Origin of the sequence: Streptomyces sp. NPDC012935, assembly GCF_042900345.1 — a bacterium.
Lineage (GTDB): Bacteria > Actinomycetota > Actinomycetes > Streptomycetales > Streptomycetaceae > Streptomyces.
This window is the reverse complement of record NZ_JBIBBC010000008.1, coordinates 1-57,671: the sequence shown is the minus strand read 5'-3', so window position 1 is coordinate 57,671 and position 57,671 is coordinate 1. Positions and strand designations below refer to the sequence as shown.

Annotated in this window: 40 protein-coding genes and 2 rRNA genes (1 of these 42 running past the window's edge); 24 read left to right on the top strand and 18 right to left on the bottom strand. The window is 70.9% G+C overall.

Translation table 11 applies throughout. The annotated features are described in order from the left end of the window. The 8 genes from ACFY5C_RS20560 to ACFY5C_RS20525 all read left to right on the top strand — a co-directional run. A protein-coding gene (locus tag ACFY5C_RS20560; RefSeq protein WP_389446675.1) for an FHA domain-containing protein crosses the window boundary here: on the top strand, positions 1–1,051 show its 3' portion. Its footprint begins 2,468 nt before the window's first position; the window shows 1,051 of its 3,519 coding nt (coding positions 2,469–3,519); its start codon lies off the left edge, out of view; its stop codon occupies positions 1,049–1,051. A 243-nt stretch (positions 1,052–1,294) separates the two neighbouring features. Next, entirely contained in the window at positions 1,295–2,677 is a 1,383-nt protein-coding gene (locus ACFY5C_RS20555; RefSeq protein ID WP_389446185.1) for an ABC transporter substrate-binding protein, read from the top strand. Positions 2,678–2,681: 4 nt separating this feature from the next. After that, the gene (locus ACFY5C_RS20550) at positions 2,682–4,028 is read left to right on the top strand and encodes a carbohydrate ABC transporter permease (protein WP_389446183.1); all 1,347 of its coding nucleotides are present in this window, start codon (positions 2,682–2,684) and stop codon (positions 4,026–4,028) included. Then, a complete protein-coding gene (locus ACFY5C_RS20545; RefSeq protein ID WP_389446181.1) occupies positions 4,025–4,939 on the top strand; it encodes a carbohydrate ABC transporter permease in 915 nt (304 codons plus the stop codon). The genes ACFY5C_RS20550 and ACFY5C_RS20545 overlap by 4 nt, the downstream gene beginning before the upstream one ends. 168 nt (positions 4,940–5,107) lie before the next feature. Continuing rightward, positions 5,108–7,390, top strand: a complete 2,283-nt coding sequence (locus ACFY5C_RS20540; RefSeq protein WP_389446179.1) for a CDP-glycerol glycerophosphotransferase family protein — start codon at positions 5,108–5,110, stop codon at positions 7,388–7,390. Between the two features lie 179 nt (positions 7,391–7,569). Beyond that, positions 7,570–9,771 carry a CDP-glycerol glycerophosphotransferase family protein gene (locus ACFY5C_RS20535; protein WP_389446177.1) on the top strand — a complete coding sequence of 734 codons (2,202 nt, stop codon included), beginning with the start codon at positions 7,570–7,572 and terminating at the stop codon, positions 9,769–9,771. 9 nt (positions 9,772–9,780) lie between these two features. Then, positions 9,781–12,021: a CDP-glycerol glycerophosphotransferase family protein gene (locus ACFY5C_RS20530; protein ID WP_389446176.1), complete on the top strand. Its 2,241-nt coding sequence runs from the start codon at positions 9,781–9,783 to the stop codon at positions 12,019–12,021. Positions 12,022–12,107: 86 nt separating this feature from the next. Continuing rightward, positions 12,108–13,760: a hypothetical protein gene (locus tag ACFY5C_RS20525; RefSeq protein WP_389446174.1), complete on the top strand. Its 1,653-nt coding sequence runs from the start codon at positions 12,108–12,110 to the stop codon at positions 13,758–13,760. A 19-nt stretch (positions 13,761–13,779) separates the two neighbouring features. On the opposite strand, the gene ACFY5C_RS20520 is transcribed toward ACFY5C_RS20525, so the two are convergent. Further along, positions 13,780–14,193: an organic hydroperoxide resistance protein gene (locus ACFY5C_RS20520; protein ID WP_389446173.1), complete on the bottom strand. Its 414-nt coding sequence runs from the start codon at positions 14,191–14,193 to the stop codon at positions 13,780–13,782. Between the two features lie 120 nt (positions 14,194–14,313). On the opposite strand from ACFY5C_RS20520, the gene ACFY5C_RS20515 reads away from it, so the two are divergent. Then, positions 14,314–14,781 (top strand): MarR family winged helix-turn-helix transcriptional regulator, encoded by a 468-nt coding sequence (locus tag ACFY5C_RS20515; protein ID WP_389446171.1) that lies wholly within the window; start codon positions 14,314–14,316, stop codon positions 14,779–14,781. Here ACFY5C_RS20515 and ACFY5C_RS20510 read toward each other — a convergent pair. Next, positions 14,771–16,369: a hypothetical protein gene (locus ACFY5C_RS20510; RefSeq protein ID WP_389446170.1), complete on the bottom strand. Its 1,599-nt coding sequence runs from the start codon at positions 16,367–16,369 to the stop codon at positions 14,771–14,773. The genes ACFY5C_RS20515 and ACFY5C_RS20510 overlap by 11 nt on opposite strands. A gap of 119 nt (positions 16,370–16,488) precedes the next feature. Between ACFY5C_RS20510 and ACFY5C_RS20505 the strand changes: the two genes are divergently transcribed. Both ACFY5C_RS20505 and galE read left to right on the top strand, forming a co-directional pair. Further along, a complete protein-coding gene (locus tag ACFY5C_RS20505; protein WP_389446168.1) occupies positions 16,489–18,195 on the top strand; it encodes a glycosyltransferase family 2 protein in 1,707 nt (568 codons plus the stop codon). An 89-nt stretch (positions 18,196–18,284) separates the two neighbouring features. Further along, positions 18,285–19,265, top strand: coding sequence for a UDP-glucose 4-epimerase GalE (gene galE, locus ACFY5C_RS20500; protein ID WP_389446166.1), 981 nt, complete (start codon positions 18,285–18,287; stop codon positions 19,263–19,265). Between the two features lie 49 nt (positions 19,266–19,314). Here the strand turns inward: galE and ACFY5C_RS20495 are convergent, their stop codons facing one another. Then, a complete protein-coding gene (locus ACFY5C_RS20495; protein ID WP_389446164.1) occupies positions 19,315–19,959 on the bottom strand; it encodes a response regulator in 645 nt (214 codons plus the stop codon). A gap of 80 nt (positions 19,960–20,039) precedes the next feature. Next, a complete protein-coding gene (locus ACFY5C_RS20490; protein WP_389446162.1) occupies positions 20,040–20,678 on the bottom strand; it encodes a TetR/AcrR family transcriptional regulator in 639 nt (212 codons plus the stop codon). A gap of 176 nt (positions 20,679–20,854) precedes the next feature. Between ACFY5C_RS20490 and ACFY5C_RS20485 the strand changes: the two genes are divergently transcribed. From ACFY5C_RS20485 to ACFY5C_RS20470, 4 genes are all read left to right on the top strand, one after another. Continuing rightward, on the top strand, positions 20,855–21,778 hold the full coding sequence (locus tag ACFY5C_RS20485; RefSeq protein WP_389446160.1) for an ABC transporter permease: 924 nt from the start codon (positions 20,855–20,857) through the stop codon (positions 21,776–21,778). Next, positions 21,771–22,670 (top strand): ABC transporter ATP-binding protein, encoded by a 900-nt coding sequence (locus tag ACFY5C_RS20480; RefSeq protein ID WP_389446158.1) that lies wholly within the window; start codon positions 21,771–21,773, stop codon positions 22,668–22,670. Before ACFY5C_RS20485 ends, ACFY5C_RS20480 begins: the two co-directional genes overlap by 8 nt. Before the next feature lie 85 nt (positions 22,671–22,755). After that, positions 22,756–24,984 (top strand): CDP-glycerol glycerophosphotransferase family protein, encoded by a 2,229-nt coding sequence (locus ACFY5C_RS20475; RefSeq protein WP_389446156.1) that lies wholly within the window; start codon positions 22,756–22,758, stop codon positions 24,982–24,984. After that, positions 24,981–26,672: a glycosyltransferase family 2 protein gene (locus tag ACFY5C_RS20470; protein ID WP_389446155.1), complete on the top strand. Its 1,692-nt coding sequence runs from the start codon at positions 24,981–24,983 to the stop codon at positions 26,670–26,672. The genes ACFY5C_RS20475 and ACFY5C_RS20470 overlap by 4 nt, the downstream gene beginning before the upstream one ends. 261 nt (positions 26,673–26,933) lie before the next feature. Here ACFY5C_RS20470 and ACFY5C_RS20465 read toward each other — a convergent pair whose 3' ends face one another. Together ACFY5C_RS20465 and ACFY5C_RS20460 are read right to left on the bottom strand one after the other, a co-directional pair. Continuing rightward, positions 26,934–28,415, bottom strand: a complete 1,482-nt coding sequence (locus tag ACFY5C_RS20465) for a hypothetical protein (protein WP_389446673.1) — start codon at positions 28,413–28,415, stop codon at positions 26,934–26,936. A gap of 132 nt (positions 28,416–28,547) precedes the next feature. Then, a complete protein-coding gene (locus tag ACFY5C_RS20460) occupies positions 28,548–33,482 on the bottom strand; it encodes an NAD-glutamate dehydrogenase (RefSeq protein ID WP_389446153.1) in 4,935 nt (1,644 codons plus the stop codon). Between the two features lie 778 nt (positions 33,483–34,260). On the opposite strand from ACFY5C_RS20460, the gene ACFY5C_RS20455 reads away from it, so the two are divergent. After that, on the top strand, positions 34,261–34,827 hold the full coding sequence (locus ACFY5C_RS20455) for a DJ-1/PfpI family protein (protein ID WP_389446152.1): 567 nt from the start codon (positions 34,261–34,263) through the stop codon (positions 34,825–34,827). A 120-nt stretch (positions 34,828–34,947) separates the two neighbouring features. Here ACFY5C_RS20455 and ACFY5C_RS20450 read toward each other — a convergent pair whose 3' ends face one another. Together ACFY5C_RS20450 and ACFY5C_RS20445 are read right to left on the bottom strand one after the other, a co-directional pair. Then, entirely contained in the window at positions 34,948–35,613 is a 666-nt protein-coding gene (locus ACFY5C_RS20450) for an HAD family hydrolase (protein WP_389446150.1), read from the bottom strand. 78 nt (positions 35,614–35,691) lie between these two features. After that, complete coding sequence (locus tag ACFY5C_RS20445; RefSeq protein ID WP_389446149.1) at positions 35,692–36,207, bottom strand: DUF6912 family protein; 516 nt, start codon at positions 36,205–36,207, stop codon at positions 35,692–35,694. A 351-nt stretch (positions 36,208–36,558) separates the two neighbouring features. Here ACFY5C_RS20445 and ACFY5C_RS20440 point away from each other — a divergent pair, with 351 nt between their 5' ends. Further along, positions 36,559–37,182, top strand: coding sequence for an Rv3235 family protein (locus ACFY5C_RS20440; RefSeq protein ID WP_389446147.1), 624 nt, complete (start codon positions 36,559–36,561; stop codon positions 37,180–37,182). A 109-nt stretch (positions 37,183–37,291) separates the two neighbouring features. On the opposite strand, the gene secA is transcribed toward ACFY5C_RS20440, so the two are convergent. Next, positions 37,292–40,141 carry a preprotein translocase subunit SecA gene (gene secA / locus ACFY5C_RS20435; RefSeq protein ID WP_389446145.1) on the bottom strand — a complete coding sequence of 950 codons (2,850 nt, stop codon included), beginning with the start codon at positions 40,139–40,141 and terminating at the stop codon, positions 37,292–37,294. Between the two features lie 269 nt (positions 40,142–40,410). Between secA and ACFY5C_RS20430 the strand changes: the two genes are divergently transcribed. Beyond that, positions 40,411–40,992 (top strand): GNAT family N-acetyltransferase, encoded by a 582-nt coding sequence (locus tag ACFY5C_RS20430; protein WP_389446143.1) that lies wholly within the window; start codon positions 40,411–40,413, stop codon positions 40,990–40,992. 87 nt (positions 40,993–41,079) lie between these two features. Next, the gene (locus ACFY5C_RS20425; protein ID WP_389446141.1) at positions 41,080–42,279 is read left to right on the top strand and encodes a winged helix-turn-helix domain-containing protein; all 1,200 of its coding nucleotides are present in this window, start codon (positions 41,080–41,082) and stop codon (positions 42,277–42,279) included. Between the two features lie 25 nt (positions 42,280–42,304). Here ACFY5C_RS20425 and ACFY5C_RS20420 read toward each other — a convergent pair whose 3' ends face one another. The 7 genes from ACFY5C_RS20420 to mtnA form a co-directional block, all read right to left on the bottom strand. Further along, positions 42,305–43,051 (bottom strand): response regulator transcription factor, encoded by a 747-nt coding sequence (locus tag ACFY5C_RS20420; RefSeq protein WP_062156068.1) that lies wholly within the window; start codon positions 43,049–43,051, stop codon positions 42,305–42,307. Positions 43,052–43,253: 202 nt separating this feature from the next. Next, complete coding sequence (gene hpf / locus ACFY5C_RS20415) at positions 43,254–43,946, bottom strand: ribosome hibernation-promoting factor, HPF/YfiA family (RefSeq protein ID WP_383616714.1); 693 nt, start codon at positions 43,944–43,946, stop codon at positions 43,254–43,256. 315 nt (positions 43,947–44,261) lie between these two features. Beyond that, positions 44,262–45,350, bottom strand: coding sequence for a ComF family protein (locus tag ACFY5C_RS20410; RefSeq protein WP_389446139.1), 1,089 nt, complete (start codon positions 45,348–45,350; stop codon positions 44,262–44,264). 302 nt (positions 45,351–45,652) lie between these two features. Next, a complete protein-coding gene (locus ACFY5C_RS20405) occupies positions 45,653–47,497 on the bottom strand; it encodes an LpqB family beta-propeller domain-containing protein (RefSeq protein ID WP_389446138.1) in 1,845 nt (614 codons plus the stop codon). Then, a complete protein-coding gene (gene mtrB, locus ACFY5C_RS20400) occupies positions 47,487–49,559 on the bottom strand; it encodes an MtrAB system histidine kinase MtrB (protein WP_389446136.1) in 2,073 nt (690 codons plus the stop codon). The genes ACFY5C_RS20405 and mtrB overlap by 11 nt, the downstream gene beginning before the upstream one ends. A 1-nt stretch (position 49,560) precedes the next feature. Continuing rightward, on the bottom strand, positions 49,561–50,250 hold the full coding sequence (gene mtrA / locus ACFY5C_RS20395; protein WP_015659998.1) for a two-component system response regulator MtrA: 690 nt from the start codon (positions 50,248–50,250) through the stop codon (positions 49,561–49,563). 161 nt (positions 50,251–50,411) lie between these two features. Next, a complete protein-coding gene (gene mtnA / locus ACFY5C_RS20390; RefSeq protein WP_389446134.1) occupies positions 50,412–51,563 on the bottom strand; it encodes an S-methyl-5-thioribose-1-phosphate isomerase in 1,152 nt (383 codons plus the stop codon). 140 nt (positions 51,564–51,703) lie between these two features. On the opposite strand from mtnA, the gene ACFY5C_RS20385 reads away from it, so the two are divergent. From ACFY5C_RS20385 to ACFY5C_RS20365, 5 genes are read left to right on the top strand one after another with little or no spacing between them, the layout of a single operon-like run. Further along, positions 51,704–53,047 (top strand): glycerophosphoryl diester phosphodiesterase membrane domain-containing protein, encoded by a 1,344-nt coding sequence (locus ACFY5C_RS20385; protein ID WP_389446132.1) that lies wholly within the window; start codon positions 51,704–51,706, stop codon positions 53,045–53,047. A 4-nt stretch (positions 53,048–53,051) separates the two neighbouring features. Further along, positions 53,052–53,777, top strand: coding sequence for a DUF4129 domain-containing protein (locus ACFY5C_RS20380; RefSeq protein WP_389446130.1), 726 nt, complete (start codon positions 53,052–53,054; stop codon positions 53,775–53,777). Beyond that, positions 53,774–54,982 (top strand): DUF4350 domain-containing protein, encoded by a 1,209-nt coding sequence (locus ACFY5C_RS20375; protein ID WP_389446128.1) that lies wholly within the window; start codon positions 53,774–53,776, stop codon positions 54,980–54,982. The genes ACFY5C_RS20380 and ACFY5C_RS20375 overlap by 4 nt, the downstream gene beginning before the upstream one ends. Then, entirely contained in the window at positions 54,982–55,971 is a 990-nt protein-coding gene (locus tag ACFY5C_RS20370; RefSeq protein WP_389446671.1) for an AAA family ATPase, read from the top strand. The genes ACFY5C_RS20375 and ACFY5C_RS20370 overlap by 1 nt, the downstream gene beginning before the upstream one ends. After that, positions 55,971–57,281, top strand: a complete 1,311-nt coding sequence (locus tag ACFY5C_RS20365) for a DUF58 domain-containing protein (protein ID WP_389446126.1) — start codon at positions 55,971–55,973, stop codon at positions 57,279–57,281. Before ACFY5C_RS20370 ends, ACFY5C_RS20365 begins: the two co-directional genes overlap by 1 nt. 115 nt (positions 57,282–57,396) lie before the next feature. Here the strand turns inward: ACFY5C_RS20365 and rrf are convergent. Together rrf and ACFY5C_RS20355 are read right to left on the bottom strand one after the other, a co-directional pair. After that, positions 57,397–57,513, bottom strand: a 5S ribosomal RNA gene (gene rrf / locus ACFY5C_RS20360). A gap of 85 nt (positions 57,514–57,598) precedes the next feature. Beyond that, positions 57,599–57,671, bottom strand: a 23S ribosomal RNA gene (locus ACFY5C_RS20355); the annotation flags it as partial.

The window sequence follows — 57,671 nt, the reverse complement described above, 5'->3', positions numbered from 1 at the left end:
GCGGGCGTGTGCCGTGCTCGGAGCCGGGCCGCGCGGACCGGTCGGCGCGGACCTCGGCGCCGACGGACCGCACCTGCTGATCGAGGGGCCGCCCGGCAGCGGGCGTACGGAGTTGCTGCGGGCCGTCGTCGCGTCGCTCGCCGCGGCCGAGCGGCCGGACCGGCTGGGCGTCGTGCTGATCGACGGCCGGGACGGCGTCGGCGGGAGCGGCGGGCTCGCCGAGGGACTGCGGGCGTGCACCGACATACCGCATGTGACCACCCATCTGACCGCCAACGACCCCGTCCGCATGCGGGAGTTCGCCCAGTCGCTCAGTGCCGAGCTGAAGCGGCGCGCGGAGTTGCTCGGGCGGTCCGACTTCGCCGAGTGGCACACCGGGCGTGAGCTGTCGGGCCGGATGGTGGCACAGCGCGCGGCGGGGGCCGGTTCCGGTGCCGGTGCCGGTGCCGGTGATCTCACGGGGGATCTGGACGCGCCGGCCAGTTCCACGATCCGGCTGCGGCCGGGGGCGGCCCGTCGGCAGGCCGCGGCAGTGCCGCCGCTGCCCCGGCTCGTGGTGGTCGTGGACGACCTGGACGCGCTCGTCTCGCCCGCGCTGGGATCGCCGGGCAGGCCGGCGGCGGGCTCGGTGATACGCGCGCTGGAGGCGGTGGCCCGCGAGGGCGAGCGGCTCGGCGTGCATCTGGTGGCCGCGGCGGCCATCGGCGGCCGTACGGCTGAGTCGGAGCCGGCGCGACTGGCGACGCTGCGGGTGACGCTGGACGCGGTGACGGCCGGCCCGGACGAGCCGGCGCCGGGGCGGGGCCGGCTGACCTGGGCGGACGGAAGAGCGGTGCCGTTCCAGGGCGGGCGGGTCACGGGACGTATCCCGCGGACGGCGACCCTGCGGCCCACCGTCGTACCGCTGGAGTGGCACCGCATGGGCGATCCGCCGGCCCGGCGCCCGGTCCGCGAGCTGGGAAACGGGCCCACGGACCTGGCGTTGCTGGCCAGTGCGGTGGAGAGGGCGGCACGGCAGGTCGCGGCGACCGAGGTGCCCTCGCTCCTGTGACGCCGGTCGGCGCAATCCATCCCGTCCGGCGTTTGAGGACGAGGCCGTTCAGGCCGATATCGGGGGTCTGGGGGCGACAGCCCCCAGGGACGTTCACCCCAGCGCAGGGCCCCTGGTCACGAGCCGGTCACGATCTCCCACTTGACAGCGGACGCGGTCTTGCCGCCCCCAAACCCAAGGCGTAGACCAGATCGCACGGGACAGCGCTCGAACGTTCGACGAGGCACGAAGAACGGGGCAGTGATGCGCACCAGCACGAGCAGCAGGAACCGGACAAGCAAGGCCGTCAGGGCCGCGGCGGCCGTATGCGCGGGCGCCCTCGCACTCTCGCTCACCGCATGCGGAGGCGACGACAACGACAGTGGCAACGAACAGGGCGGATCCGGCCAGGAGACCGCCGACACCGTCACCCTTCCCAAGCTGAACGGCGAGTCCCTCGAGGTCGCCGCCGTATGGACCGGTGCCGAGCAGGAGAACTTCAAGAAGGTCCTCGCGGAGTTCGAGAAGCGCACCGGCGCGAAGGTCACCTTCGTGCCCGCCCAGGACCCGATCATCAACTTCCTCGGCTCGAAGGTCGCGGGCGGCCAGCCGCCGGACATCGCGATGCTTCCGCAGCCCGGCGCCATCAAGCAGGCCGTCGACAAGAAGTGGGCCAAGCCCCTCGGGGCCGAGGCGATCAAGGAGCTCCAGGAGAACTACTCACAGGGCTGGCAGGACATCGGCAAGGTCGACAACAAGCAGTACGGCGTCTACTACAAGGCCGCCAACAAGTCCCTGATCTGGTACAACGCCCAGGTCTTCGAGAACGCGGGGGCCACCGAGCCAAAGACGTGGGACGAGCTGCTCACCACCGCGCAGACCGTCTACGACTCCGGCGTCACGCCGTTCTCGGTCGGCGGCGCGGAGGGCTGGACCCTCACCGACTGGTTCGAGAACGTCTACCTCTCGCAGGCGGGCCCGGCGAAGTACGACCAGCTGGCCAGGCACGAGATCAAGTGGACCGACCCGTCCGTGAAGGACGCGCTCACCACGCTCGCGCAGGTGTGGGGCAAGAAGGACTATGTGGCGGGCGGCGCGGACGGTGCGCTGCAGACGGACTTCCCTGCCTCCGTGACACAGGTCTTCACCGGCGGCGACCAGCCGAAGGCCGCCATGGTCTACGAGGGCGACTTCGCGCAGGTCAACATCACGCAGGCCAAGGCGAAGGTCGGCACGGACGCGAAGGTGTTCCCGTTCCCGACCGTGGGTGACACCGCACCCGTCGTCTCCGGCGGCGACGCGGCCGTCATCCTGCAGGACTCCGAGGCCGCGCAGGCACTGGCCACGTTCCTGGCCTCCCCGGACGCGGCGACCATCCAGGCGAAGCTGGGCGGCTACCTCTCGCCGAACAAGAACGTCGACAACTCGGCGTACCCGAACGAGGTGCAGCAGAAGATCGCCAAGGCCCTGATCGACTCGGGCGACGACTTCCGCTTCGACATGTCCGACCAGGCCCCGCAGGCCTTCGGCGGTACACCCGGCAAGGGTGAGTGGAAGGCTCTCCAGGACTTCCTGAAGAACCCGTCGGACGTCGCGGGCACGCAGCAGAAGCTGGAAGCCGACGCGGCCGCGGCCTTCGGAAACTGACGCGATGGCGTCGACGGAAGCGGCAGGGGGCACTGCGCCCCCTGCCGCACCCAAGTCGCGCGGAAGCGTGACCGGCACGCGCAGGACCGTGGTGGTGCTCTTCCTGCTGCCCGCTCTCGTGCTGCTCGGCGCGCTCGTGGTCTACCCGATCGGGTACTCGGTCGTGCGCAGCTTCTACGACCAGTCGGGCGGCGGCTTCGCCGGATTCGACAACTACGAGGCGCTGTTCACGGACGACGGCATCCGTACGGCCCTCAAGAACAACGTGATCTGGGTGGTGTTCGCCCCGACGGTCGCCACCGCGCTCGGTCTGATCTTCGCGGTGCTGACCGAACGGGTGCGCTGGGGCACGGCGTTCAAGCTGGTCGTCTTCATGCCGATGGCGATCTCGATGCTGGCGGCGGGCATCATCTTCCGGCTGGTGTACGACCAGGATCCGGACAAGGGCGTCGCGAACGCGGTGTGGGTGGGCGTGCACGACACCTTCGCGCAGGCGTCGGCGTTCCCGAAGGCCCACCCGGGGCGGGAGTCGCCGCTCGAAGCGGCACCGGGCGGCGGCTTCATCACCAAGGCCACCGTCAGCGCGGGCACCCCGGTCAGCCTGCCCCTGGTGGGCGTCGCCCCCGACCAGATGCCGGACGACTCCAAGGCGGCCGTACAGGCGAAGGCCGACCCGGCCCAGATCACCGGCACCACCTGGCAGGACTTCACGCGCGGCAAGGGTGTCGGCACCCTCGGCGGGGTCGACGCGGCCGAGCTTGGCTATGCCGGGATGAAGATCGAGGCCGTCAAGGACGGCAAGGTCGTGGCAAGCACGAAGGCCGCCGACGACGGCACGTTCACGCTGCCGGCCGCCGCCGAGGGAGCCCAACTGCGGCTCCCGCCGGACAACTTCAAGGAACCGTACAACGGCCTGGACTGGCTCGGCCCGTCCCTGGTCACGCCGGCCATCATCGGGTCGTACATCTGGATGTGGGCCGGTTTCGCGATGGTGCTGATCGCGGCCGGGCTCGCGGGAATCCCCCGCGATCTGCTGGAGGCGGCCCGCGTCGACGGCGCCAACGAGTGGCAGGTGTTCCGCCGCGTCACGGTCCCCCTGCTGGCGCCCGTCCTCGCGGTCGTCACCGTCACCCTGATGATCAACGTCCTGAAGATCTTCGACCTGGTCTTCATCATCGCCCCGGGCTCCTCCCAGGACGACGCGAACGTCCTGGCACTGGAGCTGTACCGCAAGGGCTTCTCCGAGGACCAGCCGGGCATCGCGAGCGCGATCGCGGTGTTCCTGCTGCTCCTGGTCATTCCCGTGATGTGGTTCAACATCCGTAGGCTCAGGCGGGAGGGCAGGCGATGAGTACCGATGTCGGCGGGCTCAGCAAGGCGGTACCGCCGCCGCCCGAGACCGTGACGGCCGAGCAGTCCCTCGGCGGCCGGATCGCCTCGTTCGTCAGCGGCGGGGTGGTGCGGGTATTTCTGATCCTGGTGGGCCTGTTCTGGCTGGTCCCGACGATCGGGCTGTTGCTGTCGTCGCTCCGCCCGCCGGAGGAGATGACCGCGAGCGGCTGGTGGGAGGTCTTCAGCAAACCCTCCCAGCTCACCTTCGACAGCTACGACAAGCTCCTGAGCAACAGCGACATCACCGACTCGATCCTCAACACCGTGCTGATCACGGTCCCGGCGACGGTCCTGGTCGTCGTGATCGGCTCGCTCGCGGGATACGCGTTCGCGTGGATGGAGTTCCCGGGCCGCGACTGGTGGTTCCTGGGCGTGGTCGGTCTGCTGGTCGTGCCGGTGCAGGTGGCGCTGATCCCGATCGCCGAACTGTTCGGCAAGATCGGCATCTTCGGTTCCCTGACCGGCGTGATCCTCTTCCACGTCGGCTTCGGGCTGCCGTTCGCGGTGTTCCTGCTGCGGAACTTCTTCGCGGAGATCCCGCGGGAGCTGCTGGAGGCGGCCCGGTTGGACGGCGCCGGTGAACTGCGCCTGTTCTTCCGCGTCGTGATGCCGCTCGGCGGTCCGGCGATCGCCGCGCTCGGCATCTTCCAGTTCCTGTGGGTGTGGAACGACATGCTGGTTGCGCTGATCTTCACGGACTCCGGAAGCCAGCCGATCACGGTCGCCCTGCAGACGCAGGTACGGCAGTTCGGCAACAACATCGACGTCCTGGCGCCCGGCGCCTTCATCTCCATGGTGATCCCACTGGTCGTGTTCTTCGCGTTCCAGCGGCAGTTCGTGTCCGGCGTGATGGCGGGCGCGGTCAAGTAGGCGCAAGCACAACACGCTTGCGGGGGCGGACCGTCATCGGTCCGCCCCCGCACGTTCATTCATGATCCCCCGTATGCCGTACCGCGGCGTAACCAAGTCACTCCATTGGCCGTTGCCGGGCAAGGCGCTGTCGCCGCCTACCGCCCCGGCCGACCCAGTGGATGTCCCTTGCCCAGGTTCAGTGTCATTGTCCCCGCGTACAAGGTTCAGGCGTACCTGCACGAGTGCCTGGAATCGGTGCTCTCACAGTCGTACCCCGATCTCGAGCTGATCGCCGTCGACGACCGCTCGCCGGACGCGTGCGGCGCGATCATCGACGAGTTCGCGGCCCTCGATCCGCGCGTACGCCCCGTGCACCTCGCGCAGAACCGGGGACTGGGCCCCGCCCGCAACGCCGGCATGGCGGAGGCCACCGGCGACTACCTGGTCTTCCTCGACGGCGACGACACGCTCACCCCCGACGCCCTGCACGAGATCGCGGACCGGCTGAAGGAGACCGGTGAGCCGGACGTCCTGGTCTACGACTACGCGCGCACGTTCTGGACGGGCGAGACGATCCGCAACCAGGCCGCCGCCCAGCTCACCGAGGAGGGCCCGGCGCCGTTCCGGCTGGCGGACCGTCCGGGGCTGCTGCGGCTGCTGATGGTCGCCTGGAACAAGGCGTACCGGCGGGAGTTCGTCGAGAAGGAGGGCTTCGCCTTCCCGGCCGGCTACTACGAGGACACGCCCTGGACGTACCCGGTCCTGATGACGGCGGAGTCGATCGCGACCCTGGACAGGGTGTGCGTGCACTACCGGCAGCGGCGCCGGGGCGCGATCCTCGGCACGGTCAGTCCGCGGCACTTCGACATCTTCGAGCAGTACGACCGCGTCTTCGCGTACGTCGACCGGAACCCCGAACTGGCCAGGTGGCGCCCGTTGTTGTTCCGCAGGATGGTCGACCACCTGGTCGTGGTGTTCGCCCGCCGCGACCGCCTCCCGCGCCGCAGCCGCGGTGCGTTCCTGCGCAAGGCCCGTACCCACTACCGCCGTTACCGCTCCCCCGGCGCCCCCGTCCCGCCGCGCAACCGCCTGCGGCACGGCCTGGTCCGCCTGGGCCTGCACCGCACATGGCGCGCCCTGCAGCTGGCGTCGGCCCTGCTGCGCCGGACCCGCAAACTCGCCGATCGCCTGCTGAAGGGCCTGCGCGGCAGTGCCCTGCGCCTGCACTACCGCGTCCAGCGACGCCTCCCTCTGCGCGCCGACCGCGCCGCCTTCGCCGCCCGGGGCGTCCGCGGCCCCGGCGACAGCCCGGGCGCCCTGGAGCAGGCGTTCCGCGCGCACGCCCCGCACATCCGCACCGCCTGGATCGCCGACCCGGACGCCAACGCCGACGCCGACGCCGAGCAGGACACCGCCCCGTCCGGCCCGCGCCGCCTGCGCCCCGACACGGCCGCCTACTGGACGGCCCTCGCCCGCTCCAAGTACCTCATCCACAACGACGGCTTCGACCGCCGCCTCGTCAAGCGCCCCGGCCAGGTCCTCGTGCAAACCCAACAGGGCACCCCGCTCGCCCACGTGGGCCTGGACCTGAGCGAACGACCCGCCGCGGCAGGGGACATGGACGCCGACGCGCTCCTCGACGACGTCGACAAGTGGGACTACGTCCTGTCCGCCAACCGCCACTCCACCCTGACCTGGGAGCGGGTGCACCCGGGCGGCTACACGACCCTCGAATACGGCAGCCCCCGCAACGACGTGTTCCAGCAGGCGACTTCGGCGGACGTGGCCCGGATCCGCGAGCAGCTCGGCATCCCCGACGGCGCGGTCGTGATCCTCTACGCGCCCGCCCACCGCGACTACCGGCGCACCCAGCGCACCACCCTCGACCTGCATCGCGTCCTGCGCCGCCTGGGCCCCCGCTTCGTCGTCCTGGCCCGCGCCGACCCGCGGCACGGCGGCCCCCTGACACCCACCGCCGGCCGCGTCATCGACGTCACCGGCCACCCAAGCCTCCAGGAGCTGTGCCTGGCCTCGGACGCCCTGGTCACGGACTACTCGTCGATCATGTTCGACTACGCCAACCTGGACCGGCCGATCGTGATCCACACCGACGACTGGGAGGCGTACGAGGCGGCCCGCGGCACCTACTTCGACCTGCGTTCCTTCCCGCCGGGCGCGGTGGCGCGCGGCGAGGACGAGCTGATCGACATCTTCGCCTCCGGCCACTGGCGCGGCTCGCGCTCCGCCCAGCTGAGGTCGGCGTTCCGCGAGCGGTTCTGCCCGCACGACGACGGGCGTGCCGCCGAGCGGGTCGTACGTCATGTGGTGCTGGGCGAGACCTGCTGTCCGCCCGTCGTGCCGCTCGGCAAGCGCCACCCCGTGCCGTCGCCGGCCGCGTCCTTGGCGCACTCGCCGCTCGCGACCGTGCCGCAACCGGCGGGGCGCCGGACCGTCACCGAGAGCCTCTGAACGCCGTTCTCAAGGAAACGGAAGAGGAGTTCCCATGCCCTCCAGCCCGTCGCGGCCCACGCCGAGCCGGCCGCCCACCTGGCGTCCGGCCGGGCGGCCCGGCCGCACTCGCGCCGGCTTCAGGCGGGACGCGGCCTGCTGAGGAACCCGGCCGCCGGAACATCGACAGAAAGAGCAGTATGCCCCGCTTCAGCATCATCGTTCCGTCCCATGGGGTCGCGGGCCGGCTGTCCCAGGCGCTGGACTCGGTCCTCTCCCAGCCCTTCGGCGACTTCGAGCTGATCCCGGTCTGCGACGCCGCCGACTCCCCGGCGGCGGACGTCGCCGCCGGGTACGCCGAGCGGGACTGCCGGGTGGCGCCGGTGAGCTCGCCGCCGGCGGCCGGTCTGGCGGGGGCCCGCAACGCCGGGCTGCGGGCGGCGATCGGCGACTGGCTGCTGTTCCTGGACGGCGACGACGAGCTGGTGCCCGGCGCGCTGGCGGCGCTGGACGCCCGGCTGAGCGAGACCGGTGACGTGGACGTCCTGTACTTCGAGCACGAGCGGACCCCGTGGTGGGTGGGCGAGCCGACCAACCCGGCCGCGCTGGTGCTCGCCCGGACGCCGGGCACGGTGTTCGCGCCCGAGCAGGCTCCACAGCTGACGGGGGTCCAGCTCCCGGCGTGGAGTGCGACCTACCGGCGCGCCTTCCTCGCCGCGCGGCAACTGCCCTTCCCCGACGGCCACTTCACCGATGTCGGCTTCGGTGGCCTGGTCGTGCTGGGCGCCGAGCGCATGGCGGTGCTGCGCCAGGTCGTCGTACGGCATCTGCTGCGGCGGCAGGGCAACCGGCTGAACCTGCCCGGGGAGCACCACTTCGAGCTGCTCGACCAGGCCGAGCTGGTGCTGGCGCAGGCCGTCGAGCAGGGGCTGGGCGAGAGCAGGCTCGGGCCGTTGTTCGAGCAGCTCTTCACCGCCGTACTGAAGACGGCCGCCCATCCGCGACGGCTGCCGCGCCGGCGCCGGGCCTTCTTCCGGCGGGCGAGCGGGCTCTACCGGCGGTACCGGCCGGCCGGGTTCCGGGTGCCGGCCGGGAGTCTCGGTGTGCAGCACCGGCTGCTGGCGAGGGGGGCGTACGCGGCGTTCCGGGCGCTGCGGGGCGCCAACCGGGCGGCGACTCGGGCGGTTTTGGGCGTGCCGCGGCCGCGCGGGCTGCGCACCCGGCTGCGCTACCGGTGGCAGTTGCGCCGCCGCCTGGACCGCAACCTCGCCGTGTACTGCGCGTACTGGGGCCGCGGCTACGTCTGCAACCCGGCCGCCATCCACGCCAAGGCGCGGGAGCTCGCCCCGCATCTGCGCTCGGTGTTCCTGGTCGAGGCCGAGCAGGCGCACACCGTGCCGAAGGGGGTGGAGTACGCGGTCATCGGCAGCCGCAGGTACTGGGACGTCCTCGCCCGGGCCAAGTACCTGATCAACAACGCCAACTTCGCGGACGCCGTGGTCAAGCGCAGGGGCAGCGTGCATCTGTCGACCCAGCACGGCACCCCGCTGAAGAAGATGGGCGCCGACCAGGCGACGTACCCCGTGGTGGCCGCGGCGACCGGCAGCTTCGCCAAGCTGCTGGCCCGTGTCGACCGCTGGGACTACAACCTCTCTTCCAACCCTCACTCGACTCAGATGTGGGAGAGCGCCTATCCCGCCGCGCACGAGACCCTCGAGTACGGCTATCCGCGCAACGACGTCTACTACACGGCGACCGCCGTCGACGTTGCCCGCATCCGCAGCGAACTCGGTGTCCCCGAGGGCAAGAAGGCTCTGCTCTACGCGCCCACGCACCGCGACCATGCGACCGGCTTCGAGTCGAGCCTCGACCTCGAGGCGTTGTGCGAGGAGATCGGCGACGAGTACGTCGTGCTGCTGCGCGCCCACTACTTCTACGACCGGGGAGCCGGGCGCGGCACCGGACGGATCATCGACGTCACCGCGCACCGCTCCTCCGAGGACGTGTGCCTGGCCGCCGACGCGCTGATCACCGACTACTCGTCGATCATGTTCGACTACGCCAACCTGGACCGGCCGATCGTCGTGTACGCCGACGACTGGGACGTCTACCGGGAGCTGCGAGGTGTCTACTTCGACCTGATGCAGGCCCCGCCGGGCCGGGTGACGCGGACACCGGGCGAGCTGGCGGCCGTCCTGCGCGACGGCTCGTGGGCGGACGAGGAGGCCGCGGCCCTGCGCGCCGCTTTCCGGGAACGGTTCTGCCAGTTCGACGACGGACGCGCCGCCGAGCGCGTCGTACGCCGGGTACTGCTGGGCGAGCCGCCCGAGGCGATCGAGCCGGTGATCCCTCTCGCCGAGCGCATCCCCGCCCCCGCCGCGACGACCCTCGTAAGGAACTGAGGTACCGACGTGCCCCGCTTCAGCATCATCGTCCCCGTCTTCAAGGTGCAGGGCTTCCTGCGGGAGTGCCTGGACTCGGTGCTCGGGCAGTCGTACGCCGACTTCGAGGTGATCGCCGTCGACGACCGCTCCCCCGACGGCTGCCCGGCCATCCTGGACGCCTACGCCGAGGGCGACGCACGCGTGCGTGTGCTGCACCTGCCGGAGAACGTCGGCCTCGGCCGGGCCCGCAACGCCGGTCTGGAGCAGGCGAGCGGCGACTACGTCCTCTTCCTCGACAGCGACGACAGGTACACACCGGGCCTGCTGGCGGCCGTCGCCGCGCGCCTGGAGGCGGCCGACGAACCGGACATCCTGGTCTTCGACCATGTGCGCACCCACTGGTGGGGCCTCGGGGGTCGCAGTACGGCGGCCGACCTGCTGGCCGCGGCCGGGACGGGCACCTTCAACGTCCGTGAGAACCCGGAGTATCTGCATCTGTTCCTGGTCGCCTGGAACAAGGCGTTCCGGCGGGACTTCTTCCTGAGGCACGAGCTGCGCTATGCGCCGGGTCTGTACGAGGACGCGCCCGTCACCTACCGCTCGATGGTGCTGGCCGACCGCATCGCCGGTCTGGAGCGGATCGGGGTCGAGTACCGGCAGCGCCGGCAGGGCGCCATCACCAAGACGCCGGGGCGGCGGCACTTCGACATCTTCCCGCAGTACGAGGGCCTGTTCGCGTTCCTCGCGCAGCGCCCGGACCTGGCGTGGGCGCGCCCGCTGCTGTTCGAACGGGCCCTGGACCACATGCTGTTCGTGCTCGCGCGCGAGGACCGGGTGCGGCCCGCGGACCGGCGGGACTTCTACCGCGAGATCCGCTCCTTCCACGCCCGCCACCTTCCTGAGGGCTTCACGCCGCCCGACGGCTGGCGCGGCAAGGAGATGCGGCTGCTGGCGACGGCTTCCTACCCGTCGTACGCCGTCGCACGCGGCCTGCGCGATGTACGCAGGGCTGCGGGACACGGCAAGCGGCGCGTGACACGCGCGGCGTCGAACCGGGCCCGACGCGCCTGGTACGCCGCCCAGTCGAAGCTCCCGCTCGATCCGCACCTGGCCGTCTACTCGGCGTTCTCCCATCGCGGGGTGCTGGGAGATCCGGCGGCGGTCCACGCCAAGGCCCGCGAGGTCGCCCCGCACATCAGGGGCGTGTGGGTGGTCCAGGAGGACGCCGTGGACGCGCTGCCGCCCGGCATCGACTTCGTGACGCCCGGCTCGCGGCGCTACCACGAGGTCATGGCGCGGGCCACGTACTGGGTGAACAACGTCAACTGGCCGGGCACCCTGGCCAAGCGCCCCGGCAGCGTCCACGTCCACACCCACCAGGGCACCCCGCTCAAGTACATGGCGGCCGACCTGCTGACCAAGCCCGGCGCCCGGCACGGCTTCGACGTGCCGAAGATGCTGTGGCGCGCCGACCGCTGGGACTACAGCCTGGTGGCCAACCGGCACTCGGAGCTGGCGTGGGAGCGGGCGTATCCGTGCCACTTCACGTCGCTCAGGACGGGGAGCCCGCGCAACGACGTGCTGGTCAACGCGGGCCCCGGGGCAGGTGCGGAGGTGCGGGCGCGGCTCGGTGTCCCCGCGGGCGACACCGTCGTGCTGTACGCGCCGACCCGCCGCGAGTACCGCCGGGGCGGCCATGTCGACCGGATCGACCTGGCCCGGTTCGCCCGGGATCTCGGCACGGGCCACACCCTCGTCGTACGGCTGCATCCGTCGCTCGCCAAGGGCACCGCCCGCGGGATGGGCCTGGCCGATCTGCACCGGCGCGGCGTGCTGATCGACGCGACCGACGAACCGCATGTCGAGGACGTGCTGCTCGCCGCCGACGTGCTGGTCACCGACTACTCCGCCCTGATGTTCGACTACGCCAACCTCGACCGGCCGATCGTGGTGCACGCCGACGACTGGGGGGCGTACGCGGCGAGCCGGGGCGCCTACTTCGACATCACGGCCGACGCGCCGGGCCATGTGTCGCGCTCGTACCGGGAGTTGGCGTGGCTCTTCGCGTCCGGCACGTGGCAGGACGGGGAGTCGGCGCGGTTGCGCGCGGGGTTTCGGGAGCGGTTCTGCGAGTTCGACGACGGGCTGGCCGCGGAGCGGGTCGTGCGCACGGTGATGCTGGGTGAGCGGATGCCGGAGCGGCCGGGCGGGGTCGAGCGGGTGCCTGCGCCGGCGGCGGCGAGGTCGTCGCTCATGGATGCCCGCTGAAGCGTTCCCACGACGGGTTCCAGGCCGGCTCACTCGATGAGGTGAAGTGAGGTAGAGGCGTTGACCTTGCCGGGAACATACGGCAAATGCCTCAAACCAGCACAACCTCCACGACCAGAGCCGCGGGCGCCGCTGTCGGTGTCCTCGTCCGGAGGACCGTGCGTGGCGCGAGTGCCCTGCGCGGCGGCCGCAGTTGGCATCCGACGCCGTACCAGGTCTACGGCTTCCTGTTCTACCTGGTGATGCTGCTGGCGTACTGGGCCGTGCCGCTGTGCTGCGACGCGGGCCAGCACGCGGCGGTCGTCGAACGCCTGAAGGCGGACCTGCTCCACCCGCGCCACCCGATGGCGGACCTGCCGGGCGCGGGCAGCCCGTACTACTCGCCGTACGCGGTCGCGCAGGGCGTGTTCGCCCGGCTGACGGGGCTGGGTGGCTGGGAGGTGGTGCGACTGACCGGCGCACTGAACCTGCTCGTGCTGCTGACCGGCATCGGCCGTTTCGTGCGCGTGCTGACGCCGAGGCCGTGGGCGCCGGTGCTCGCACTGGGGGCGATGACGCTGCTGTGGGGGACCGAGCGGGCCTGGTGGAGCGGCTATCTGAGCCTGATGTCGATGACGGGGAACCTCGGCTACCCCTCGGCCTTCGCCATCGGCCTCACCTTCTGGGCGTGGGCGCTGACGGGGGCGCGGGCGCGGGGCCAGGGACAGGAACAGGGGCAGGAACAGGGGGAGGGCCGGCAGCAGGGGCTCGTCCGGTACGTCGGACCGAGCGGACTCCCGGGGCTCGCCGGGTACGCGGGGATCGGGGTGCTCTACGGGCTGATCCTGCTGATCCATCCGATCACCGCGGCGGCCGCGGCACTGGGCGCGGTGGCGTTCGTGGCGGGGTGGCAGCGGGGGTGGCTTCGGGGGCAGCGGGGCGCCCTGGCCGTGCGGTGGGGGGTGATGACCGGCACGGCGGTGCTGCTCGCCTGGTCCTGGCCGTACTTCGACGTGTTCGCGCTGGCCGGGGACGACAGCGTGGACTGGATGCACGAGCGGCTGTACGAGCAGCTCGGCGGGCAGTTCTGGCTGGCGCTGCTGGGGCTGCCGGCGCTGTGGCTGCGATGGCGGCGCGGCTCCCGGCGGGATCCGCTGGTGCTGCTCTTCGCCCTCGACTGCCTGCTCGTGGCGTACGGCTGGGTCAGCGGCCACTACACCTACGGCAGGATCCTCGGGCTCACCCTGGTGCCGCTGCAGTTCGCCCTGGCCGTGGAGCTGGCGGCGCCCCGGCCGTGGGGCAGGGCGCGCCGGGTGCTGGGTGGGGCCGCGGTCGCCGGGGCCTGCGTCGGGTTCCTGACCGTGCAGGGCGGGGCGGTGGTGCCGCGGGCCGTGGATCCGATCGGGCTCGAACAGCCCTCGCTGTGGCCGTCGTACGCCTGGGTGGCACGGCAGGTCGGGAAGGGCGAGGTGGTGATCTCCGACGGGCACTACGCCCCTCGCTCCATCCCCGGGTACGGGCCGAACCTCGCCGCGCCGATCTGGCCCGACCCCGCCCTGGACGAGCGGGAGCGGGAACGCCGGCTCGCCGATGTCCGCACCTACCTCTCCCCCGCGTCGACCCGCGCCGAGCGCACGGCCGTCGCCCGGCGCTACCACGCGCGCTGGCTGCTGCTGACGCGGTGGAAGCGGGTGCCGGAGGAGGCGGTGGTGGTGGCGTGGAGCCGGGACACGGGGGAGGTGCTGGCGCGGATCGGGTGACCGCCGCCGTCGGGTGGGGTTACTCGATGACGAGGTCGACGTCGATGTTGCCGCGGGTGGCGTTGGAGTAGGGGCAGACCTGGTGGGCCTGCTCGACCAGCTTGCGGCCGGTCGTCTCGTCGAGGGTGTCGGGCAGCTCCACGCGCAGCGTCACCTTCAGGCCGAAGCCCTCGCCCTGCTTGCCGATGCCGACCTCGGCGGTGACGGCGGCGTCGGAGACGTCGACCTTCGCCTGGCGGCCGACGAGGCCGAGGGCGCTGCCGAAGCAGGCGGCGTAGCCGGCGGCGAAGAGCTGCTCCGGGTTCGTGCCCTCGCCGTTGCCGCCCAACTCCACCGGCGGGGCCAGCTTCAGGTCGATCTTGCCGTCGTTGGAGACGGCACGACCGTCGCGGCCGTGGGTGGCGGTGGCGACAGCGGTGTAGAGCGCGTCCATGGAAACCATCCCTCTCAAGTCACGTTCCGGCGGCTCCGTTGGCGGCCGCCGACGACGACAAGTAGAGCACGCAATTCAATTGCACACAACTGAATGACGGGCACGAGCTACCCTGGAGTCATGACGAGCACGCCCACGGCGGACTGGCTCCGCCTCGACCAGCAGATCTGCTTCTCCCTGAACGCCGCGTCGCGCGCCTTCGGGGGCGTCTACCGCGTGGTCCTGAAGGACCTCGGGCTCACCTATCCCCAGTACCTGGTGATGCTGGTGCTGTGGGAGCAGGGCGACCTGCCCGTGAAGAAGCTCGGCGAACACCTGCGCCTCGACTCCGGCACCCTGTCGCCGCTGCTCAAGCGGCTGGAGGCGGCCGGCCTGGTACGCCGGGAGCGCAGCGCCCGCGACGAGCGCTCGGTGGAGGTGCGGCTGACCGAGGAGGGCACCGCGCTGCGCGAGCAGGCCCTGCAGGTGCCGCGCCGGATCGCCGCGGCGACGGGCTTCGACGTCGACGAGATCCGCGAGCTGCGGGCACGGCTGGACCAGCTCACCTCGGCGCTGGACGCGGCGGCGGTGGAGGGGGCTACCGGTTAGGGGACTGCGCGGCACGCTCCGCGGCCAGGTGTGCCATGTGTTCGGCGGCCGGGCGGCGGACGTACAGCCGCAGCGGAGCGCCGGGCGGCCCCTCCGGCAGCGGCCGGAACTCCTCGCCCACGACGGTGAGCTTGACGCGCTCGGTGGGGTTGCGCGGATACCAGGGTGAGTTCAGCGCGTAGGGCTCGGCGACGACCCAGACCCGGTCGACCGAGGCAAGCCTGCGCCGCAGTTCGCCGGCCCCGACCTCACGGCCGTAGAGCGTCCCCGACCTCGGCCCGGACTGGCGCAGCGCGATGTCCCACGCCCACCGAAACCCCTTCGGATACGCGAGCACCGCCCGCCTCCCGATCGACGGCACGAACAGCACCGGATCGCCGGGGCGCAGATGCCGGGCGGCGTAGGCCGAGGTGGCGGCGAGGTTGTCGGGGCGGTGGGCCGGGGAGCGGTCCTGGCGGTGGAGGGGGAGGTGATGGAGGAAGACGAGGGTGATGGCGAGGGCGCCGGCGAGGGGGGTCAGGGGAACGCGCGGGGATCGGTCGGCGTTGCGGGCAGGACCACCCCGGTGCAGGCGAGCGAGGATGCCGGCGGGGCGGTCGCCGTGAGGCCCCACGCGGCACACGAGGCCGGCCAGCCGATCCGCCCCCGCGGCCACGAGCAACGGCGCCCCCGCGAGCGCGTACAGCACGTACCGGTCGTCGTACATGGGCCGGACCTGCGACACGGCGATGAGGAGCCCGGGCGGCACCACCAGCAACGGCACCGCGACCCCGGCGACCCGGCCCGCCCCCAGCCCCGCCACCATCAGCAGGACGCACACCCCGAACACCACCCCCGAGGGCCCGGCTGCGAACTCCCGCAGCAGTCGTCCCGCACTGCCCCACCCCGGCACCGGCAGCCACCCCACCTGCCCGGCCTGCGCCCGTGACACCACCAGCAACGGCAGCAGGGCGATCCCGGCGGCCGCTACGGCACATCCCCACGCTGCCCACACGCGTCTCGGCGCCCGCGCCACCCCCAACGTCACCGCATGCGCGCACACCACCGGCGCGGCCAGCTCGTGCAGCAGGCAGGTGACCGTGAGGACCACTCCGTACGCCCACCACACCCTCCGCACCAGCAGCAGCGTGGCTCCGGCCGCCCCGGCGGTCACCAGCGCGTACGACCGACCCTCCTGGGCGTAGTGCCCGACCAGCGGTGTCACCGCGTACAGCAGCCCGGCCCACAACCCCACCCTCGGTCGTGCCAGCCGCACCCCGAGCGCCGCGATCAGCCCCGACGCCGCGGCCGCCCCGAGCACCGACGGCAGCCGGAGGGCGATCTCGCCGGGATGTACGGCCAGGACCGCATGCATGAGCAGGTAGTACAGCGCGTGCACGGCGTCCACACCCTGCACCAGCCGCAGGATCTCCGGCACCGACCGCCGCGCGACCTGAAAGGTCACTCCCTCGTCCCGCCACATGCCGTCGCGGTCGAGCCCCCACAGCCCGAGCCCGAGCATGACGGCCACGGGGACACACACGGCGACGATCGCGGCCGCATCACCCTCGCGATCACTCTTCCTCGGCTCCCGGTCCCCGATCACCACGAGAAGGAGTTTGTACTATTAACTGATACTTATAGGTCATTGACGGCGTATCACCGCGAATATGCCACTCACCCGGCATACGATCTCGCGGTCATGAACCACAGTGAACCGGGACCCTGATGCCCCCTCACACCGCTCCCGCAGGCCGCACCGCGCACGACCCGCAGGTCGGCGTCATCGTCATCGGCTACAACGACGCCGCACACGTGACGACCGCCGTTCGCTCGGCGCTGGCGCAGGGGCCCGTCGTCCGTGAGGTCGTCGCCGTCGACGACTGCTCGACGGACCGCAGCGTCGATGTGCTCACCCGTCTCGCCGCGGCCGAACCGCGCGTGAAGGTGGTCCGGCGCCGGGTCAACAGCGGCGGCTGCGGCAGCCCGCGCAACACCGGGCTCGACCGGGTGACCTCGCCTTACGTGATGTTCCTTGATAGCGACGACGTACTTCCGCCGGGGGCGGTGGACGCGCTGCTCGCGGCGGCGAGGGGGGCGCGTGCGGAGGTGGCGAGCGGCCTGTGTGTGCGGCGGGAGCTACCCGGACGGCGCGAGGTGCCATGGCAGGCGCCTCTCTACGCCTCGCACGCCGTCTTCGAGCGGCCGGCGCAGCGCCCGCGCCTGGTCCACGACACGCTCTGCGTCAACAAGCTGTACCGCACCGACTTCCTGCGCGGGCACGGCATCCGCTTCCCCGAAGGCCGCTTCCCCTACGAGGACTTCGTCTTCACCGCGCGCGTGCTCGCCGCCCGGCCGCGCATCGCCCTCGTCCCCGACCGGGTCTACGTCTGGCACGTGCGCCGCGCGGCCGACCGGCTGTCCATCTCCCTGGACCGTGCCGACATCGCCAACTGGCGGGCACGCACGCAGGCGAGCCGGCTGGCGTACGACATCCTGCTGGGCGCCGGGCAGAAGGAGCTGGCGCGGGCGGCACGCGCCAAGTTCCTGGACCACGAGGTGCGGATATACGCGCGCGAGCTGGGGTTGCACGACGCCCACTACCAGCGGGCGTGGTGGACGCACACGCGGGCGTACCTCGCGGAGTACGACGCGTCCGACTGGGCCCACAACCCCACCGCCCCCGGCCGCCTCATCGGCCGCGTCGTCCTGGCCTCCCCCGAGCCCCGCGACCTGCCCCGCCTCAGGGACCTGGCCTCCCGCCCCGCCCGCCTCCTGCCGCCGTACGCCCACGCCTGCGACGGCACCCCCGTCTGGTCGGCCGACCTCCCCGAACCCACCCTGGACGCCCTGCTCGCCCGCCCCGTCCGCCTCCTCCCCCTGGCCGTCGACGCGGAACTGCACCCACGCACGCGCAGCGCCCTCCTCCGGCTCCGCCTGCACGAGCTGTACGGCAGGGTGGCGCAGGCGGGGCCCGAGGCGCTGGAGCTGGAGTGGCGGTGCCGGGAGACGGGGCGGGCGGCGGGGCCGCGTACGAGGGTGGCGCTCACGCCCGCGCCGCCGTCCCCGTTTTCGTCCTCGTCCTCGCCCTCGCCCGACGGGGTGTGGTCGGCCGAGACGACGGTCCGCTGGGCCGCGTTCTGCGGAGCACCCGGGCCGTCCGGGCCGTCCGGAGCATCCCGCACATGGGATCTCCGGCTGCGTGTGCGCTTCCAGGGCGGCGCGTACCGCGAGGTCACGGCGCACGCCCTCACGAGCGCCGGTTCGCTTCGCCGACGCGCGGTGGTCGGAGCCGGTCACGCCGTAGTACTCGTACAGCCGTACGTCACACACTCCGGAGCGCTGGCACTGCGCGTGGCCCCCGGTTCACGGGGAGTTATGTCTGTGGTCCGCAGCAGACTCCGCCGCCTGCTTCACTGGCACACGCACACTTGAGACAGACCAGTAGCGCAGACCAGTAGCGCAGACCAGCAGTGCAGACCACGGATGACCACAGGGCCCACTGACGAGGGGAACGGCCGCACATGACCTGGCTGATCACCGGCGGCGCCGGTTACATCGGAGCGCACGTCGTACGGGCGATGACCGAGGCGGGCGAACACGCCGTGGTGTACGACGACCTGTCCACCGGCATCGCCGACCGCGTTCCCGACGGCGTTCCGCTCGTCGTCGGCTCAACCCTGGACGGCGAGCGCGTCGCCCGCGCCATCGCGGCCCACCGCATCACAGGTGTCGTCCACCTCGCGGCGAAGAAGCAGGTCGGCGAGTCCGTCGACCTGCCGCTGCACTACTACCGGGAGAACGTCGAGGGCCTGCGGGTCCTGCTGGAAGCCGTGACCGCGGCGAACGTACGGTCCTTCGTCTTCTCCTCGTCGGCGGCCGTGTACGGCATGCCGGACGTGGACCTGGTGACGGAGGAGACGCCGTGCGCGCCGATGTCGCCGTACGGCGAGACCAAACTGGCCGGCGAGTGGCTGGTCCGGGCCACGGGCCGCGCGACAGGCCTGTCCACGGCGTCGCTGCGCTACTTCAACGTGGCGGGCGCGGCCGCCCCCGAACTCGCCGACACCGGCGTCTTCAACCTCATCCCGATGGTCTTCGAGAAGCTCACGCAGAACGCGCCCCCTCGGATCTTCGGCGACGACTACCCGACCCCCGACGGCACCTGCATCCGTGACTACATCCACGTCGTCGACCTGGCAGAGGCTCATGTCGCCGCGGCGCGGGCCCTGCAGTCCTCCCCCGGTCACTCCCTCACCCTGAACATCGGCCGCGGAGAGGGCGTTTCGGTCCGCGAGATGATCGACCTGGTCAACGCCGTCACCGGCTACGACCGCCCGCCGACCGTCACCCCCCGCCGCCCCGGCGACCCGGCCCGCGTCGTCGCCTCCGCCGACCGCATCGCCACCGAGCTGGACTGGAAGTCCAAGCACGACGTACAGGACATGATCGCGTCGGCTTGGGAGGGGTGGGTCCGGCTGCATCCGGGGGCGGCCCGGAGGTGACTCGGGGGCGCGGGGGTGCTTCGGCGCCCCACTGCGCACTACCGGCTGCCTACGAGTTGTTCAGGTACGTCAGCACCGCGAGAACTCTGCGATGACCGCTGTCGCTCTGCGGCAGGCCCAGCTTGAGGAAGACGTTGCCGATGTGCTTGTGGACGGCGCGTTCGGTGACGACGAGGCTCTTGGCGATGGTCGCGTTGTCGTGGCCCTCGGCCATGAGGGCCAGGACCTCGCGCTCGCGCGGGGTGAGGGAATCGAGCGGGGAGTCGCGGCGCCGGGTCAGGAGTTCGGTGACGACCTCGGGGTCCAGGGCGGTACCGCCGGCCGCGACCCGCTCCAGCGCGTCGAGGAACTCGTCCACCCGGCCGACCCGGTCCTTCAGCAGATAGCCGAGCCCGCTCGCGCCGCCGGCGAGCAGTTCGGCGGCGTACGACTCCTCGACGTACTGGGAGAGCACCAGGACCGGCAGCCCGGGCAACTCCTTGCGGGCGGCGAGCGCGGCGCGCAGCCCCTCGTCGCGGAAGTCCGGGGGCATCCGCACGTCGAGCACGGCGGCGTCGGGGCGGTGCTGCTGCAGTGCGGGCAGGATCTCGGGGCCCGTGGTGGCGGTGGCCACGACCTCGTGTCCGGCCGACGTCAGGAGGAGGACGAGGCCCTCGCGCAGCAGGGCGTTGTCCTCGGCGATCACGACTCTCACGGCAGTTCCGCCTCTGCTTCGGTCACCGCGCCCGCGGTGGCACCGCCTCGCTCGACCGGCGGTCGCTGCGCGCAGCCTACTCAGAGCGCCTTGAGCGCCTGCGTCGTGGCCCGGGCCAGCGCGTCCAGGTAGCCCTTGGGCAGCTTCGGGCTCCGGGCCACGACCATCCGCCAGTACAACGGGCCCGAGATCAGGTCGAGCGCGAGCTCGTTGTCGAAGCCCGCCCGTACCTCGCCACGCCCCTGCGCCCCGGTCAGGATCTTGCTGGCGACCCCCTCCTGCCCCTGCTCCAGCGCCTTCTGCAGCGCCTCGGCGATCTCGGGGTTGCGGGCCGCCTCGGCCTGGAGGTCGGGGATGATCTGCGACACGACGGGGTGACGCAACGCGCGCGAGGTCACCTCGTACAGCATCCGCAGGTCCCCCTCCAGGGAACCCGTGTTCGGCGTCGGCAGCCCCATGACCGCCACCGCCGACACCACGTCGAGCACCAGGTGCAGCTTGGAACGCCAGCGCCGGTAGACCGCGGTCTTGCCGACGCCCGCGCGGCGCGCGATGCCCTCGATCGACATCCGCGCGTAGCCGACCGACGCCAGTTCCTCGAAGACGGCCGACCGGATGGCCTCCGTCACGTCCTCCCGGAGCACCGCCGCCCCGGCGGGGGTCCGGCGGCGCGGACTCGTCTGGGGCCGGTCGGCGTTCGTCGTCATGCGGAACAGCATAGGCCGTCGCGACGAAACGGTTGCGTTCCGACGTACCGAAGATCTACGCTCACGTTGCGACGATACGGTGCCGTCCCGACGTAAGAATTCGTGAAGAGAAGCGTAAGAACCCGCCCCGCCACCCTCCTTGCAGCCCTCCTCCTCGCACCCCCTCCCCCCGAGCGAAAGCAGCGGATGTGACCCAGGCCCTCCACACACCGCCCCCCACGGCTCCCGCCCCGCCCTACGAAGCCGACCTCGCGGCCCTCGCCGCCCGGCACGGTCTCTCGGTCAGCGGGGCCCGCCCCTCCCTGCGCGAGTACGTGGGCCGGCTGTGGGCGCGCCGGCACTTCATCGGCGCCTTCTCCACCGCCAAGCTCACGGCGCAGTACAGCCAGGCGAAACTAGGCCAGCTCTGGCAGGTGATGACGCCGTTGCTGAACGCGGCGGTGTACTACCTCATCTTCGGCAAGCTGCTCGGCACGAGCCGGGGGGTGCCGGACTACATCCCGTTCCTGGTGACGGGGGTGTTCGTGTGGACGTTCACGCAGAGCTCGATCATGGCCGGCACCCGCGCGATCTCCGGCAACCTGGGCCTCGTACGCGCCCTGCACTTCCCGCGGGCCGCGCTGCCGATCTCCTTCGCCTTGCAGCAGCTCCAGCAGCTGCTGTTCTCGATGGCGGCCCTGGTCGTGATCCTGCTCTTCTTCGGCATCCCGGTCGCCGCCTCCTGGGTCCTGGTGATCCCGGCGCTGGTGCTGCAGTCCGTCTTCAACACCGGCATCGCGATGATCATGGCCCGGATGGGCGCGAAGACACCGGACATCGCCCAGCTGATGCCGTTCGTGCTGCGCACCTGGATGTACGCGTCGGGCGTGATGTTCAGCATCAGCCACATGATGGCCAAGCACACCGACTGGCCGTCCTGGCTGACCGGGGCCCTGCAGGCCAACCCCGCGGCCGTCTACATCGACCTGATGCGTTTCGCGCTGATCGACAGCTTCCACGCGAGCCAGCTCCCGCCGCACGTGTGGGCGATCGCGACGGGCTGGGCGCTGCTCGCCGGCGTCGGCGGCTTCATCTACTTCTGGAAGGCTGAGGAGACGTACGGCCGTGGCTGACAACGCACAGCTCGCACAAGAGCAGATCCTGTCGGCCCAGCGGGCCCAGCAGGTCCCCACCGTCATCGCGGACGGCGTCGACATCGTCTACCGCGTCAACGGCACCGGCGCCGGCCGCGGCTCGGCCACCGCCGCCCTGAACCGCATCATGCGCCGCAAGCAGACCGAGAAGGCGTCGGGCGTGCGCAAGGTACACGCCGTCAGGAACGTCTCCTTCGTGGCGTACCGGGGCGAGGCGATCGGGCTCATCGGCACCAACGGCTCCGGCAAGTCGACCCTGCTGAAGGCGGTCGCCGGTCTCCTCCCGGTCGAGAACGGCCGTATCTACACCGACGGCCAGCCCTCCCTCCTCGGCGTGAACGCGGCCCTGATGAACGACCTCACCGGCGAGCGCAACGTCCACCTCGGCGGCCTCGCGATGGGCATGTCCCGCGAGCAGGTCAAGGAGTGCTACCAGGAGATCGTCGACTTCTCCGGCATCAACGACAAGGGCGACTTCATCACCCTCCCCATGCGCACGTACTCCTCCGGCATGGCGGCCCGCCTGCGCTTCTCCATCGCCGCCGCCAAGGACCACGACGTGCTGCTGATCGACGAGGCCCTCGCCACCGGCGACCGCTCCTTCCAGAAGCGCTCCGAGGCCCGGATCCGCGAGCTGCGCAAGCACGCGGGCACCGTGTTCCTGGTCAGCCACAACAACAAGTCGATCCGGGACACCTGCGACCGCGTGCTGTGGCTGGAGCGCGGCGAGCTGCGGATGGACGGGCCGGCGGACGACGTGCTGAAGGAGTACGAGGCCTTCACGGGGGACAAGTCGGCCAGGCCGAACCCGAAGGCCAAGCCGAAGCCGGCATCCGCGGCGGCCCCTGCCGCTGCCGCTCTTCCCTCGTGAGGCCCAACCAGAGGTCACCCTTTCACCCCATTAGTGTCACTATGACCTAAGTCGGTAGGCCCCGGGAGGTGAAGGAGTCCCCGCGATGCCCGAGCTCAGCGTCATCGTCCACGGGCCGAACACCCAGGACCGTCTGACCGGACTCCTCGCCTCCGTCGCCGCGCACCCGCACCCCGACGTCGAGGTGATCGTGGCCGCGGTCGGGCCGTGGGCCCAGGAGACGGCCCGGGCGTACGCCCCCGAGATGCTGGTGCTGCCCCTGCCGGACGGGACGGACGACGCCGCGGCCCGCTCGGCCGGCGCGGCCCGGGCCTGCGGCCGCTGGCTGCACTTCGTGCACGCGAAGGACGGCCTGCCCGCCGGCGCCCCGCGCACGGTCGCCGAGCGGGTCGCGCAGTTGCCGGACGAGGTGGACGTCCTCCTCTTCGACCATGTCCGCTCCACCTGGGAGACCTCCGGCCTGCCCTCCTCGGACGGCCCCCGCCTGGCCCGCGCGGGCCGCGCCGCCCACCCCCTCGACGACATCGCCCGCAGCGCGCTCCGCATCACCCCGCTGCTGGGCAACCGCGTGCTGCGCACCCCCTTCTGGCAGGCGCACGAGCCCCGGCTCACCACCCCTGACGAGCCGTACGCCGCCTACGCCGCCCTCCTCCTCGCCGACCACGTCGCCGCCCTGAACCAGGTGGCGTACGAGCACCACGAGCTGCGCCCGGAGAGCCTGCCCCCGGTCACCCCCGAGCAGCACCACGCCCTCGTCGACCGCTACGAAGCCCTCCTCACCCTCGCCACCGGCGCCGCAGGCCGCGCAGCCCCCGCAGGCCACCCGAGCCGCACCACCCACGCCGTCCTGTACGACGTGATGATCCGTGACTGTCTGCGCACGTTCGCCCGCACCCCCATGCCGGACCCGGCAGCCAGGGAGTTCTTCCACCGCGCCGCCGAAGCCGCCGTCCGGCAACGCCCTCCCGGGTACCGCCGCCCCGCCGGCCCCGAGGGCATCCGCCGAGCCCTCCTGGAGGAGAACGCGTACGCCAGGTACCGCGCCTTCCAGGCCGCCAACCGCACCCGCCGAGCCGCGAAGTCGGCCCTGGGAGCCCGCGCACGCCAGGTCTCCGCCGCCCTCGGCGACCACCACTACCGCAGGTCACTGTCCCGCCCCGTCAACCCCAACCTGGCCGTCTTCGCGGCGTACTGGAACCGCGGAGTCGCCTGCAACCCGGCGGCGATCGCGGCCAAGCTCACCGAACTGGCCCCCCAGATCCACCAGGTGTGGGTGGTGACACCCGACAACGCGCCCCTCCTGCCACCCCACACCGACCACGTGCTCCCCGGCACCCGCCGCTACCGCGAAGTGCTGGCCACGGCGAAGTACCTGGTCAACAACGTCAACTTCCCCAACGTGGTCGTGAAACGCCCCGACGCGATCCACCTCCAGACCCACCACGGCACCCCGCTCAAGCGCATGGGCGTGGACCAGATGGAGTTCCCTGCGGCAGCCAAGGGCCTGGACTTCCAGGCGCTGCTGGCCCGTATCGACAAGTGGGACTACAGCGTCTCGGCCAACAGCCACTCCACCCGCATGTGGGAGCGCGCGTACCCCTCCCGCTTCGTCTCCCTCGACCACGGCTATCCGCGCAACGACGTGTACTACACGGCCACCGCGGCCGACATCCGCACGATCCGCGACCGGCTGGGCATCCCCCCGGCCCATCGCGCGATCCTCTACGCCCCCACCCACCGCGACTACGAGGCCGGCTGGACGCCCCGCCTGGACCTCGCCACTCTCGCCGAGCACCTGGGCAAGGACACGGTCCTGCTGGTCCGCGGCCACTACTTCTACGACGGCACGCCGTCCCCGCTGACCGCCCTGCGCCGCACGCGCCGGGTCATCGACGTCTCCGCCTACGACCCGGTCGAGGACCTGGCCCTGGCCGCGGACGCGCTGGTCACGGACTACTCGTCCATCATGTTCGACTACGCCAACCTCGACCGCCCGATCGTCGTCCACGCCGACGACTGGGAGACCTACCGCTCCACCCGCGGCGTCTACTTCGACCTGATGGCCGAGCCGCCCGGCCAAGTGGCCCGCACCCAGCAGGAACTGACCGAGATCCTCACCACGTCGGCCTGGCACGACGAGGGCGCGACGAAGGCGCGGACCGCCTTCCGCCACCGGTTCTGCGAGTACGACGACGGACGCGCCGCCGAACGCGTCGTACGCCGGGTGTTCCTGGGCGAGAGCGAGGACGCCCTGCCGCCCGTGACCCCACTGCAGGACCGCACACCGGCACCGAGCCCGAGGGAGGCGGTATGACGCCGGACGTCACACCCGCGGACGCCACACCCCCGGACGTCACCGTCACGGTCATCGTCTACAACGACGCCGAGCGCCTCCCCCGAGCTGTGGAGTCGGTACGCCGCCAGACCCACACCAACATCGAGATCATCATCAGCGACGACCACTCGACGGACGAAACCCCGCAGGTGGCAAGCCACTTGGCGGCCAAGGACCCCCGCATCCGCCAGCTCCGCCTGCCCGAGAACAGCGGCGGCTGCAGTGCCCCGCGCAACGGCGCCCTTCAGATCGCGCGAGCGCCGTACGTGATGTTCCTGGACAGCGACGACGAACTGACCGACGACGCGGTGGAGTTGTTGCTGTCCGCCCACCGTGAGCGGGAGATCGACTTCGCGATGGGCGCGGTCGTGCGGATCCGCGAGGACAGCGGCCGCCGCACGAGATGGATGCCGCACCTGGTCGCCGAGCGCCGCACGGTGATCGGCATCGAGTCCGAACCCCGGCTGCTCTTCGAGCACCTGTCGACGAGCAAGATGTACGCCCGGGCCTTCCTGGACCGCCACGACCTCCGCTTTCCGGAGGGCATCCACTACGAGGACCAGCTGTTCTCGGCACAGGCGTACTGCCTGGCCAAGGAGTTCACGATCGTCCCGGAGCCGGTGTACCGCTGGCACATCGCGCCCTACGCCGCGACCGACGCGGCATCGATCTCCAACCAGCGCGACCGACTCGACAACGTCCGCGACCGCGTCCGCGTCCAGCGCCTGATCGACGACTTCCTCACCGAGAGCGGGCACTCGGGGCTGCGCGACGACAAGGACTACAAGTTCCTCAAGCACGACTTCCGGATGTACGCCGGGGACCTGCCGTACCGCGACGGGCAGTGGCTGACCTCCTTCGCGGACATCATGACCCCCTACCTGGAGACCCTGTCCCCCACGGCCTACGCCCGCCTGCCCCGTACGGAACGCGTGGTCGTGCAACTGGTCCGCGAGCGCCGCTTCCAGGAGGCCGCTCTGGCGGCGCGGGGCCTGGGCCACTCGGTGGCGCCAAGGCAGGTGACACCGGACGCGAAGGGCCACACGTACTGGGGCGAGACCGTACCCGGAACCGACTGGTCCCGCCGCGAACTGGACGTCACGGACCTCGAACTGGACACGCGCCCGTTCCGAAGCGCCCAGTTCCGCCACGAGATCACCGAACTCATCCGTGGCCCCGGCGCCTCGATCGACCTCACCATCCGAACCTACGACCCCGGCCTGCGCCTCCCGGTCGGCCCCCACCGCGCCGGTCTCCTGCTCACCCCCGGCCGACGCCGCCTCAAGGTCCCCTTCCGCCTCACCCCGGTCCGCCCCGGCGTCTACGAGGGCCACGTCCACCTCGACCTCGCCACGGCCCCGGTCCCCCACCACGGCTTCGCAGGCGTCCGTCACCCTTTGCTCCGCATCGAACACCAGGGCCAGGCCCACTCGGCCGTACTCCTCGCCCCGCTGGACTTCCCCACCCTGACCACCCGCATCCCGTACCGCGGGGGCGCGGCACCACACCAGGTGACGATCGAGCCCGAGGGCCGGGGCGCCGGCCGACTCCAGATCCGATGGCAGCCGGTGGGCGTAACGGCAAGACTCCTCCATCCCCTGGCACGCCGCGCGGCCCGACCGAGGGTGAGAAGGGCAGCACGCCTGCTGAGGAGCGCGTTGCGCTAGGACGTCCATGGGTCACCATGCCTGAGCCCACGCACCGGCGCCGGCCGCACAATCCAGCCCGTCCAGCGCCCGAAGACGAGGCCACACCATCCCTCCCGCCCCCGGCCCGCACAATCCAGCCCGTCCGGCGTTTGAGGACGAGGCCGTTCAGGCCGAACGGGGGTCCAGGGGGCGGCAGCCCCCTGGCCGGGGTCGAAGGGGCGGAGCCCCTTCAAGGACGGGAAGGGCAGGGGCGGCGGGGGCGAGGAAACCCGGAACCCGTCACCGCACCACCTCATACAACACCTGCCCACCCGGCCCCCGAGCCACCACCCGCACCCCGGAGCCGACCCCACCCCCATCCCCCCGGTCCACAACCCACCGCACCCCATACGCCCGCACAATCCCCCGCCGCACCCTCTCCGACGTCCCTGCCGCGAAGTACCGCCGCACAGCCTCCCCCCGCCGCTCCTCATCCGGCAGAAAGAAGTCCGGATACCCAGGCGCCACGGTGTACGCCCCATACGCCGGAATCTGCCGCGCCGGAAAAGTCCGCGCCATCACCACGTCCCCGTACTCGACCCACGGCGTGACCCAGTGATACCCCACCCACGGCACCCGGTACTTCGCCGCGACCACCCCCGGCAACACACCCCGCGGAACGACGTACCCGACAGTCCCGACCTGCGCCCAGGCCCCCACAACCAACGCCCCACCAAGCACCCCCACTCCCACACCACGCCACCACGGCCGCCGCCCCCACACCTCCACCACCCCCAACGCGGCGGCGATCTGAGCAGGGATCACCACCGCCGGTACAGCCCGCCCCCACGAGTAGTGCCCACTCACCCCACCCGCCCCCACGACCACCACCCCCAGCACGAAGAACAGCACCAGCGGATCCCACCGATCCCGCCACCACCGCACCCCGAGCGCCACCACCCCCACCAGCACCAGCCAGTACCGCCCCACCAAATCCCGGTACAACCCCCGGTGCACCGCCTCCAGATCGGCCCCCGCCCCGACCAACGCGAAGAAGTCGTAGTACGGCCAGACCCACAGAACCGCCACCCCCACCAACGCCCCCGCCCCAAGCCGCGCCCACACCTCACCCCCCACCCGCGCAGCGACCACCGTGGCCAGCGCCCCCAGACAAGCCACCACCCCCGAGAACTGATGGCAGAGCAGAATCACCGCCCACAGCACACCGAGCCCGGCCCACACGCCCCACCCCGGTGCCGCCCCCGACCGCACCGCCCGCGCCAGCCAGGCCCAGAGGTGAAACGCCAGCCCCAACGCGAACACACTCGGATACGACACCGTCAACGCCAGCGAGTTCAGCCCGAGAAACCCGCTCCAGGTGAACAGCGACGTCCCCCACAGGAACACCAGGCACAGCAAGGACAGCGCGGGCGCAGCCGGATGCACGCTCAGCGTCCGCACGTACCGCCACACGCCGCTGACGAACAACCCGAGCGCGACCACCGCACCGATCCGCAGCACGACGAAGACGGAGAACCCCGTCACCCGGGCGACACACCCGAGCACCAGCATCCAGGGCGAGTAGTACGGACTCGGCGTGTCCGCGTCGACGAGCGGATTGCCGGGATCGACCAGATCGTGCCGCAGGCGCTGCACGGTCGCCGCGTGCATACCGAGGTCTCCGGCCCACGGAAGCCGGACGATCACGAGAAGCAGCAGCACAACGACCAGCAGGGCGCCGACCTGCGGAACAACCGAAGGTCTCCGCAGCGCGGCCCGCATCGTGCTCACGCCAGCACTGTAATTCCCGTTATGCCCCAAATACGCGAGCGCCCCGGACTGTCACAGTCCGGGGCGCCCTGACCCGCGTACGAGCTGCGTACGACCTACATACGCATCAAGTAGCCCGCGCGGCTACGAGTGCTGGCGCAGCAACGTCCGCATCGTCCGCATCGCCACCGACAGGTTGGCCAGATCGAACGCCTCCGACCCCTGGATCTCCTCCAGTGTCGTACGCGCCCGTCCCAGGATCGCCGAGTTCTTCTGCTCCCACGCCTTGAAACGCTGCTCGGGCGTCGCCGTGCCGTTGCCGGCCGCGAGGATGTCCGAGGTCAGGGCCGCGTGGGCGGCGTACAGGTCCTCCCGGATGGAGGCGCGGGCCATGGACTGCCAGCGGTCCGCGCGCGGCAGCTCGATGATGCGGTCCATGAGCTGGGTGATACGGAGCCGGTCGGCGAGGTCGTAGTACACCTCGGCGACGTCCATCGGGTCCTTGCCGAGGCGGTCGGCCACCGAGACGATGTCCAGCGTCGGGAAGGCCGAGGAGAACCCGGACACCCGCGTGGCCAGTTCGGCCGGGACGCCGACGCCCGTCAGCTCGTCGTAGATCTGCTGGTACCACTCCAGGTCCGCGCCCCTGAGCAGCTTCGGCAGCTGCGACCACACCTGCTCGACACGGTCACTGAAGAAGTCGATGGTGTCGGCCAGCTCCAACGGCTGCGGCCGGTTGTTGAGCAGCCAGCGCGTGCCACGCTCCACGAGGCGGCGCGAGTGCAGCCGGATCCGGGTCTGGACGGCGGCCTCGACCTTGTTGTCGAGCGCCTCGACCGCGTCCCACACGACCCCCGAGCGGAAGATCGCGCGGGCCACCGTCTGCGCCCGGACGATCTCCTCCAGGGAGGCTCCGGTCTCCTCGCGCAGCCGGTGCAGATACGTCGTACCGCCCGTGTTGACCGTGTCGTTGACCAGCACGGTCGTGGTGATCTCACGGCGCAGCGGGTGGCTGACGAGGTGGGCCGGGAACTGTTCGCGCAGCTCGGTCGGGAAGTACGCGTGCAGCAGGGTGCTCAGGTACGGGTCGTCCGGCAGCGTGGTGTGCAGCAGTTCCTCGGCGACCGTGATCTTCGTGTACGCCATCAGGACGGCCGTCTCCGGGCCGGTGAGGCCGTGGCCGGTGCCGAGGCGTTCGCGGATCTGGCGGTCGGTCGGCAGGAACTCCAGCGCCCGGTCCAGGTGCCCCTCCCTGACCATGTGCTTCATGAATCGCTGCTGGGCGTGGAGCATGGCGCTGGACTGCGCGAGAGCGTTGGCGATCGCCGTGTTCTGCGCGTAGTTGTTGCGCAGGACCAGGCGGCCGACCTCGTCGGTCATCTCGGCGAGCAGCTTGTTGCGCTGCTTGACGGTCATGTCGCCGTCGCTGACCAGGCTGTTGAGCAGGATCTTGATGTTCACCTCGTGGTCGGAGGTGTCCACGCCCGCGCTGTTGTCGATGGCGTCGGTGTTGATCCGGCCGCCGTGCCGCGCGAACTCGATCCGGCCGAGCTGGGTCAGGCCGAGGTTGCCGCCCTCGCCGACGACCTTGACGCGCAGGTCGGCGCCGTCGACGCGGATGGCGTCGTTGGCCTTGTCGCCGACGTCGGCGTGGGACTCGGTCGAGGCCTTGACGTACGTACCGATGCCGCCGTTCCACAGCAGGTCCACCGGCGACTGCAGGATGGCCTTCATCAGCTCGGCCGGGGTCATCTTGGCGACCTTGCCCTCGATGCCCAGCGCCTCGCGGATGTGCGCGTTGACCGGGATGGCCTTGGCGCTGCGCGGGAAGACGCCGCCACCGGCCGAGATCAGCTCGGTGTTGTAGTCCTCCCAGCTGGAGCGCGGCAGCTCGAAGACGCGGCGGCGCTCGGCGTAGGAGGTGGCCGCGTCCGGGTTCGGGTCGATGAAGATGTGCCGGTGGTCGAAGGCGGCGACCAGGCGGATGTGCTCGCTGAGCAGCATGCCGTTGCCGAACACGTCACCGGACATGTCGCCGATGCCGACGACCGTGAAGTCCTCGGTCTGCGTGTCCACGCCCAGCTCACGGAAGTGCCGCTTGACGGACTCCCAGGCGCCGCGGGCGGTGATGCCCATGCCCTTGTGGTCGTAGCCGGCCGAGCCGCCGGAGGCGAAGGCGTCGCCGAGCCAGAAGTTGTATTGCTCGGCGACCCCGTTGGCGATGTCGGAGAAGGTCGCGGTGCCCTTGTCGGCGGCGACGACGAGGTAGGTGTCGTCCTCGTCGTGCCGGACGACGTCGGCCGGGGGCACGACCTCGCCGGCCACCATGTTGTCCGTGATGTCGAGCAGGGCCGAGATGAACATCTTGTAGCTGGCGATGCCCTCGGCCAGCCACGCGTCCCGGTCCACGCTCGGGTCGGGCAGCTGCTTGGCGACGAAGCCGCCCTTGGCGCCGACGGGCACGATGACGGTGTTCTTCACCATCTGCGCCTTGACCAGGCCGAGGATCTCGGTGCGGAAGTCCTCACGCCGGTCGGACCAGCGCAGGCCACCGCGCGCGACCTTGCCGAAGCGCAGGTGCACGCCCTCGACGCGCGGCGAGTAGACCCAGATCTCGTACGCCGGCCGCGGCGCCGGCAGGTCGGGGATGGCCTGCGGGTCGAACTTCATGGAGACGTAGTCGTGCAGCTTGCCGCCCGCCGCCTCCTGGAAGAAGTTCGTGCGCAGCGTCGCCTTGATGACGGTGAGGAAGGACCGCAGGATCCGGTCCTCGTCGAGGCTCGCCACCTGGTCGAGCGCCGCGTCGACCTCCTCGAGCAGCGCGTCCACGATCTCGCGGCCCGCGCGCTGGCGGTCCGGCGACATCCGCGCCTCGAACAGGGAGACGAGCAGCCGGGTGGTGTGGACGTTGTTGCGGAGGGTGTCCTCCATGTAGTCCTGCGAGAAGGTGGAGCCCGCCTGCCGCAGGTACTTGGCGTACGCCCGCAGCACCATCGCCTGCCGCCAGGTCAGCCCGGCGCCCAGTACCAGGGCGTTGAAGCCGTCGTTCTCCGCCTTGCCGGTCCAGGTGGCGGCGAAGGCCTCGGAGAACCGTTCGCGCGCGTCGTCGCCGAGGTAGTCACCGCCGCCCGCGGCCGGGGCCATGCGCAGACCGAAGTCGTAGATCCAGGCGACACTGCGGTCCGAGCAGCGCAGTTCGTACGGCCGCTCGTCCACGACCTCGACGCCGAGCCGGCTGAGGACCGGCAGAACGGCCGACAGGGAGACGGCCGCACCCTTGCGGTAGATCTTGAACCGGCGCTCGTCGGGGGCGGCGCCGACCGGCTCGTACAGGCTCAGCGAGAAGTTGTTGTCCTCGGTGAGCTGCTCGATGTGGACCAGGTCGGAGACCGCCGAGCGCGGAGAGTGGTCGGCCTTGTAGCCCTCGGGGAAGGCATTGCCGTAGCGGCGTGACAGCTCGGCGGCGCGCTCTTCGCCGAGTTCGGCGTTCAGCGCGTCGGCGAAGCCGTCGGCCCAGGAGCGCGCGGCCTCGACGAGACGCGCCTCGATGCGCTCCTTGTCGCTGTCACTGAGCTCCGGCAGCTCGGTGCCCTGCGGGACCCGCACGACGAAGTGCAGCCGGGAGAGGATCGACTCGGTGTTCCAGGCGGTGAAGTCGACGCTGGTACCGCCGAGCTCCTCCTTCAGGATGTCGATGATCCGCAGGCGTACGCCGGTGGTGTAGCGGTCGCGCGGGAGGTAGACGAGGGCCGAGTAGTAGCGGCCGTACTCGTCCTGCCGCAGGTACAGCCGCAGCCGGCGGCGCTCTTGCAGGTAGAGGACGGAGGTGGCGATGCGCTGGAGCTCGGGGACCGGGGTCTGGAAGAGCTCGTCGCGCGGGTACGTCTCCAGGATCTGCAGCAGGTCGCGCCCGTCGTGGCTGTTGGGCGAGAACCCGGCGACCCGCAGCACGTCGTCGACCTTGCGCCGGACGACGGGCACGCGGCGCACGGATTCGGTGTAGGCGGCGGAGGAGAACAGGCCCAGGAAGCGGCGCTCACCGACGACCTCGCCGTTCTCGTCGAACTTCTTCACGCCGACGTAGTCGAGGTACGACGGCCGGTGCACGGTCGCCCGGCTGTTGGCCTTCGTGAGGATGAGGAGCTTGTGCTCGCGGGCCTTGGCGCGGGCGTCGGCGGGCAGCCGCTCGAAGGAGGGGCTGACGGGGTGGCTGTCGGTCTCGGAGTGCTGCGGGTCGGCGCGCAGGATACCGAGGCCGGTACCCGGCACGGCGGCCAGCGAGTCGTCCTCGCGCAGCTCGTACTCGCGGTAGCCGAGGAAGGTGAAGTGGTCGTCGGCCAGCCAGCGCAGCAGCTCGCGGGCCTCCTCGAACTCCTGATCACGCAGATCGGAGTGGGGCTCCTGCGGCAGCTCGTCGGCCATGCGCAGGGCCAGGTCCCGCATCTTGCTCCAGTCCTCGACGGCCTCACGGACGTCGGACAGGACGCGCAGCAGGTCGGCGGTGATCTGCTTCAGGTCGCCGCGGTCGGTCTCGCGGTCGATCTCGACGTGGATCCAGGACTCGGTGTGCGTGTCGTGCGGCACCTCGCCGGTGGGCGGCGCGGAGAGCACCTCGATGAGCTTGCCGGTGAGGTCGCGGCGGACGAAGACCTGGGGGTGGATGACCACATGGATCCCCCGGCCCTGCCGAGTCAGCTCGTTGGTCACCGAATCGACCAGGAAGGGCATGTCATCGGTGACGACTTCGACGACGGAGTGACTGCAGGTCCAGCCGTTCTCCTCCACGGTGGGCGTGTGTACCCGCACGTTGGCCGTGCCCTGGGGGCGGTTCTCGGCCAGCCGGTAGTGCGAGAAGGCGGCTCCGAAGATGTCGACCGGGTCGCGGTCGGTGAGGTCCTCCGGGGCGGTGTGCAGGTAGTAGCGCTGGAGGAACGTGAGCACGGTGTCGTGGTCCGGGGTGCCGGGGCTGCTCTCGTCCGTCGTCCCAGTCGGTAGGTACCCCCCGACCGGGCTGTTCTCAGCTACCCGAGCGGCCCTCTCGAGCAACTCGGCCTTGGCTTCGTCCAGCTTGGTCTGCATTGTCCTCTGGCTCCTGTCGCGCGCCGTTGCGTGACGTAGAAGGAAGTACGGTCTCTTCCCCTCCGGTATAACGCCGCGACGCGGGGTGTCCGGTCTGCTTCGACGCTATGCCGCGAGGTGAGATGAGCGGGGGTATATGAGCCAATCTTGAGCTGCCCAAGGGGTGTGACGCTGCTCTCTGCGACGTCCGGGCCCGGGGTGTGCATGACGTCCCGGGAGCCCTTACGCCCCCCTCCCGCCCGCGAAGACCAGCGACCGCCGCCCGGTCACGGATGTGGTCCGTGCTCTCCGGGCGCAGGGCAGGGGCAACACTGCCCCCGCGAGCTATCGCGCTGATCACGCCACTAAGGCTATCGCTCCTTACAGGGGGCCCGTCATGAGCCGTATGTGTACAAAACCAGGGGTGGAACTTTGACGTTCTGCACAGGGGCAAACGGGGCGGGGAGGGCGTAACTGGCGAGGAGGGGCGCACAGGGGGAGCCTGGGGTGGGGGACTGTGACGACGACCGGGGCCGGGTTCTGAGAACGGAAGCAGGCCATCCGGAAGCGGCCGGTGTCCGAAAACAGCTGCCCACCACGGCGTCTGCTGCGGCTTGCCTGTCCGCGACCCATCGGGCGTGCATGGAGGCGTGCCGCCTGGGCGGCCCGTCCGGGCGCAGCGGCACCACCACACCGCCGGCCGCGCACGCCCTCTTGGCAAGCGCCCCACTCCGAGGCACGTTGCCCCTAAGGCCCGACGGAGACGCAGCCCCCGGCCAGAAAGAGGAGCGCACCCGACATGACAGCGAAAATCCTCATCGTCACCGGCGACGCCGCAGAGTCACTGGAGGTCCTCTACCCCTACCAGCGCCTGCGCGAAGAAGGCTACGACGTCCACATCGCCGCCCCCACCCGCAAGAAGCTCCAGTTCGTCGTCCACGACTTCGAACCCGGCTTCGACACCTACACCGAGAAACCCGGCTACACCTGGCCCGCCGACCTCGCCTTCTCCGAGGTCGACCCCGGCGACTACGCCGCCGTCGTCATCCCCGGCGGCCGGGCCCCCGAGTACCTGCGCAACGACCCCGAGCTCCGCAAGATCCTCAAGTCGTTCTTCGACGCCGACAAGCCCGTCGCCCAGATCTGCCACGGCCCCCTGCTCACCGCCGCGATCGACAGCCTCCACGGCCGCCGCGTCACGGCGTACCCCGCCCTGGAACTGGACATGCAGGCGGCCGGCGCCACTTTCCAGGACGCGGAGGCGGTCGTCGACGGCACCCTGGTCTCCGCCCGCGCCTGGCCTGACCACTCCAGCTGGATGCGCGAGTTCCTGACGGTGCTGCGGGCGAAGGCACCGGTCACCTGACCCAGGCCTGGGCCTGGGCCTGGGCACGGGCCTGGGCACGGGCCCAGGCACAGGCCCAGGCATCAGCGTGCACAGGCGCGGCGTTCCGCCGGAGCGCCGCGCCCCGGACAGGCGCCGAGCTCACGCGGCCAGCCGCTCCGCCTCCGCGACCGCCTCCACCAGCGTGTCCACGACCGGCACCCCGACCCCCTCGAGGCTCGCCCGGCTGTGCGACCCGCCGGTGTAGAGCACGGCCTGAGCCCCCACATGCAGCGCCGCCACCGCGTCGTCCGCGGCGTCCCCGATCACGACCGTGCGCGCGGGATCCACGCTCGCGAGAGCCTTGATGTGCCGCACCATGTGCTCGGCCTTGCTGCCCCCGGACGGCCCGGTCCGCCCGTCGACGCGTATGAAGTGCTCCTCGATCCCGAACCCCCGGACCAGCGGGACGAGTTCGTCATGCACGTACATGCTCAGGATGGACTGGCTGCGCCCCGCCGACCCCCACTCCACGAGCAGCTCCGCCACGCCCGTGGTGAGCCCGCACGTCACCCGGTGCTCGGTGTAGTACCGGTGGAAGGTCTCGTCCATGACCTCCCACTCGGCGTCGGTCGGCAGCCGCCCGAGCAGCCGCTCGTAGAACTTCGGCACCGGCACGCAGTACATCGCCCGGTACTGCTCCAGCGTGATCGGGTCGAGCCCCAGCTCGGCGAACGCCGCGTTCGTCGCCCCGATGATCGCGTCGTTGTCGTGGAACAGCGTCCCGTTCCAGTCCCAGACGATGTGCGCCCCTACTCGCATCCCCATGTCGAAAACCGTACCCGCCCCCACTGACAATCAAGAGAACAGCGGGTCGAACAGCAGGTCAACGAGGGCAGCGCAGGGTCAGTCCGCCGATCCCACCAGGTTGGGGATCTCCTGGGTGGCGAACCACAGCAGCTCATGGTCCTCGGCCCCGTCCACGACGAACTGCGCGTCGTCGTCCCCGCCGTCCGCCGCCGCAAGCGCCTCCGCGGCCGCCGCCACGTCCGCCCCCGCGTCGTCCGCGTCGACGTGCACGGCGGCCGCCTTGGCCAGCTTCACTCCCCCGGCGATCCGCACCTCGCCCAGCGCCGCCGGGTCCAGCCCACGGTCCGGGTCGGCGACGGCCGCCCCGTCGGGTACGTCGACGGCGACCACGACCCGGCGCCGCGCCGCCCCGGCGTCCGCGGCCAGCAGCCGCAGTGAGGCCAGCGCGGCCCGGTTCAGCGCGGCGTACTCCAGCTCCTCGATGTCGTCGGAGAGGTACCACTCGCGCAGCGCGGGCGTGACGGCGTACGCGACGAGCGACTCGGCCTCCAGCTCGCCCGCCTTGTGCGCCTCGGCGAGACCGGGGAGGGTCAAGGGGACGTAGACGCGCATTGCTGACCGCTTTCTTCGTACTCGTAGCACCAGTAAGGCTTCTCAAGGGCCCGGAGAGGGCGATCCCAGCACCTCCGGAGGGACTTCAGGATACGTGCGGGCGATAGCCGGGGCGTCCCCTTTCGAGCCCCGCCCGCCAAGCCGCCCGGCGTCCACCCCGGTCCACGAACTCACCCGGTGCACCCCTGCTGTCACAGGCTTCCGAGGCCCTCGATCACCCGGATAGGTGAATGTTCGGGCCGCCCGATCCGGGTCCCCGCTTCCTTGCTGCCGACACCCACGGCCCCGTACAAGATCACCGACACGAAGTTACTGACCGGTATCGATCCGGGTTCACCGAACGGGGACTCCATGAACAAGGTCATGACCAGGGCCCAGCACCGCCCCGGCACCCGCCCACCGACCCGCCGCGACACCCGCCGCCCCGCCGGCAGCCCGCCCCGCACCCCGAGCGGCGGCACGCCCCGTACGGCATCTCCAGGAGGCCGCCCACCGGGCTCGTCGGGCTCCACGGGAACCCTCCCGCGCACCAGGCCCACGGACACCCGCCCAGCGACGGCACCAGCCCCCACGCAGCGCACCCGGCGCGTCCCGGCGGCCGGAACCAGCACCCTCGACAGGCCCGCCGTCCCGCAACCCCGCCCCACCGACGTCTTCGCCGACCGACTGCTCCTCGTCCTGAGCGGCCAGCGCCCCGTCCACTGGATGCTCCGCCACACCGCCGGCCGTGCCTACGACGAACTCGCCTGGCTCGCGGAACGCGGCCTCCTGCGCACCCGCGGCACCCGCCCCGTCGTCCGCGACATCGGCTACTTCGAACCCCGCCCGGGCGCCATCGAGGCCTTCGCCCGCATCGGCGCCGGCGATCAGCTGCGCGCCATGGCATTCCGTCTGGAACAGGGCGGGGACCTGCGCTGGCGCTGCACGGCAGTGGAACTGGGCGGCCCACGCAGGCCGCGCCTGGACGACGACTGACCGCCACCGCCCCCACGACGGGCCACCGAAGCGCCGAGCAGGCCGAAGGGCCGGGTTCCCGAGGAACCCGGCCCTTCCTGGCTGCTACGGCGTCACAGCCACCGTCACGTCACTTCTTGCGGCGCCGCCCGCCACGCGCCTGCTTGCGCCGCTCCGCGCGCGTGAGACCGTCGGCCTCGGAGCGCACCGGCTCGTCGCCGTTGTCGAAGTCGCCCTCGACGATGTCGCCCTCACCGTCCACCTTGGGCGCGGTGTAGTGCAGCCGGTCCGGGCGGCGCGGAGCCTCCAGGCCCTTGGCACGGATCTCGGGACGCGCACCCGCCTGCGCCGGCACCGCGTCCTTCTTCTCCAGGTCGGCCACCGGCTTGGTGTCCTCGACCGGGACCTCCTCGACCTGCTGCTCGACCTGGACCTCCAGGTTGAACAGGTAGCCGACGGACTCCTCCTTGATGCCCTCCATCATCGCGGTGAACATGTCGAAGCCCTCGCGCTGGTACTCGACCAGCGGGTCCTTCTGCGCCATGGCGCGCAGGCCGATGCCCTCCTGGAGGTAATCCATCTCGTAGAGGTGCTCGCGCCACTTGCGGTCCAGGACCGACAGCACGACCCGGCGCTCCAGCTCACGCATGATCTCGGAGCCGAGCTGCGCCTCACGCGCCGCGTACTGCTCGTGGATGTCGTCCTTGATGGACTCGGAGATGAACTCGGCGGTCAGCCCGGCACGGTCACCGGCCGCCTCCTCCAGCTCGTCGACGGTCACCTTCACCGGGTAGAGCTGCTTGAAGGCGCCCCACAGCCGCTCCAGGTCCCACTCCTCGGCGAAGCCCTCGGCGGTCTCCGCGCCGACGTACGCGTCGATCGTGTCGTCCATGAAGTGCTGCACCTGCTCGTGCAGGTCCTCGCCCTCCAGGACGCGGCGGCGCTCGCCGTAGATGACCTCACGCTGGCGGTTGAGGACCTCGTCGTACTTCAGGACGTTCTTACGGGTCTCGAAGTTCTGCTGCTCGACCTGCGACTGGGCGGACGCGATCGCGCGCGTGACCATCTTGTTCTCGATCGGCACGTCGTCCGGGACGTTCGCCATCGACATCACGCGCTCGACCATCTGGGCCTTGAACAGGCGCATCAGGTCGTCACCGAGAGAGAGGTAGAAACGGGACTCGCCCGGGTCACCCTGACGGCCGGAACGACCACGCAGCTGGTTGTCGATACGGCGCGACTCGTGCCGCTCGGTGCCGAGGACGTAAAGGCCGCCGAGGTCCTTGACCTCCTCGAACTCCGCCTTGACCGCCTGCTCGGCCTTCTCCAGGGCGGCGGGCAGGGCCGCGGCCCACTCCTCGATGTGCTCCTCGGGGTCGAGGCCGCGCTGGCGCAGCTCCGCCTCGGCGAGGTCCTCGGGGTTGCCGCCGAGCTTGATGTCCGTGCCACGGCCGGCCATGTTGGTGGCGACGGTGACGGCGCCCTTACGACCGGCCTGGGCGACGATGATCGCCTCACGGTCGTGCTGCTTCGCGTTCAGCACCTCGTGCTGGACGCCACGCTTGGACAGCTGCTGCGACAGGTACTCGGACTTCTCGACCGACGTCGTGCCGACGAGGATCGGCTGGCCCTTCTCGTGCTTCTCGACGATGTCGTCGACGACCGCCTCGAACTTCGCGACCTCGGTGCGGTAGATCAGGTCCGACTGGTCCATGCGGATCATCGGCCTGTTCGTCGGGATCGGGACCACGCCGAGCTTGTAGATCTGGTGGAACTCGGCGGCCTCGGTCATCGCCGTACCGGTCATGCCGCACAGACCGGGCTGTTCCTTGCCGTCGTGGTCGTGGCGCTTGTAGAGGCGGAAGAAGTTCTGCAGGGTGATCGTGGCGAGCGTCTGGTTCTCGTCCTTGATGTCCACCCCTTCCTTCGCCTCGATCGCCTGGTGCATGCCCTCGTTGTAGCGGCGGCCGGCGAGGATACGGCCGGTGTGCTCGTCGACGATCATGACCTCGCCGTCGATGACGACGTAGTCCTTGTCCTTCTTGAAGAGCTCCTTGGCCTTGATGGCGTTGTTCAGGTAGCCCACCAGCGGCGTGTTCACCGACTCGTAGAGGTTGTCGATGCCCAGCCAGTCCTCGACCTTGGCGACACCGGCCTCGTGGATGGCGACCGTGCGCTTCTTCTCGTCGACGTCGTAGTCGCCGGTCTCCTCCAGGCCCTTGAGCTGGTTGCCCGCCTCGCCCTTCTTCAGGCGCGTGACCAGCTTGGCGAAGTCGCCGTACCACTTGGTGGCCTGGTCGGCGGGGCCGGAGATGATCAGCGGCGTACGGGCCTCGTCGACGAGGATGGAGTCGACCTCGTCGACGATGGCGAAGTTGTGGCCGCGCTGGACGAGTTCGTCCTTGGACCACGCCATGTTGTCGCGCAGGTAGTCGAAGCCGAACTCGTTGTTCGTGCCGTACGTGATGTCGCACGCGTACTGCTCGCGGCGCTGGGCCGGCGTCATGTTGGCGAGGATGCAGCCGACGCTCAGGCCCAGGAACTTGTGGACGCGGCCCATCATCTCCGAGTCGCGCTCGGCCAGATAGTCGTTCACCGTGATGAGGTGGACGCCCTGGCCGGACAGCGCGTTCAGATAAGCGGGCAGCGTACCGACGAGCGTCTTGCCCTCGCCGGTCTTCATCTCGGCCACGTAGCCGAGGTGGAGGGCCGCGCCGCCCATGATCTGGACGTCGTAGTGACGCTGGCCGAGAGCGCGCTTGGCGGCCTCGCGAACGGTGGCGAAGGCCTCGGGCATCAGGTCGTCCAAGCTCTCACCGTCTGCGTACCGCTGCTTGTACTCATCGGTGAGGGCCCGCAGCTCGGCGTCGGAGAGGTCGACGAAGTCCTCTTCGATGGAGTTGACCTGGTCCGCGATGCGGTGCAGCTTGCGCAGGATCTTGCCTTCGCCTGCACGCATGATCTTCGAGAGGACGGACACGGGGGTTGGTCTCCTTGCCGGTCGGGCCTGGGACGGTCGGTTTCCATTTGACTTGACTGAGCAACGGCCATCGTATGCGAGGACCCCGCCACGCCGGGAGCCTGCCGTGGACGCCGAACGTCCGCTGCTTCAAATCTCCGTCAAAGGGACAACGGCCGGGGGCTGCGGATGGTGCCGCGTTCCGGCGACGAATTGCGCGAAATGCGTTCGTGCGCTCACACACCGCATTAACGATGGCGCTTGGGACGGCCCCCGAGCAGAATCGGCCGATGGAACCCGTCACGCTCACCACCAGCCGTCTCCACATGCGCACGGTCGGCCCGAAGGACACCGACGCGGTCTACGAAGCCGCACAAGACCCCGAGATCCAGCGCTGGACCACGATCCCCTCGCCCTACCTCTACGAGCACGCCCAGAGTTTCGCGGAGCAACTGGTCCCCGAGGGCTGGGCGAACGGTTCGATGCTCACCTGGGGGCTCTTCCTCCCCGAAGGGGAGGACCTGGTGGGCATGCTCGGCCTCACGATGCGGTCCATGAGCGAGGCCGAAATCGGTTTCTGGGGCACGAAGGAGCACCGCGGCAACGGCTACATCACCGAGGCCGTCCTCGCCGCGTCCCGCTGGGCCTTCGTCCACCTGTCGCTCGACCGCGTGGAATGGCGCGCGGAGGTCGGCAACAGGCCCTCCCGCGCGGTGGCCGAACGCGCCGGCTTCGCCCTCGAGGGCACCCTCCGCTCCGCCATGGTCAACCAGGGCGTACGCCGGGACTGCTGGGTCGGTTCCCTGCTCCCGTCGGACCTGAGCCTGCCGTCGACGGCCCCGTACCTGCCGGCGAGGAACCAGCCCGCATAACTGCGCCCACGCCCCTCGTGCAGGCCCTCCACGGACAAATCCCCAGCTCACCCCGCACTGTCAGTGCCACCGCCTATCGTGCCGACCATGACGACCCTGCGCCCCACAACCGACCTCTCGGCCGACGAGGCCCGCCGGATCGCCCTCCGCGCGCAGGGCTTCCTCGGCACCCCCGACCGCAGGTCAGGCGTCCGCGGCATACTCCGCCACCTCGGCGCGGTCCAACTCGACACCATCTCGGTCCTGGCCCGCTCCCACGAGCTCATCCCGTACGCCCGCCTGGGCGCGGTGGGCCGCAAGACGGTCGAGAAGGCCTACTGGACGACTGCCGGCGCGGGCAAGCCGTCGGCGCAGCCGCACGCCTTCGAGTACTGGTCCCACGCCGCGTGCATCCTCCCCGTGGAGGAGTGGCCGCACTTCGCCTTCCGCCGCCGCGCCTACCGCAACCGGCCCCACTGGAACCACGAACTCCCCGACGGCGCCTACGACCAGGTGATCAAGCAGCTCCGCGCCGAGGGCCCCGTCACCGCGACCGAGCTGGGCGGCGCGAAGCGGACCAGCGAGTGGTGGGACTGGTCGGGCGCCAAGGTCGCCGTCGAACGCGCCCTGATGTACGGGGAGGTGGTCTGCGTCGAGCGCCGCGGCTGGAAGCGCGTCTACGACCTGGCGGAACGCGCCATCCCGGAAGCACTGCTGCACGACGAACTGGACGACGCCGAGTGCCTGCGCCGCCTGGTCCGGCTGGCGGGCCAGTCCCTCGGCGTGGGCACGCGCGCGGACATCGCCGACTACCACCGGCTCAAGGGCGAGCAGGTCGACGCGGTGATCGCCGACTCGGGCCTGGTGCCGGTCACCGTCGAGGGCTGGGGCAAGCCGGCCTGGGCCGACCCGGCGGCCCTGGAGACCCCTCCGCGCGGCCGCCACCGTACGACGCTGCTGTCCCCGTTCGACTCCCTGATCTGGGAGCGGGCACGCACAGAGCGGATCTTCGGCTTCACCCACCGCCTGGAGGCGTACGTCCCCAAGCAGAAGCGGGTCTACGGCTACTTCGCGATGCCGGTCCTGGCCGGTGGCCGCCTGGTCGGTCGCGTGGACCCGGCCCGCGAGGGCAGCACCCTGGTCGCCAAGCAGGTCACCCTGGACGGCCCGAAGGCGGTCCCGGCGGTGGCGCAGGCGCTGGTGGAGGCGGCGAGCTGGGTGGACTGCACGGACGTACGCGTGGAACGGGTCGACGCATCCGACCTGCGCGAGCCCCTCGCCATGGAACTCACTCGCTTGCTGGCGTGACCCCGAGGCGGCCGGTCGTCCGGCCTCAGCGGATCTCGAGGATCTTCTCCCGCATCGCGTACACCACGGCTTCCATCCTGGAGTGCAGCTGCAGCTTCTCCAGGATGTTGCGCACGTGGTTCTTCACGGTGTTCTCGGAGATGAACAACTCCTTGGCGATGTCCCGGTTGTTCATTCCCGTGGCCACGAGTTTGAGGACCTCCAGCTCACGGTCCGTCAGCCGCGGCGCGGGCACGAGCCGGCGCTCGTCCGTGCGCTGGATCATCGACTTGAACTCGGTGAGCAGCTTCGACGCCATGGAGGGGCTGATCTGCGACTGCCCGTCCGCCACCGCGCGAATGGCGGTGGCCACCTCGTCCGTGGAGATCTCCTTCAGGAGATAACCCGTCGCGCCCGCCTTGATCGCGTCGTAGAGGTCGGCCTCCTCGTCGCTGATCGTCAGCATGATGATCTTCGCGCTGGGGGCGACCTCCTTGATGGAGGTGCAGGCCTCGATACCGCCCCGCTTGGGCATCCGCACGTCCATCAGGACGATGTCCGGCAGCAGGTCAGCGGCCTTGTCCACGGCTTCCGCGCCGTCGCCCGCCTCCCCGACGACCTGGATGTCCTCCTCGGCCGCGAGCACGATCTCCAGTCCGCGGCGGAACAGGGCGTGGTCGTCGACGACGAGGACTCTGATCGGTTCCTTGCGTGGAGAGCCCGCGTCCGGGCCCATGCCGACGACATCGCCGTCGGCATCCTCGTCCCGCATCGGTCCGAAGCTGTCCGCCATCGTTCCTCCCCCTGAAGGCTGTGGCTGGTCGTCTGCCATCGCCAACCCAAGGCAGCGGCCCAACGATTGGGCCGGTGCGGCCATGATTCCATGCCGGGTCGACCCTACGGTGACGAGTGGGGCGCGAAGAGGTCGCACACCGGTGCCCCTGGGGGCGCACACCGCGCTCCAGGGGCACCGGCTCAGCTGTCAGCCGGGTGGGTCAGCCGCCCAGCGTGCCGCCTGCCGCGGGGGCCTGCGCCTGGGTGACCATCGGGTCCGTGCTGAGGTGAATGACGCCGTAGTCGTAGGCGTGACGCCGGTAGACGACGCTTGGTTCCTTCGTCTCCGAGTCGACGAACAGGTAGAAGTCGTGCCCGACCAGCTCCATCTCGTAGAGGGCCTGGTCGAGGGTCATCGGGGAGGCGACGTGCGTCTTCTCGCGTACGACGAGGGGGCCTTCGCCCTTTACTTCCAGCGAGCCGATCTTCTTGGTGGGAATTCCGTCCGGCTCTTCTTCCTGGAACGTGCGGCCATTGCCGTTGAGCGTCGCCGCGCCCGGTACGTGGTCGGGGACCTCGGCCGCCGTGAGTCGGCGTGCGCCTCGGCGCGAGAAACGCTTGTCGTGCTGCTTGCGCAGCCGGGCATCCAGCTTTTCCGCCGCGAGGTCGAGCGCCGCGTACGGATCGCTGGCCGCTGCCTCCGCCCGGATCACCGGCCCGCGGGAGCGGAGCGTGATCTCCACTCGGTCACAGCGGTCGGCCTGTCGCGGGTTGGGCTCCTTGGACACCTCGACGTCGAGGCTGATCACCTTGGCATCGAGCCTCTGGATCTTCTCCAGCTTCAGCTTCTCGGCCACGTGCTTGCGGAACCGCTCGGGCACCTCGGTCTTGCGGCCCTTGACGACGATGTCCACGCAGAACTCCGTTCCCGGATCGCCCCGCTCCATCGGCGGAGCATCTCCCTTTTGCACCAGGCTCCGGGGAACCCCGAAGCCTCGGACTCGGTGACTTCCACCTCCTCCTCCCCCATGGGCAAGATCTCCACCCCATGGCCGCGGGTGATTGCGCAAAACCCACGGCACGGCATTCGGATATGACGGGGATGGCCTGCGCCTTTCCCTCACAACCGAACATATCTCGCCCGGACGGATGTCGTCACCCTCTACTGCGGCGTACCTCCGTTCAGGTGAATTGACCCTCTCGTTACCTGCAACGATGCAAGTTCTCAGTCAGTTCCGGTTTATTTCGAAGGAATCCGGCGACGCAGCGACCACAGCCGCGCAGATCAGGTCTCGGGGCTGTCCTGGGCCCATGATTCCCGGCCTCTCACCCAACTGCCGCACTCTGCCCTCCGTCGATCCGGTTCTCCGTTCCCCTGTGCTTTCCCGACTTCCCGCCCGGTACACGGCTGTTGTCCGGCCAACGCTCGCACGGGGATCCGGGGTTGGCCGTGGGTATGGGTCCGTCCGGGCTGCGGATTCTGCCGTACGACTGCTGGGGCCCACCCTCTCCCGACCACCGGAGCCCACCCCCTCCGCCGCCGCCAAAGCCACCCGCACAGCCCTCGCCGCCTCCGCCAACGACGCGCCCGTCGTCATCAGGTCGTCGACGAGCACGACGGGGCCGCCCCCGGCGAGCAGCCGCGCTCCCCCAGGCGCCACCACCAGCGCACCCGCGAGATTGTCCAGCCGCTGCCGGGAGTTGAGCCCCGACTGATCGGCCACCCCACGCCCTTGCCGCAGCACAGCGAGCACGCGCGCCGGCGTCCCGGCCCGCCGCAGCTCACCGGCCGCCGCGAGCGCGATCCTCCGCGCCGGATCATGCCCTCGTGCCCGCACCGACCCGCGCGCGGACGGAACAGGGACGAGCAGCACAGGCGCCTCGGCGCCCCCCAACCGCCGCCCACCGTCGACCCTCACCTGCGAGCCCGGCGCGGCGGACGGAAGCGGAGCCGATGGCGGCGGCAGCGACGACAGCAGCCGCACAGCCGGACCCGACGCCCCGCCGCCGCGAGACGCACAGGCCCCCTGCAGCCCGGCCAGCACAGCCCCCGCCAGTGCCGCCCCGAGCGGCGCTGTGAGCGCCAGCGCACCGCGCTCCTTGTGGGCGAGCAGCACTGCCCGCGCCTCATCCGCGTACCGGGCCGCCGCGTGCACGACCGGCAGCCCGGGCGGCTCCGGCACCGGTCGCACCCGGCTCGGTACGGCCCCGCTCAGGACGGCACGGCACTCCGGGCAGAGCACCGTGCGAGGCCTTCCGCAGCCTCCGCACTCGGCCGGCAGCACCAGGTCGGTCAAGTCCTGCCACCACCCCCGCATGCCCACCACTGTGCCAACGTCGGCCCTGACCGACCACCCCTGTGGATAACCGCCTGTGGATAACCCGGGCCCGATGCGGCCTGCCCACTTCGGCCCCGAAACCGAGCCGCGTTCCTACCCACCACGCACCACGCACCGCACACCGCACACCGCACACCCCCGCACCCCCGCACCCCCGCACCCCCGCACCCCCGCACCCCCGCACCCAACACAAAACGGCCGCCCCCGACCGGAGACTCACCCCGGCCGAAAGCGGCCACCACACTCCCCGTCCCGATCCCAACAGCGGTCCGGGAAAAGCCTCACCCCGGATAGACCGGAGCCGCCCCGTCCGTCACCACCTTCTGCCACTGCGCCCCCGACGGCAGGCGCACGATCCCGTCCTCCGAGTAACCGACCAGCGGCAGGCGCGCGTCCTCGGACGCGGTGATCTCCTTCACCCCGCTGAGGGCCGCGGGCGCCGGCCCCTCCGGTGTGGAGCCGTCGACCTGCACGTACCGCATGGTCTGCACGCCGCCCTTCTCGCGCCCGACCACGACGAGCCGGCTGTCACCGGCCCACGACATGGCCGAGACCTCCTCCAACTCGGGCGTCGCGGAGCGCAGTTCGTGCACCGAGACGCTTGAGGGCTCCTCCGCCTTGTCGTCCTGGCCCCGTTCGATCCGACCGATGAGCAGCGACGACTTCTCGCCCTGCTTCACCACGAGCGCAATGCGCACACCGTCGGCGGCCACCTTCACCGACTCGATGCGCCCTTCGAGGCCCGGCGGCGTCTTCACCTCAAGAGGCTTGCCGACGCCCTCCTCCAGCAGGAGCAGCCGGGGGTTGCCGGGATTGCGGTCGGCAACCCACAGGTCGCCCTGGGCGTCCCAGCTGGGCGCCGAAAGCCGCTCCTCCGCTGTCGGGCCCGCGCTGCTCAGCTCCGGCTCTCCGAGCGGGCCGCCCGACACCAGCGCGCCGACGTACAGGTTCTTGCCGTCGAGGCCGACCCCGGCCGCCATGTCCTCGTCACGCGACACGGCCACGGACTTCAGCTGCACATCGCCGTCGCCCAGGGCGCCCGGCACAGGATCGGGCTCCGTGTCGCTGGTAGCGGCGGGAAGCCGTACGAGCCGGTGCTCGGCGTTGAGGAAGTACAGGTAGTCGGCGCGCTCCACCGACCCGCGCGCGGCGACGGCCTCCGCGCTCTCCTCGGTGAGCGAGCACAGCTGCCTGCCGTCGGATCGCAGGTCGACCTCGTCCACGGTGGGGGTGAGGTTCTGCAGGGTGAACAGGAGCTGGGCCGCCATCTCCTTGCACTGGGTCAGCCCGACCCGGGCCGCCTTGTCGTTCAGCTGCACGGTCAGTCGGTTCTGATCGTCGGGCGTCAGCGCGGTGACACCCTTCCTCAGTGCCGTGCCGGTGGGGAAGCTCGACCTGACCACCGGGTTGAGCCAGCTGGTGGGCCCCGTGAGCAGGGAGCGGACCATCTGCGTCATCGGGTCGACGTTCCTGCGCACGTAGACGGGGTCCGCGACGGCCGCCGTGTGCGGCGAGGTCCCGAGGGTGGTGTTCGTGGCGAAGTAGTACTTGTCGACGGACATGTAGTTGCGCTGGAAGTCCGACTTGCCCATGACGACGCCGCGCGGCGGGATGTCGATGCGCCACTGCTTCGTCTTCTTGTCCCGGATGAGGTGCATCGGCTCGCTGTAGTCCCCGTCGGCGGGCGCGTACGACTGCTGCGCGTCGACCAGGGCGACCTTGGTACCGGTCAGCGTGTAGGAGAGGCTGTCGGTCTCCTCCCGGCCCCCGACGCGTTCGACATCGGTGCCCGGTCCGTCGGCGAGCACCGTCGTGGACAGCAGCGGCTGCCACTTCTGCGCTGCTTCCTCGGTCAGGTACTTGCGCGCGATCTCGTAGTCCGGATCGTCGCTGGTCAGTGCCTCCAGGAAGCCCGACACGATCTCCGAGGACGAGGCGTCCTCGTGCGGCGGCATGGCGAAGACCCGCACCTGCGTGTCCTGTCGCGGCGTGGACTCGACGCCCCGCAGATCGCCGCTGTCGGGCATCGAGGCGCACCCCGTCAGCAGTACGGCGCCACAGGCGGCGTACGCCACCGCGCGCCCCGCCCCGCGCCGGGTGGCGCCCCTCTCGCGGTCAGCGGCCACGAGATGCCTCCCCATGCTTGCTCGACTCCCCGTCCTGTCCGGCTTCCTCGCTCGCCGGCTCTTGCCCACCGGGCGTCTCCTCCTGCCGCCGTGCGCCCGAAGCGGGCCGGGGCACCACGCGCGCTCCGTTGCCGGGCAGCGCCGTCGGGTCGGCTTTGGGGGCCGCCCCGCCCATCCGCGTGACCGGGTCCCTGGACGGCCTCGGGGGCGCCTGGTCCCCGTTGGGCTGGACCGGCACCGTCGCCGCCTTCTCGCTGCCACCGCTGGGCAGTCCGGCGTCATCGAGGCCGCGATTGCGCCGTGAGTCCTTGGGTTCCAGGGGTATCGGTGAGCCTCGCAGCGGCTCGTCCGCGGTCCGGGGCAGGGTCAGCCGGAACTGCGAACCGCCCCCGGGCTCGCCCCACGCCTGGAGCCAGCCTCCGTGCAGCCGCGCGTCCTCCAGCGCGATCGACAGTCCCAGACCCGTACCGCCGGTCGTACGCGCGCGTGCGGGGTCGGCCCGCCAGAAGCGGCTGAAGACGCGAGTCGCCTCGCCGGGCTTGAGTCCGACGCCGTAGTCGCGCACCGCGACCGCGACCGCCCCGCCCGCCGACGCGAGCTTGACGACGACGTCCCTGCCCTCGCCGTGTTCGACGGCGTTGACGACGAGGTTGCGCAGCACCCGCTCGACGCGCCGGGCGTCGGCCTCGGCGACGATGGGCTGCTGGTCGCCGACGACGCGTATCTGGGTGCCTTTGCGCTCGGCGAGCGGCTCGGCTCCGCTGACCACACGCCGGACGACCTCCCTGAGGTCGATCGGCTCGGCCTCCAGTGCCGCCGCGCCCGCGTCGAAGCGGCTGATCTCCAGCAGGTCGGCGAGCAGCGACTCGAACCGGTCCAGCTGGTCGGCGAGCAGCTCCGCCGAGCGCGCGGTCACCGGGTCGAAGTCCTCCCGCGCCTCGTGGATGACGTCGGCGGCCATCCGTACGGTCGTCAGTGGCGTCCGCAGCTCATGGGACACGTCGGACACGAACCGGCGCTGCATCCGCGACAGGTCCTCCAGCTGCTGGATCTTCAGCTGAAGGTTCTGCGCCATCTTGTTGAAGGCCTCACCGAGCCGCGCGATGTCGTCCTCGCCGGTGACCTTCATCCGCTCCTGCAGCCGCCCGGCGGACAGCCGTTCGGCGATCCCGGCCGCCATCCGCACCGGCGTGACGACCTGGCGCACCACGAGCCAGGCGATGGCTCCGAGGAGTACGACGACGAAGAGCCCGGCGGTGGCCAGCGTCCCCTTGACCAGGCTCAGCGACTTCTCCTCCTGGGTGAGCGGGAAGAAGTAGTACAGCTGGTACGGGTCTCCGTTGGGGTCGTTGACCTGCTTGCCGATGACCAGGGCCGGCTGGGCCTCCTTGTCGGCGGTGCGGTTGTAGACGATGCGGGTGTAGCTCTGGAAAGCCCCCATGTTGCTGTCGATCCGCTCGCGCAGGTCCTCGGGCACGCTCGCCGTCGGGTCCACGCCGCCGGAGGCTCGCGGCCCGCGGCCACCGCTGTCTCCTGCCGCGGAGGCAGGAAGGGTCACCACGTCGAAGGCGCCCTGGCCGCCGCTGGAGAGCGAGGAGACGAGGTCGCTCATCCACTGGATGACGTTCTGCTCGGAAGGCCCGTCGACCGTCCCGCCGTCGTCGACGGCTCCGGCCGCGGCCTCGTCGGCGCTCTTCTTGGCCGCGGCGAACCCGCCGGTGGCCTGACTCTGCGAGGCCTTCACCTTGGCGTCCAGCAGGCCGTTGCGCACCTGGCCGATGACGACGAAGCCCAGCAGCAGGACGACGCCGAGCGACATCAGCAGGGTCGTGACGACGACCTTGAGCTGGATGTTGCGCCGCCACAGCCGCATGACGGGCAGCAGCGGACGGCGCACCCAGCGCAGCAGGAGCCGAAGGACCGGACTGCCCTGCACCCCGCCCTGCAGCAGCCCTCCCTCGAGGAATCGTCCCCAGCGGGAGCCCGCCTTCTTCCGGCCGACAGGCCGCTCCGGACGGGCCCCGGTCCGACCGGGGGCCGAAGCGGCACTGTCCCCGGACATGTCAGCTCGGCCCTGCCTTGTAGCCGACGCCACGGACGGTCACGACGATCTCCGGCCGCTCCGGGTCCTTCTCGACCTTGGAACGCAGCCGCTGCACATGCACGTTGACCAGACGCGTGTCGGCCGCGTGCCGGTAGCCCCACACCTGCTCGAGCAGCACCTCACGCGTGAACACCTGCCACGGCTTGCGGGCCAGTGCGACCAGCAGGTCGAACTCCAGCGGCGTCAGCGCGATCGACTGCCCGTCCCGCTTCACGGAGTGCCCGGCCACGTCGATGACCAGGTCACCGATGGCGAGCTGCTCGGGCGCCGGCTCCTCGGACCTCCGCAGCCGCGCCCGGATCCGGGCGACGAGCTCCTTCGGCTTGAACGGCTTGACGATGTAGTCATCGGCGCCGGACTCCAGGCCCACGACGACATCGACGGTGTCGCTCTTCGCCGTCAGCATCACGATCGGCACACCGGACTCCGCCCTGATCAGACGGCACACCTCGATGCCGTCCCGCCCGGGCAGCATCAGGTCCAGCAGCACCAGGTCCGGTTTGGTCTCACGGAATGCGGCCAGCGCCTTGTCGCCGTCGGCTACGAAAGACGGCTCAAAACCTTCACCACGCAGCACAATGCCGAGCATCTCGGCCAGTGCGGTGTCGTCGTCGACGACAAGGACTCGTCCCTTCATAAACGACATCATCCCATTCTCATAACAGTGGCGAAGGCTCAGGTGAGATAGGTCACCGGCCAGTGACCTTAGTCGTACGCCGACGCCACTGTCTGCCCTCACTCAGACCACAGCGAGTGACATTTGAGAGGGTTCACCCCACTCTGCCCGAACTGGTGACACCAACCTCCGCCTCACAAAGTCGGCGTCACCTTCCGTGACCTGGCGCACAGCTCGGCCAGCGCCTCGGCCGTCACGGGCGACGCGGCACCCTCCTCGGTGACGATCGCCGTCACCAGCTCGGGCGGCGTCACATCGAACGCCGGGTTGTACGCCTGGGTCCCCAGGGGCGCCACCGGAATCCCGCCGCCCGGTTCCCCTCCCGCGACCGGCACCTGAGGCGCCACGATCTCGGTCACCTCGAAGCCAGGACGCTGCTCGACCTCGATGGACGCCCCGTCCGGTGTCTCCGGATCCACTGTCGTCGAGGGTGCCACCACGATGAACGGCACATGGTGGTAGCGCGCGAGCACGGCGAGCGGGTAGCTCCCCACCTTGTTCGCCACCGACCCGTCTGCCGCGATCCGGTCGGCCCCGATCAGCACCGCATCCACCTCACCGGCCGCGAAGAGGGACCCCGCCGCGTTGTCGGTGAGCAGCGTGTACGCCATCCCGTTGCGCGCCGCCTCGTACGCCGTCAGGCGAGCCCCTTGCAGCAACGGCCGCGTCTCGTCCACCCAGAGCCTCCTGAGCCGCCCGGCCCGGTGCGCCGCGAGCGCCACAGCGAACGCCGTGCCCTCCCCGCCCGACACCAGCGCCCCGGTGTTGCAGTGCGTGAGGATGCGGTGCCCACCACCGGGCAGCAGCTCGTCGAGCAGAGCCAGCCCTCGCTCAGCCATGCGTGCGCTGGCCTCGGCGTCCTCCTGGTGCAACGCCCGCGCCGCACCCAGCGCCGCAGCAGCGGCTCGCTCGGCATCCCCGCTCCCGGCGAGCTCGTCCCGGTACGCCGCCTGAGCTCTGCGCACACCGAGAGCGAGGTTCACCGCGGTGGGCCGGGCGCCTGCGAGTGACTCGGCGGCGTCGTCCACGTCGAAGCCGCGCGCTGCGGCGAGCGCGACGCCGTACGCCCCGGCGATCCCGAGCACCGGAGCCCCGCGCACGGCGAGCGAACGGATCGCCTCCACCAGCGCGGGCGCGTCGGTACAGACCAGCTCGACCTCCTCGGCCGGCAGCCTCGTCTGGTCGAGAAGGACCAGTACGGGACCTTCGGGTGGTTCGTCCCACCGGATCGCCGGGATCTCGTGCGGCTTGCTGTCCTCGCCGGATTGCGCGTGCTGATCAGCCATGCGGTCAGTCTGCCCCGTGTCCGGCGGACAATTGAAGGTGTGCAGCCCATACCGCGGCCGGTACCTCTGCGGCCGCCCCATGGCACGATGGCTGCCAACCTGCCGCCGCGACCGCGGACGGGCACCGTGAAGGAGCGACGATGAAAGACACTCCGGGCTGGGCCTCGCCCGGATCCGCCCCGTCCGACGGCCAGGAACCCGGCGCGACCGGCCCTGCCGAGCCCGCAGACCGTCCCGACCCCGCGCAGCAACCGGGAGCCGACCCACAGGGCCCCGGCTCGAAGTGGTCCAAGGAGCAGCCGCCGGCCGGCCAATGGTCCGCCCCGACCGGACCCGAGGCCCCTGGCCAGGCCCCGCCACCCCCACCGCCCGGCCCGGGCTGGGGCACCACCCCTCCTGCCGGCGGCGGGTACGGCGGTGACTCCCAGGGCTACGGCGCCCCCGGCGGATACGGCGCCTGGGGCAGCGCCTGGGGCAGCGGCTGGGGCGGCCCGCCGCCCGCTGCCAAGCCCGGCGTGATCCCGTTGCGCCCTCTCGGCGTCGGCGAGATCCTCGACGGCGCGGTCTCCACCATGCGCACCTACTGGCGCACGGTCCTGGGCATCTCCCTGACCGTCGCGATCGTGACGGAAATCCTCGTCATCCTCCTCCAGGGCTTCGTCCTGAACGACCTCGCCGGCAGTGAGGCCCTCAACGACCCGGACGCCACCCTCAGCGAGGTCACCCGGGCCACCGGCGACGCGCTGCTCAGCTCCAGCGTGATCTTCCTGATCTCGGTGATCGGCGCGATCATCGCGACCGCCCTGCTGACGACGGTCACCAGCCGCGCGGTGCTCGGCAAGTCCGTGACCACCGGCGAGGCCTGGCGCGACGCCCGTCCTCAGGTGCTGCCCCTGTTCGGCCTGCTCCTGTTGCTGCTGCTCATGACCTTCGGCCTGGTCCTCGTGGGTGCCCTGCCCGGCATCCTCGTGGTCGCCTCGGGCTCCGGTGCTGCGGGCGGGGCGCTCGCGATCCTGGGCATCCTCGGCGCGGGCATCGTCGCGATGTGGCTGTGGTTCCGCTTCTCCCTCGCCTCGCCCGCTCTGATGCTGGAGAAGCAGGGCATCATGAAGGCGCTGAGCCGCTCCGCGAAGCTGGTCCGCGGCTCCTGGTGGCGCGTCTTCGGCATCCAGCTGCTGGCCACGATCATCGCGAACATCGTCGCGGCGATCGTCGTCATCCCCTTCACCTTCCTCGCCGCCGCCTTCAGCGGTGACGGCACCACCGCATTCCTCGACGGCACAGGCGACTTCGGCTGGACGTTCCTCATCATCAGCGGCATCGGCTCGGTGATCGGCTCCATGATCACCTTCCCGATCACAGCCGGCGTCACCGTCCTGCTCTACATCGACCAGCGCATCCGCCGCGAGGCCCTCGACCTCGAACTGGCCCGCGCAGCCGGCGTCCAGGGCCACGGCACCGGCACCGGGACCCCGGGGAGCTGAACCGGTGAGCCTGGCGGGGGGAGTTCTCACAACAGCGTCAGCACTGTCGCTGACGGCACGCTCGGCCGACGAGCCACCACTGACGATCCCGCGTGATCCCGCGCGGGAGGCGGCCCGTCGCGAGCTGTCCAAGCAGATGTACCACGAGAACGAACCCAGCTGGTTCCAGCGGGCCCTGGACGCCTTCTGGGACTGGGTCGAGGACTTGTTCAACAGCGCCTCGACCGTGACGCCCGGGGGACCACTCGGCCTGGTCGTCGTCATCCTGGTCGCCGTCGCCGTCCTCGGCGCCCTGTGGTGGCGCCTGGGCACGCCGCGCCGCCAACCCACGTCATCCGCCGCTCTGTTCGACGAGCGCCCCCGCAGCGCCGCCGAACACCGGGCCGCCGCCGAGGCACACGCCGCCCAGGGCCACTGGAACCAGGCCGTCCAGGAACGCATGCGCGCCATCGTCCGCTCCCTCGAGGAGCGCGCACTCCTTGACGTACGCCCCGGCCGAACCGCGGACGAGGCCGCCGCCGAAGCAGGCCGCTCACTGCCCGCACACACAAACCGACTGCGCGCCGCCGCGCGGGACTTCGACGACGTGACATACGGCGGCAGGACCGCGACCCAGCAGGCGTACCAGCGCATCGCGGAGCTCGACCGCGACCTGGAGAACAGCAAGCCGCAGCTCGCGACCAGCGCCCCCAGTACGGCCCCCAACGCCCGCCAGGGAGCCGCCGAATGACCACCGAGGCCACGCCCACGTCCACCTCGGCCTCGCCCACCCCACGCCAGGTCTGGACACGCGCGCGAGGCATCGCCCTCGCCGTCGTACTCCTGCTCGTGGCGGCCGTCGTGATCGCCACGATCCGCTCCGACTCCCGGCACGGCGCCCTCGACCCGCGCTCCGCCGACCCCAAGGGCAGCCGGGCCGTCGCAGAACTCCTCGCCGACCGCGGCGTGGACACGCGCGTGGTGACCACACTGGACGACGCGCGCGCAGCCGCAGCCCCGGACACCACCCTCCTGGTCGCCTCCCCGGACCTGTTGACGCACCGTCAGCAGTCCTGGCTGCGCTCGTCGACCGCCGACTCCGGCGGCCGTACCGTACTCGTCGCCCCCGGCAGCTGGTCCGTCGAACGGCTCGTCCCCGGCGTCACCGCGGACCCCGCCACCAGCCTCGACTCCGAACTCTCCCCCGACTGCGCCCTGCCCGCCGCCCAGCGCGCGGGCACCGCCGACCTGGGCGGCGTCCGCTACACCACCACCCACCTCGACGCCGACGAGTGCTACCCGAGCGAGCGCCTCGCCACCCTGCTGCGCGTCCCCGACGCCACCGGGGACGGCGACGGCGACACCGTCGTCCTCGGCGCGCCCGACATCCTCAACAACGACCGCCTCGACGAGCAGGGCAACGCATCGCTCGCCCTCCAACTCCTCGGCTCCCGCCCCCATTTGGTCTGGTACCTCCCCTCGCTCTCCGACACGTCGGCCGCCGACACGGACGACGAACGCAGCTTCCTGGACCTGCTCCCCTCGGGCTGGCTCTGGGGCACGCTGCAGCTCTTCATCGCCGCAGCCCTGGCCGCCCTCTGGCGGGCACGCCGGCTCGGCCCCCTCGTGCCCGAAAAACTCCCCGTGGCGATCCGCGCCTCCGAAACCGTCGAAGGCCGCGCCCGCCTCTACCGCAAGGCGAACGCCCGCGACCGCGCGGCCGCCGCTCTTCGCTTCACCACCCGCACGCGCCTCGCCCCCCTCGTAGGTGTCCCCGTCACTCAGGCGCACACGCCCGAGGCCCTGCTCCCCGCCCTGTCCGCCCACCTCCACCAGCACGGGGACGGACAGACCCTGCACACCCTCCTCTTCGGCCCGCCGCCCAGCGACGACGCAGCACTCATCGCCCTCGCCGACCAACTCGACGCCCTCGAAAGAGAGGTACGCCGTCCATGATGGACCCGACCACTGACAACGCCGGGAACACCGGGGATCCGGGCAACGCCCGCGCCTCCCTGGAGGCCCTGCGCGCCGAGATCGCCAAAGCCGTGGTCGGCCAGGACCCCGCCGTGACCGGCCTCGTCGTCGCACTCCTGTGCCGCGGCCACGTCCTCCTCGAAGGCGTCCCCGGCGTCGCCAAGACCCTCCTCGTGCGCGCCCTCGCGTCCGCACTCGAACTCGACACCAAGCGCGTCCAGTTCACACCCGACCTCATGCCGAGCGACGTGACGGGCTCCCTCGTCTACGACACCCGCTCCGCCGAGTTCTCCTTCCAGCCCGGCCCGGTCTTCACCAACCTCCTCCTGGCCGACGAGATCAACCGGACTCCCCCCAAGACCCAGTCGTCCCTCCTGGAAGCCATGGAGGAACGCCAGGTCACGGTCGACGGCACCCCCCGCCTCCTCCCCGATCCGTTCCTCGTCGCGGCAACGCAGAACCCGGTGGAATACGAGGGCACGTACCCCCTCCCCGAGGCACAGCTGGACCGTTTCCTCCTCAAGCTCACGATCCCGCTGCCGTCCCGCCAGGACGAGATCGACGTCCTCACGCGCCACGCCGAGGGCTTCAACCCACGCGACCTGCGCGCCGCCGGCGTACGCCCCGTAGCAGGCCCCGCAGATCTGGAAGCTGCGCGCGCGGCGGTGGCCAAGACGACGGTCTCCCCGGAGATCACGGCCTACGTGGTCGACATCTGCCGAGCCACCCGGGAATCCCCCTCCCTCACCCTCGGAGTCTCCCCCCGCGGCGCCACGGCCCTCCTGGCCACCGCCCGCGCGTGGGCATGGCTCACAGGCCGCGACTACGTCATCCCGGACGACGTGAAGGCCCTGGCCCTCCCCACCCTCCGCCACCGCGTACAACTCCGCCCGGAGGCCGAGATGGAAGGCGTCACCGCCGACTCCGTGATCAGCGCGATCCTGGCCCACGTCCCCGTTCCGCGCTGATGGCACTCACCGGACGCGCCGCACTCCTCGCGGCCCTGGGTTCCGTCCCCGTAGGCATCTGGGACCCCAGCTGGACGGGGATCCTCGCGGTCAACGCCCCCCTCGTAGCGGCCTGCGCCTGCGACTTCGCGCTGGCCGCACCCGTACGCCGCCTGGGCCTGACCCGCTCCGGCGACACCTCCGTACGCCTCGGCGAAACGGCCGACGTCACCCTCACGGTCACCAACCCGTCCCGCCGCCCCCTCCGCGCCCACCTTCGCGACGCCTGGCCCCCCAGCAGCTGGCAGCCGGGCACAGAGGTAGCAGCCTCCCGCCACCACGTGACGGTCCCCGCAGGCGAACGCCGCCGCATCACCACCCGCCTACGCCCAACCCGCCGCGGCGACCGCCAGGCCGACAGCGTGACGATTCGCTCCTACGGCCCCCTACGCCTCTTCTCCCGCCAGGGCACCCACAACGTTCCCTGGACGGTACGGGTCCTCCCCCCGTTCACAAGCCGCAAGCACCTCCCGTCCAAACTGGCCCGCCTACGCGAGCTCGACGGCCGCACCAGCGTGCTCACCCGCGGCGAGGGCACTGAGTTCGACAGCCTGCGCGAATACGTCCCCGGCGACGACACCCGCTCCATCGACTGGCGTGCCACAGCCCGCCAGTCCACGGTCGCCGTACGTACCTGGCGCCCCGAACGCGACCGCCACATCCTCCTCGTCCTGGACACCGGCCGAACCTCCGCAGGCCGGGTCGGCGACGCTCCCCGCCTGGACGCCTCCATGGACGCGGCACTGCTCCTGGCCGCCCTCGCCTCCCGCGCCGGCGACCGCGTGGACCTCCTGGCCTACGACCGCCGAGTACGAGCCCTCGTCCAGGGCCGCACAGCAGGAGACGTCCTCCCTTCCCTGGTCAACGCGATGGCCACACTCGAGCCCGAGCTCATCGAAACGGACGCCCGAGGCCTCACAGCCACGGCTCTCCGTACGGCACCCCGCCACTCCCTGATCGTGCTGCTCACGGCACTCGACGCAGCCCCCATTGAGGAGGGCCTGCTCCCGGTGCTGTCCCAACTCACCCAGCGCCACACAGTTCTACTGGCATCAGTAGCGGACCCCCATATCGCACACATGGCAACCGCACGCGGAAACGCAGACGCCGTATACGAGGCCGCAGCCGCCGCCCAGGCCCAAAGCGAACGCCACCGCACGGCAGAACAACTCCGCCGTCACGGCGTCACAGTCGTCGACGCGACACCAGAAGAACTCGCGCCGGCACTGGCAGACGCGTATCTGGCCCTCAAAACGGCGGGACGCCTGTAACCGGAGGACATTCGACGTGGCCCTCCCCTCGGAGGGCCCTGAAATCATGCATTGCTTAAACCATCACAAACGCAGAAAGGCCCACACCATAAGGTGTGGGCCTTTCTCACAATTTGTTCGGCGGCGTCCTACTCTCCCACAGGGTCCCCCCTGCAGTACCATCGGCGCTGTAAGGCTTAGCTTCCGGGTTCGGAATGTAACCGGGCGTTTCCCTCACGCTATAACCACCGAAACACTATGAAACTGTCAGCCGCACCGCATGTGGCCATACGGGGCTGTTCGTGGTTTCAGAACCAACACAGTGGACGCGAGCATCTATGGACAAGCCCTCGGCCTATTAGTACCGGTCACCTCCACACGTTACCGTGCTTCCAGATCCGGCCTATCAAC

What these genes read in the sequence shown, in the direction of transcription:
- ACFY5C_RS20555 (WP_389446185.1), top strand. Translation starts at nt 1,295, where the DNA reads ATGCGCACCAGCACGAGCAGCAGGAACCGGACAAGCAAGGCCGTCAGG.
- ACFY5C_RS20550 (WP_389446183.1), top strand. Translation starts at nt 2,682, where the DNA reads ATGGCGTCGACGGAAGCGGCAGGGGGCACTGCGCCCCCTGCCGCACCC.
- ACFY5C_RS20545 (WP_389446181.1), top strand. Translation starts at nt 4,025, where the DNA reads ATGAGTACCGATGTCGGCGGGCTCAGCAAGGCGGTACCGCCGCCGCCC.
- ACFY5C_RS20535 (WP_389446177.1), top strand. Translation starts at nt 7,570, where the DNA reads ATGCCCCGCTTCAGCATCATCGTTCCGTCCCATGGGGTCGCGGGCCGG.
- ACFY5C_RS20525 (WP_389446174.1), top strand. Translation starts at nt 12,108, where the DNA reads ATGCCTCAAACCAGCACAACCTCCACGACCAGAGCCGCGGGCGCCGCT.
- ACFY5C_RS20520 (WP_389446173.1), bottom strand. Translation starts at nt 14,193, where the DNA reads ATGGACGCGCTCTACACCGCTGTCGCCACCGCCACCCACGGCCGCGAC.
- ACFY5C_RS20515 (WP_389446171.1), top strand. Translation starts at nt 14,314, where the DNA reads ATGACGAGCACGCCCACGGCGGACTGGCTCCGCCTCGACCAGCAGATC.
- ACFY5C_RS20505 (WP_389446168.1), top strand. Translation starts at nt 16,489, where the DNA reads ATGCCCCCTCACACCGCTCCCGCAGGCCGCACCGCGCACGACCCGCAG.
- galE (WP_389446166.1), top strand. Translation starts at nt 18,285, where the DNA reads ATGACCTGGCTGATCACCGGCGGCGCCGGTTACATCGGAGCGCACGTC.
- ACFY5C_RS20490 (WP_389446162.1), bottom strand. Translation starts at nt 20,678, where the DNA reads ATGCTGTTCCGCATGACGACGAACGCCGACCGGCCCCAGACGAGTCCG.
- ACFY5C_RS20475 (WP_389446156.1), top strand. Translation starts at nt 22,756, where the DNA reads ATGCCCGAGCTCAGCGTCATCGTCCACGGGCCGAACACCCAGGACCGT.
- ACFY5C_RS20470 (WP_389446155.1), top strand. Translation starts at nt 24,981, where the DNA reads ATGACGCCGGACGTCACACCCGCGGACGCCACACCCCCGGACGTCACC.
- ACFY5C_RS20465 (WP_389446673.1), bottom strand. Translation starts at nt 28,415, where the DNA reads ATGCGGGCCGCGCTGCGGAGACCTTCGGTTGTTCCGCAGGTCGGCGCC.
- ACFY5C_RS20460 (WP_389446153.1), bottom strand. Translation starts at nt 33,482, where the DNA reads ATGCAGACCAAGCTGGACGAAGCCAAGGCCGAGTTGCTCGAGAGGGCC.
- ACFY5C_RS20455 (WP_389446152.1), top strand. Translation starts at nt 34,261, where the DNA reads ATGACAGCGAAAATCCTCATCGTCACCGGCGACGCCGCAGAGTCACTG.
- ACFY5C_RS20450 (WP_389446150.1), bottom strand. Translation starts at nt 35,613, where the DNA reads ATGGGGATGCGAGTAGGGGCGCACATCGTCTGGGACTGGAACGGGACG.
- ACFY5C_RS20445 (WP_389446149.1), bottom strand. Translation starts at nt 36,207, where the DNA reads ATGCGCGTCTACGTCCCCTTGACCCTCCCCGGTCTCGCCGAGGCGCAC.
- ACFY5C_RS20440 (WP_389446147.1), top strand. Translation starts at nt 36,559, where the DNA reads ATGAACAAGGTCATGACCAGGGCCCAGCACCGCCCCGGCACCCGCCCA.
- ACFY5C_RS20430 (WP_389446143.1), top strand. Translation starts at nt 40,411, where the DNA reads ATGGAACCCGTCACGCTCACCACCAGCCGTCTCCACATGCGCACGGTC.
- ACFY5C_RS20425 (WP_389446141.1), top strand. Translation starts at nt 41,080, where the DNA reads ATGACGACCCTGCGCCCCACAACCGACCTCTCGGCCGACGAGGCCCGC.
- ACFY5C_RS20420 (WP_062156068.1), bottom strand. Translation starts at nt 43,051, where the DNA reads ATGGCGGACAGCTTCGGACCGATGCGGGACGAGGATGCCGACGGCGAT.
- ACFY5C_RS20410 (WP_389446139.1), bottom strand. Translation starts at nt 45,350, where the DNA reads ATGCGGGGGTGGTGGCAGGACTTGACCGACCTGGTGCTGCCGGCCGAG.
- mtrB (WP_389446136.1), bottom strand. Translation starts at nt 49,559, where the DNA reads ATGTCCGGGGACAGTGCCGCTTCGGCCCCCGGTCGGACCGGGGCCCGT.
- mtrA (WP_015659998.1), bottom strand. Translation starts at nt 50,250, where the DNA reads ATGATGTCGTTTATGAAGGGACGAGTCCTTGTCGTCGACGACGACACC.
- mtnA (WP_389446134.1), bottom strand. Translation starts at nt 51,563, where the DNA reads ATGGCTGATCAGCACGCGCAATCCGGCGAGGACAGCAAGCCGCACGAG.
- ACFY5C_RS20385 (WP_389446132.1), top strand. Translation starts at nt 51,704, where the DNA reads ATGAAAGACACTCCGGGCTGGGCCTCGCCCGGATCCGCCCCGTCCGAC.
- ACFY5C_RS20375 (WP_389446128.1), top strand. Translation starts at nt 53,774, where the DNA reads ATGACCACCGAGGCCACGCCCACGTCCACCTCGGCCTCGCCCACCCCA.
- ACFY5C_RS20370 (WP_389446671.1), top strand. Translation starts at nt 54,982, where the DNA reads ATGGACCCGACCACTGACAACGCCGGGAACACCGGGGATCCGGGCAAC.
- ACFY5C_RS20365 (WP_389446126.1), top strand. Translation starts at nt 55,971, where the DNA reads ATGGCACTCACCGGACGCGCCGCACTCCTCGCGGCCCTGGGTTCCGTC.